The organism is Bradyrhizobium sp. BR 1432, assembly GCF_051547705.1.
GTDB classification, from domain to species: Bacteria; Pseudomonadota; Alphaproteobacteria; order Rhizobiales; family Xanthobacteraceae; genus Bradyrhizobium; species Bradyrhizobium zhanjiangense.
Genome location: NZ_JBPUGF010000003.1, coordinates 6853882 through 6907442 on the forward strand (window position 1 = coordinate 6853882; position 53561 = coordinate 6907442).

58 protein-coding genes and 6 pseudogenes (2 of these 64 only partly in view) are annotated in these 53561 nt (G+C 64.2%); 27 read left to right on the forward strand and 37 right to left on the reverse strand.

Going from position 1 to position 53561, the window contains the following annotated elements:
- From ACSKB8_RS33260 to ACSKB8_RS33280, 5 genes are all read right to left on the reverse strand, one after another.
- Positions 1–366, reverse strand: partial view of an IS1182 family transposase gene (locus ACSKB8_RS33260; RefSeq protein ID WP_091895192.1) — the 5' end (the start) only. The gene continues 966 nt to the left of window position 1, outside the view; the window shows 366 of its 1332 coding nt (coding positions 1–366); the start codon lies at positions 364–366; the stop codon falls past the left edge of the window.
- 199 nt (positions 367–565) lie between these two features.
- Entirely contained in the window at positions 566–1072 is a 507-nt protein-coding gene (locus ACSKB8_RS33265) for a hypothetical protein (protein WP_438108677.1), read from the reverse strand.
- Between the two features lie 964 nt (positions 1073–2036).
- Positions 2037–2687, reverse strand: a complete 651-nt coding sequence (locus tag ACSKB8_RS33270) for a cell envelope biogenesis protein TolA (protein ID WP_438108679.1) — start codon at positions 2685–2687, stop codon at positions 2037–2039.
- 147 nt (positions 2688–2834) lie between these two features.
- Positions 2835–3335, reverse strand: coding sequence for a VOC family protein (locus tag ACSKB8_RS33275; protein WP_438108681.1), 501 nt, complete (start codon positions 3333–3335; stop codon positions 2835–2837).
- A gap of 121 nt (positions 3336–3456) precedes the next feature.
- Complete coding sequence (locus ACSKB8_RS33280) at positions 3457–4863, reverse strand: adenylate/guanylate cyclase domain-containing protein (protein WP_438108683.1); 1407 nt, start codon at positions 4861–4863, stop codon at positions 3457–3459.
- 211 nt (positions 4864–5074) lie between these two features.
- Here ACSKB8_RS33280 and ACSKB8_RS33285 point away from each other — a divergent pair, with 211 nt between their 5' ends.
- Complete coding sequence (locus tag ACSKB8_RS33285; RefSeq protein ID WP_091888087.1) at positions 5075–5425, forward strand: zinc ribbon domain-containing protein YjdM; 351 nt, start codon at positions 5075–5077, stop codon at positions 5423–5425.
- 8 nt (positions 5426–5433) lie between these two features.
- Here the strand turns inward: ACSKB8_RS33285 and ACSKB8_RS33290 are convergent, their stop codons facing one another.
- From ACSKB8_RS33290 to ACSKB8_RS33305, 4 genes are all read right to left on the reverse strand, one after another.
- On the reverse strand, positions 5434–6354 hold the full coding sequence (locus ACSKB8_RS33290) for a DMT family transporter (RefSeq protein WP_438108685.1): 921 nt from the start codon (positions 6352–6354) through the stop codon (positions 5434–5436).
- A 550-nt stretch (positions 6355–6904) separates the two neighbouring features.
- Positions 6905–7159, reverse strand: a complete 255-nt coding sequence (locus ACSKB8_RS33295; RefSeq protein WP_438108686.1) for a hypothetical protein — start codon at positions 7157–7159, stop codon at positions 6905–6907.
- 170 nt (positions 7160–7329) lie between these two features.
- The gene (locus ACSKB8_RS33300; protein WP_091888093.1) at positions 7330–7536 is read right to left on the reverse strand and encodes a hypothetical protein; all 207 of its coding nucleotides are present in this window, start codon (positions 7534–7536) and stop codon (positions 7330–7332) included.
- A 107-nt stretch (positions 7537–7643) separates the two neighbouring features.
- Positions 7644–7772, reverse strand: coding sequence for a Flp family type IVb pilin (locus ACSKB8_RS33305; protein WP_438108688.1), 129 nt, complete (start codon positions 7770–7772; stop codon positions 7644–7646).
- 268 nt (positions 7773–8040) lie between these two features.
- Here ACSKB8_RS33305 and ACSKB8_RS33310 point away from each other — a divergent pair, with 268 nt between their 5' ends.
- On the forward strand, positions 8041–9345 hold the full coding sequence (locus tag ACSKB8_RS33310; protein WP_438108689.1) for a hypothetical protein: 1305 nt from the start codon (positions 8041–8043) through the stop codon (positions 9343–9345).
- A 5-nt stretch (positions 9346–9350) separates the two neighbouring features.
- On the opposite strand, the pseudogene pdxY reads toward ACSKB8_RS33310, so the two are convergent.
- The 3 genes and pseudogenes from pdxY to ACSKB8_RS33325 form a co-directional block, all read right to left on the reverse strand.
- Positions 9351–10164: pseudogene (gene pdxY / locus ACSKB8_RS33315) on the reverse strand (pyridoxal kinase).
- Positions 10165–10181: 17 nt separating this feature from the next.
- Positions 10182–10801 (reverse strand): annotated as a pseudogene (locus ACSKB8_RS33320) (FMN-binding negative transcriptional regulator).
- 148 nt (positions 10802–10949) lie between these two features.
- Positions 10950–11582: a TetR family transcriptional regulator gene (locus ACSKB8_RS33325; protein WP_438108691.1), complete on the reverse strand. Its 633-nt coding sequence runs from the start codon at positions 11580–11582 to the stop codon at positions 10950–10952.
- Positions 11583–11679: 97 nt separating this feature from the next.
- Between ACSKB8_RS33325 and ACSKB8_RS33330 the strand changes: the two genes are divergently transcribed.
- The 3 genes from ACSKB8_RS33330 (at position 11680) to ACSKB8_RS33340 (ending at position 13475) form a co-directional block, all read left to right on the forward strand.
- Positions 11680–12345 carry an O-methyltransferase gene (locus ACSKB8_RS33330; protein ID WP_370985313.1) on the forward strand — a complete coding sequence of 222 codons (666 nt, stop codon included), beginning with the start codon at positions 11680–11682 and terminating at the stop codon, positions 12343–12345.
- A gap of 216 nt (positions 12346–12561) precedes the next feature.
- A complete protein-coding gene (locus tag ACSKB8_RS33335) occupies positions 12562–12906 on the forward strand; it encodes a DMT family transporter (RefSeq protein ID WP_128944295.1) in 345 nt (114 codons plus the stop codon).
- Positions 12906–13475 carry a TetR/AcrR family transcriptional regulator gene (locus ACSKB8_RS33340; protein ID WP_438108693.1) on the forward strand — a complete coding sequence of 190 codons (570 nt, stop codon included), beginning with the start codon at positions 12906–12908 and terminating at the stop codon, positions 13473–13475. The genes ACSKB8_RS33335 and ACSKB8_RS33340 overlap by 1 nt, the downstream gene beginning before the upstream one ends.
- A gap of 19 nt (positions 13476–13494) precedes the next feature.
- Here ACSKB8_RS33340 and ACSKB8_RS33345 read toward each other — a convergent pair whose 3' ends face one another.
- The 5 genes from ACSKB8_RS33345 to ACSKB8_RS33365 all read right to left on the reverse strand — a co-directional run bounded on the left by ACSKB8_RS33345 (position 13495) and on the right by ACSKB8_RS33365 (position 17844).
- Positions 13495–13791, reverse strand: coding sequence for a hypothetical protein (locus ACSKB8_RS33345; protein ID WP_438110785.1), 297 nt, complete (start codon positions 13789–13791; stop codon positions 13495–13497).
- 89 nt (positions 13792–13880) lie between these two features.
- Positions 13881–14060: a hypothetical protein gene (locus ACSKB8_RS33350; protein WP_128944298.1), complete on the reverse strand. Its 180-nt coding sequence runs from the start codon at positions 14058–14060 to the stop codon at positions 13881–13883.
- 273 nt (positions 14061–14333) lie between these two features.
- Positions 14334–14612 (reverse strand): hypothetical protein, encoded by a 279-nt coding sequence (locus tag ACSKB8_RS33355; protein WP_176945616.1) that lies wholly within the window; start codon positions 14610–14612, stop codon positions 14334–14336.
- Positions 14613–14774: 162 nt separating this feature from the next.
- Entirely contained in the window at positions 14775–15767 is a 993-nt protein-coding gene (locus ACSKB8_RS33360) for an SH3 domain-containing protein (RefSeq protein ID WP_438108695.1), read from the reverse strand.
- Between the two features lie 154 nt (positions 15768–15921).
- Complete coding sequence (locus ACSKB8_RS33365) at positions 15922–17844, reverse strand: FAD-binding monooxygenase (RefSeq protein WP_438108696.1); 1923 nt, start codon at positions 17842–17844, stop codon at positions 15922–15924.
- A gap of 102 nt (positions 17845–17946) precedes the next feature.
- On the opposite strand from ACSKB8_RS33365, the gene ACSKB8_RS33370 reads away from it, so the two are divergent.
- Together ACSKB8_RS33370 and ACSKB8_RS33375 are read left to right on the forward strand one after the other, a co-directional pair.
- The gene (locus ACSKB8_RS33370; RefSeq protein ID WP_128947721.1) at positions 17947–18411 is read left to right on the forward strand and encodes a MarR family winged helix-turn-helix transcriptional regulator; all 465 of its coding nucleotides are present in this window, start codon (positions 17947–17949) and stop codon (positions 18409–18411) included.
- Between the two features lie 119 nt (positions 18412–18530).
- Positions 18531–18964, forward strand: a pseudogene (locus ACSKB8_RS33375) (COG4315 family predicted lipoprotein).
- A gap of 84 nt (positions 18965–19048) precedes the next feature.
- On the opposite strand, the gene ACSKB8_RS33380 reads toward ACSKB8_RS33375, so the two are convergent.
- Entirely contained in the window at positions 19049–19645 is a 597-nt protein-coding gene (locus tag ACSKB8_RS33380) for a L,D-transpeptidase (RefSeq protein ID WP_438110787.1), read from the reverse strand.
- A gap of 336 nt (positions 19646–19981) precedes the next feature.
- Between ACSKB8_RS33380 and ACSKB8_RS33385 the strand changes: the two genes are divergently transcribed.
- Positions 19982–20983: a hypothetical protein gene (locus tag ACSKB8_RS33385; RefSeq protein WP_438108698.1), complete on the forward strand. Its 1002-nt coding sequence runs from the start codon at positions 19982–19984 to the stop codon at positions 20981–20983.
- 387 nt (positions 20984–21370) lie between these two features.
- Positions 21371–21601, forward strand: a complete 231-nt coding sequence (locus ACSKB8_RS33390; RefSeq protein WP_438108700.1) for a DUF6894 family protein — start codon at positions 21371–21373, stop codon at positions 21599–21601.
- A 1-nt stretch (position 21602) separates the two neighbouring features.
- Here the strand turns inward: ACSKB8_RS33390 and ACSKB8_RS33395 are convergent, their stop codons facing one another.
- Positions 21603–22385, reverse strand: coding sequence for an SDR family NAD(P)-dependent oxidoreductase (locus ACSKB8_RS33395; RefSeq protein WP_438108702.1), 783 nt, complete (start codon positions 22383–22385; stop codon positions 21603–21605).
- A 127-nt stretch (positions 22386–22512) separates the two neighbouring features.
- Here ACSKB8_RS33395 and ACSKB8_RS33400 point away from each other — a divergent pair, with 127 nt between their 5' ends.
- Both ACSKB8_RS33400 and ACSKB8_RS33405 read left to right on the forward strand, forming a co-directional pair.
- Positions 22513–22905, forward strand: coding sequence for a hypothetical protein (locus ACSKB8_RS33400; protein ID WP_438108704.1), 393 nt, complete (start codon positions 22513–22515; stop codon positions 22903–22905).
- A 108-nt stretch (positions 22906–23013) separates the two neighbouring features.
- Complete coding sequence (locus ACSKB8_RS33405) at positions 23014–23262, forward strand: hypothetical protein (RefSeq protein ID WP_438108705.1); 249 nt, start codon at positions 23014–23016, stop codon at positions 23260–23262.
- Between the two features lie 21 nt (positions 23263–23283).
- On the opposite strand, the gene ACSKB8_RS33410 is transcribed toward ACSKB8_RS33405, so the two are convergent.
- The 5 genes from ACSKB8_RS33410 to ACSKB8_RS33430 form a co-directional block, all read right to left on the reverse strand.
- On the reverse strand, positions 23284–23469 hold the full coding sequence (locus ACSKB8_RS33410) for a hypothetical protein (protein ID WP_027572193.1): 186 nt from the start codon (positions 23467–23469) through the stop codon (positions 23284–23286).
- A gap of 174 nt (positions 23470–23643) precedes the next feature.
- Positions 23644–23925, reverse strand: coding sequence for a cell division topological specificity factor MinE (gene minE, locus ACSKB8_RS33415; RefSeq protein WP_091888131.1), 282 nt, complete (start codon positions 23923–23925; stop codon positions 23644–23646).
- A complete protein-coding gene (minD, locus tag ACSKB8_RS33420; RefSeq protein ID WP_018644673.1) occupies positions 23922–24737 on the reverse strand; it encodes a septum site-determining protein MinD in 816 nt (271 codons plus the stop codon). Before minD ends, minE begins: the two co-directional genes overlap by 4 nt.
- 21 nt (positions 24738–24758) lie before the next feature.
- Positions 24759–25454 carry a septum site-determining protein MinC gene (gene minC, locus ACSKB8_RS33425; protein ID WP_130220786.1) on the reverse strand — a complete coding sequence of 232 codons (696 nt, stop codon included), beginning with the start codon at positions 25452–25454 and terminating at the stop codon, positions 24759–24761.
- 339 nt (positions 25455–25793) lie between these two features.
- Positions 25794–26810: an ABC transporter substrate-binding protein gene (locus ACSKB8_RS33430; protein ID WP_438108708.1), complete on the reverse strand. Its 1017-nt coding sequence runs from the start codon at positions 26808–26810 to the stop codon at positions 25794–25796.
- Positions 26811–26911: 101 nt separating this feature from the next.
- On the opposite strand from ACSKB8_RS33430, the gene ACSKB8_RS33435 reads away from it, so the two are divergent.
- The 6 genes and pseudogenes from ACSKB8_RS33435 (at position 26912) to ACSKB8_RS33460 (ending at position 32106) form a co-directional block, all read left to right on the forward strand.
- Positions 26912–27559 (forward strand): TetR/AcrR family transcriptional regulator, encoded by a 648-nt coding sequence (locus ACSKB8_RS33435; protein WP_128934164.1) that lies wholly within the window; start codon positions 26912–26914, stop codon positions 27557–27559.
- 81 nt (positions 27560–27640) lie between these two features.
- Positions 27641–28411, forward strand: coding sequence for an ABC transporter permease (locus ACSKB8_RS33440; RefSeq protein ID WP_438108710.1), 771 nt, complete (start codon positions 27641–27643; stop codon positions 28409–28411).
- A 16-nt stretch (positions 28412–28427) separates the two neighbouring features.
- A complete protein-coding gene (locus ACSKB8_RS33445) occupies positions 28428–29465 on the forward strand; it encodes an NAD-dependent epimerase/dehydratase family protein (protein ID WP_438108712.1) in 1038 nt (345 codons plus the stop codon).
- Positions 29452–30273 (forward strand): GNAT family N-acetyltransferase, encoded by an 822-nt coding sequence (locus ACSKB8_RS33450; RefSeq protein ID WP_438108714.1) that lies wholly within the window; start codon positions 29452–29454, stop codon positions 30271–30273. Before ACSKB8_RS33445 ends, ACSKB8_RS33450 begins: the two co-directional genes overlap by 14 nt.
- Positions 30274–30279: 6 nt before the next feature.
- Positions 30280–31335, forward strand: coding sequence for a dihydrodipicolinate synthase family protein (locus tag ACSKB8_RS33455; RefSeq protein ID WP_438108715.1), 1056 nt, complete (start codon positions 30280–30282; stop codon positions 31333–31335).
- Positions 31323–32106, forward strand: a pseudogene (locus ACSKB8_RS33460) (ABC transporter ATP-binding protein). The gene ACSKB8_RS33455 and the pseudogene ACSKB8_RS33460 overlap by 13 nt, the downstream one beginning before the upstream one ends.
- Positions 32107–32250: 144 nt before the next feature.
- Here the strand turns inward: ACSKB8_RS33460 and ACSKB8_RS33465 are convergent.
- From ACSKB8_RS33465 to ACSKB8_RS33475, 3 genes and pseudogenes are all read right to left on the reverse strand, one after another.
- Positions 32251–33342, reverse strand: a complete 1092-nt coding sequence (locus ACSKB8_RS33465; protein WP_438108717.1) for a TRAP transporter substrate-binding protein — start codon at positions 33340–33342, stop codon at positions 32251–32253.
- Positions 33343–33550: 208 nt separating this feature from the next.
- The gene (locus ACSKB8_RS33470) at positions 33551–33808 is read right to left on the reverse strand and encodes a hypothetical protein (RefSeq protein ID WP_024338019.1); all 258 of its coding nucleotides are present in this window, start codon (positions 33806–33808) and stop codon (positions 33551–33553) included.
- A 66-nt stretch (positions 33809–33874) separates the two neighbouring features.
- A pseudogene (locus tag ACSKB8_RS33475) lies at positions 33875–34826 on the reverse strand (DUF2778 domain-containing protein).
- Positions 34827–35028: 202 nt separating this feature from the next.
- On the opposite strand from ACSKB8_RS33475, the gene ACSKB8_RS33480 reads away from it, so the two are divergent.
- Entirely contained in the window at positions 35029–35469 is a 441-nt protein-coding gene (locus ACSKB8_RS33480; RefSeq protein ID WP_438108719.1) for a DUF1810 domain-containing protein, read from the forward strand.
- A 91-nt stretch (positions 35470–35560) separates the two neighbouring features.
- On the forward strand, positions 35561–37642 hold the full coding sequence (locus tag ACSKB8_RS33485) for a methyl-accepting chemotaxis protein (protein ID WP_438108721.1): 2082 nt from the start codon (positions 35561–35563) through the stop codon (positions 37640–37642).
- Positions 37643–37753: 111 nt separating this feature from the next.
- Here the strand turns inward: ACSKB8_RS33485 and ACSKB8_RS33490 are convergent, their stop codons facing one another.
- On the reverse strand, positions 37754–38344 hold the full coding sequence (locus ACSKB8_RS33490; protein ID WP_438108723.1) for an NADPH-dependent FMN reductase: 591 nt from the start codon (positions 38342–38344) through the stop codon (positions 37754–37756).
- A gap of 50 nt (positions 38345–38394) precedes the next feature.
- A complete protein-coding gene (locus ACSKB8_RS33495) occupies positions 38395–39342 on the reverse strand; it encodes a helix-turn-helix domain-containing protein (protein WP_438110789.1) in 948 nt (315 codons plus the stop codon).
- A 302-nt stretch (positions 39343–39644) separates the two neighbouring features.
- On the opposite strand from ACSKB8_RS33495, the pseudogene ACSKB8_RS33500 reads away from it, so the two are divergent.
- From ACSKB8_RS33500 to ACSKB8_RS33510, 3 genes and pseudogenes are all read left to right on the forward strand, one after another.
- Positions 39645–40768, forward strand: a pseudogene (locus ACSKB8_RS33500) (DUF2336 domain-containing protein).
- Complete coding sequence (locus ACSKB8_RS33505) at positions 40765–41097, forward strand: PilZ domain-containing protein (RefSeq protein ID WP_438108725.1); 333 nt, start codon at positions 40765–40767, stop codon at positions 41095–41097. Before ACSKB8_RS33500 ends, ACSKB8_RS33505 begins: the two are co-directional and overlap by 4 nt.
- A 50-nt stretch (positions 41098–41147) precedes the next feature.
- Entirely contained in the window at positions 41148–42266 is a 1119-nt protein-coding gene (locus ACSKB8_RS33510) for an HD-GYP domain-containing protein (protein WP_438108727.1), read from the forward strand.
- Between the two features lie 26 nt (positions 42267–42292).
- Here the strand turns inward: ACSKB8_RS33510 and ACSKB8_RS33515 are convergent, their stop codons facing one another.
- Together ACSKB8_RS33515 and ACSKB8_RS33520 are read right to left on the reverse strand one after the other, a co-directional pair.
- On the reverse strand, positions 42293–42496 hold the full coding sequence (locus ACSKB8_RS33515; protein WP_091899114.1) for a hypothetical protein: 204 nt from the start codon (positions 42494–42496) through the stop codon (positions 42293–42295).
- A gap of 134 nt (positions 42497–42630) precedes the next feature.
- Entirely contained in the window at positions 42631–43308 is a 678-nt protein-coding gene (locus ACSKB8_RS33520; RefSeq protein WP_438108729.1) for a nitroreductase, read from the reverse strand.
- A gap of 117 nt (positions 43309–43425) precedes the next feature.
- Between ACSKB8_RS33520 and ACSKB8_RS33525 the strand changes: the two genes are divergently transcribed.
- Positions 43426–44388, forward strand: coding sequence for an alpha/beta hydrolase (locus ACSKB8_RS33525; protein WP_438108731.1), 963 nt, complete (start codon positions 43426–43428; stop codon positions 44386–44388).
- A gap of 127 nt (positions 44389–44515) precedes the next feature.
- On the opposite strand, the gene ACSKB8_RS33530 is transcribed toward ACSKB8_RS33525, so the two are convergent.
- Complete coding sequence (locus ACSKB8_RS33530; RefSeq protein ID WP_438108732.1) at positions 44516–44980, reverse strand: cupin domain-containing protein; 465 nt, start codon at positions 44978–44980, stop codon at positions 44516–44518.
- A gap of 205 nt (positions 44981–45185) precedes the next feature.
- On the opposite strand from ACSKB8_RS33530, the gene ACSKB8_RS33535 reads away from it, so the two are divergent.
- On the forward strand, positions 45186–45434 hold the full coding sequence (locus ACSKB8_RS33535; RefSeq protein ID WP_438108734.1) for a hypothetical protein: 249 nt from the start codon (positions 45186–45188) through the stop codon (positions 45432–45434).
- 144 nt (positions 45435–45578) lie between these two features.
- Here the strand turns inward: ACSKB8_RS33535 and ACSKB8_RS33540 are convergent, their stop codons facing one another.
- From ACSKB8_RS33540 to ACSKB8_RS33550, 3 genes are all read right to left on the reverse strand, one after another.
- On the reverse strand, positions 45579–46454 hold the full coding sequence (locus tag ACSKB8_RS33540) for an MBL fold metallo-hydrolase (protein ID WP_438108735.1): 876 nt from the start codon (positions 46452–46454) through the stop codon (positions 45579–45581).
- Positions 46455–46878: 424 nt separating this feature from the next.
- The gene (locus ACSKB8_RS33545; protein WP_438108737.1) at positions 46879–48501 is read right to left on the reverse strand and encodes an ABC-F family ATP-binding cassette domain-containing protein; all 1623 of its coding nucleotides are present in this window, start codon (positions 48499–48501) and stop codon (positions 46879–46881) included.
- Positions 48498–48683: a hypothetical protein gene (locus ACSKB8_RS33550; RefSeq protein WP_438108739.1), complete on the reverse strand. Its 186-nt coding sequence runs from the start codon at positions 48681–48683 to the stop codon at positions 48498–48500. The genes ACSKB8_RS33545 and ACSKB8_RS33550 overlap by 4 nt, the downstream gene beginning before the upstream one ends.
- A gap of 738 nt (positions 48684–49421) precedes the next feature.
- Between ACSKB8_RS33550 and ACSKB8_RS33555 the strand changes: the two genes are divergently transcribed.
- Positions 49422–49958, forward strand: a complete 537-nt coding sequence (locus ACSKB8_RS33555; protein WP_349525479.1) for a DUF992 domain-containing protein — start codon at positions 49422–49424, stop codon at positions 49956–49958.
- A gap of 239 nt (positions 49959–50197) precedes the next feature.
- A complete protein-coding gene (locus ACSKB8_RS33560; RefSeq protein ID WP_438108741.1) occupies positions 50198–50863 on the forward strand; it encodes a phasin family protein in 666 nt (221 codons plus the stop codon).
- Between the two features lie 89 nt (positions 50864–50952).
- On the opposite strand, the gene ACSKB8_RS33565 is transcribed toward ACSKB8_RS33560, so the two are convergent.
- Together ACSKB8_RS33565 and ACSKB8_RS33570 are read right to left on the reverse strand one after the other, a co-directional pair.
- The gene (locus tag ACSKB8_RS33565; RefSeq protein ID WP_143035523.1) at positions 50953–51183 is read right to left on the reverse strand and encodes a hypothetical protein; all 231 of its coding nucleotides are present in this window, start codon (positions 51181–51183) and stop codon (positions 50953–50955) included.
- Positions 51184–51471: 288 nt separating this feature from the next.
- Positions 51472–51876: a VOC family protein gene (locus ACSKB8_RS33570; protein ID WP_438108742.1), complete on the reverse strand. Its 405-nt coding sequence runs from the start codon at positions 51874–51876 to the stop codon at positions 51472–51474.
- Between the two features lie 213 nt (positions 51877–52089).
- Between ACSKB8_RS33570 and ACSKB8_RS33575 the strand changes: the two genes are divergently transcribed.
- A protein-coding gene (locus tag ACSKB8_RS33575; protein WP_438108744.1) for an adenylate/guanylate cyclase domain-containing protein crosses the window boundary here: on the forward strand, positions 52090–53561 show its 5' portion. It continues 427 nt past the right edge of the window; only the first 1472 of its 1899 coding nucleotides appear in the window; its start codon is at positions 52090–52092; its stop codon lies beyond the right edge, outside the window.

The following is a 53561-nucleotide window of genomic DNA, read 5'->3' on the forward strand; positions in this document are numbered from 1 at the left end:
GCAGAGCCAGCGGTAGACGTCGTGACTGTCGCAGAGCCGGTCCAGCGCCCGCGCGCTGCCAACGCCATCGCTCGTGGCGTACAGCCAAAGCGCCAGCAGCAACCGTGGCGATGGCGCCGGATAACCCGGCCTGTTCTCCCGCGCCTTGACGCGATCTTCCAACTCGCTCAAGTCGAGCCCTTCGACATAAGCCCAGATCACCCGCACCGGATGATCCTGCCCGATCAGGCTATCGATATCGACCGCTCGCAATTCGACCTGATCGCGCACAGGCTCGCGCAGCCGAGGTGCGCCCCGCGGCACCACTTCGGTGCATGGCGCCGACTGTTCCGGCAATTCGCCAAAAAGTCCGTCGTCCGCCATCATTCTCTCCAGCAAATCAATCTGCTTAGAGAATCATATCCGCCTGACGCTCGATACGGAAAAGAGTCACAGCCTCGTAGGATGGGCGGAGCGACTTGTCCGCCGTAGCGCGACGAGCGGAAGCGATACCAACGACGCTGGCGCGCGACGACGGGTTTCGCAAGAGCTCAACCCATCCTACGAACTACGCTCTATGCCCGCCTCAGCGTATCTCGCTGATCGTCACCTGGCCGGCGATCCCGCTCAGCTCGGGCTCTTGCGGCTCAAGCTCCTCATCGGAAGATGGACCGACCGAGACTTCGACCATTCTGCGCTTGACCTGTTCGCATGTCTTGCGGACGTCCTCGGTGAACAGCGCGCACTCTTCGATGCGCTTGAAGATCTTCCGACCCTCTTCACGATATCCCGCCGCCGTTTCTCGCATGAAGGCGATCGCATCATGGACCTGGGCTGTCAGCGCCTCGCATTTTTGCGCAGCGTCGATCAACTCGGTGCCCATGGCCTCGATCTCTTTTGCAGCGGACTCATAGTCGCGAATGACCGCCTCTGCACTGAGCGCGCCGACGCGCGTCACGCCCGCGGTGTGCTCGACGTAATCAGGCAGAGCAATGGAAGTAATAGAGCTTCCCGAGCGTACCGACGATATGTCCGCCTCGAGTTGGACCAGGTTAACGCCGTCCCGTCTGCGCAATTGTTCAACACTTGCCATGATTGATCCTCTCAATACGCGCCCGTACCCCTTAACAGTATTGGGTGTATTACGGGGATAAATGCCATTCTACCCCGATGTGTCCTTGACAGTCTCAGGTTTGCCATTTTTTCCTAATCGCTGACGTCGCACGCAGCGATATTGGACTTAGAGGCGTTCAACCTCTCCGGATGGCCAGGCTGGGAGGTGCGCAAGGGCTTGAGCTGTCGAGCGAAAATGAGCGCGTACGATCGGTGCAGGCGCGTAGCGAGCGTAGCCCGGATGGAGCGAAGCGAAATCCGGGGTCTTGCCTTAAGCTGCGCCAGTCCCGGATTGCGCTTCGCTTCATCCGGGCTACAGGCGCCAGTCAATTCTGCGTCCGTCGCCGGCCGAACTCCACATGCCGCAGAATGTGATGGTTGTTCACCACCAATATGGCCACCGCCACCCCTCATAGCGGACCCACGACGAAACCAGGGGCGGACCGTAGGGATCGACCCGGTCGTCTTCAGGACGATAACGATATCGTGGAACGATATAATAATCCCACGGCGTTGGCCTGAGTACGGGCGCCGTGACGATAAGTCTCTGCTGGGGTTCGCGAACGACTTGCGCCTTGCGCGCCCGGGCTTCAGCCCCTGACATCCCAAGGCTGCTCAGCACCAGGGCCGTTCCGAGCGCACACGCGACGGTCATTTTCTTCATGCATTGGCCTCCTTCCCGCCAGAGTGCTCAAGGTCGCAAGGCAAGGCAAGCCAATTCGCGCGCGACTTTGCTGGAATGACCGATGTTGGCTCGCAACTCTCCACCGTCATTGCGAGGAGCTCGCGACAAAATTGCGTAGCAATTTTGCGCTGATGCGACGAAGCAATCCAGACTGCCTCGGCGGAGGAACTCTGGATTGCTTCGCTGCGCTCGCAATGACGAAGAACGCAATGACGAAGAACGCAGCGTAGAGCTTCGCCTGCCGCCCGCACCAAACCGCCTACTCCCGCGCCCGACGCACCGCTTCCTCCAGCTTCCTCCGCTGCTTGTCCCACCGGCCCCGCTCCGCCTCGGCGCGTTCATCGATCGCAGTTCGTTCTGCCTCGATCTTCTCCGCCCGCGCCTCGTGCTCGCGCTTCGCCTTGTCCAGCGCCGCCTGCGCAATTGCGACCGCCTTGTCGCGGCGCGCGTGTTCCTTGGCGCGGGCGACCTCTTCCTTGCGGCGCTCGGCTTCGCGCCGCCGCTCTTCCTTCTCGAAGGCCGCAGCGGCCTTGCGGGCTTGTCGATCGTCGATCTTGCGGGATGGTTGCTTTGCAGTCTTGGCCGTACGCTCGCTCGGCTTGGGCTTACGTTTTGGCTTGGCCTCGCCTTCGTCGGCAAGGTCGGCTGGCAGCTCGGCGCTTTCGGTGAACGGGCCGTTCGAGCCGACCGGACGCCTGAGCACGACGCCGGGGCTTGCCATGGTCGCCGCGACGATATCGGGATCGTCGGTCTCCTTGGCCACGCCCTGATGAAACAGATTGGAGCTGGCGCCCCAGGCCTCCAGCGCCGCCTTCATCGAGGGCGCGGCGACCGCCTGGTCGTAGAAGCCGAGCGAGGTCTGGTAGGACTTCAGTTTTCTTTTCGTTTTGCTTTTCGGTTCTCTTGGCATGTCGCCCCGCGGCCCGGCGACGCGTCAGCTCCCCATCGCACCGGCGCCATTTTGGCATAGTGCCCCTGTTTTGCCCGACGAGTTAAATTCTATTTCGGGATCACCGAAGTCGGTCGGCGTCTGCGTGTCCCGGCCTTGCCCGACGGGTCACATCATTTCGGTATCGCAGAAGTGTGGAATCTCAAGATGTTCCCTACTGTGCATGGGGTTGTTTTCGTACTTTTTGTTTTGACGGGCGACGCTCGGCCTACGCCCTGAGCAACGCGTCGTACCCTGCGCGCTGAACGCCAGCAGACAAAACCCGTGCCCGAACGGATCGGCCAGCATCGCGATCCGCCCATAGGGCGCATCGCTTGCGGCAACCTCGAGGATCGCGCCGGCGCGCAGTGCGCGTTCGACGGCGGCATCGACATCATCGACGACGACGTCGATATGCACCGGCGTCCAGTGCCGCGCGTAGCGGCGGCGATCGCCGCCGGCGCCCATCGTGCCGGCCTGCTTGGTCAGCAGATACACCGGCGCCGGCCAGCCAAGCAGCTCGACGAAGTCGTTGCCGAAGCGGCGGCCGACCGTCAGGCCGAATGCAGCGGTGTAGAAGGTCGTCGCTCGCTCCACGTCGGGAACGTCGATGTTGAGGAGGAAGGTCATGATGCGAAATGTAGCCCGGATGGAGCGTCAGCGTAATCCGGGATGGCGCCGCACCTGCTGCCCCGGATTTCGCTGACGCTCCATCCGGGCTACGAAAACCTCACGGGATCTACGAAAAGCCTCACGGTATCTCGTACACCGACACCCTGTCCGCGATCCCGCTCAGCGCGACGCTGCGACGGGTCGGGTTAAGGCCGCCGGCATCCAGCAGCGTCCGCGTCTCGGCGTTGTCCACCACCGCCTCCGTCACCACGATCGCGCGCGAGGCCGCCAAGCTCTGGACGCGGGAGGCGATGTTCACGGTCTGGCCGAAATAGTCCTGCTGGCCGTTGAGGGTGACGGCGAGGCACGAGCCTTCGTGGATACCCATCTTGAGCAACAGGCCCTGGTGCTGGCGCTGGGCGCCGAGCTCGCTCATGGCCTCGCGCATGCGGATCGCAGCCGCAATGGCGCGATCGGGCGTCTCGAAGGTCGCCATCACGGCATCGCCAATGGTCTTGACCACCGCGCCCTGCTCGGAGGCGATGATCTCCTGCAGCAGGCGGAAATGCTCGTTGACGAGATCGAAGGCGACCAGGTCGCCGACATGCTCGTACAGCCCGGTAGAATCCTTCAGGTCCGAGAACAGGAAGGTTAGGCTGAGGATCTTGAGGCGCTGGCCGATCGCGAGCGTGTCGGTGCGGTAGAGATCGCGAAAGGTCTGGTTGGTGAGCAGCCGCTTTGCAGTGAGGCTCGGCTTGCGCCGGGTCAGGAGGTTGTCGAGCCGCTGGTTCATCACCCACACCGCGGGCAGCACGCGGCCGTCGGTGCGGTTCTCCAGCGTCAGCCGCAGCGGTCCCGGGCGCAGGCTGACGGCATCGACGGGAACCTCGGACTTGTTGAAGATCAGCGACAGCGTCTGGCGTTCGGCCGTCTCCTCGCCCTTGACCTCGATGTACTGCGCCGTGTGCGTCACGGGATCGAACACGATCAGCATGCCCGGCTGCACCTGCAGGGAGAGAATGGCGCGCTCGCCCGGCGGCAGGTCGACGGATTCCAGCGTCAGCTCGCGCAGCAGGCCGTCGAGGTCGGGCGGAAGCTCGATCGCCGAGCTCCAGAACACCTGGCGGTAATATTCGGCGAGCGGCAGCTCCTCGGCATTGTGCGCGGCGATCCTGCGCACGCGCGGGCTGACCGCGAAGGTCACCTCGACCAGATTGTCGAGCGTCGTCTCGTAGCCGGCGGCGCAGAAGGCGCAATGATATTGCGGGCTGTTGACCGTCTTCAGGCTCTTGTTGGCCGAGAGCACGCCGGCGCAGCTCGGGCACATCACGTTCCAGGTCATCTCGAGGATGCCGAGCCCGACCGCATGCGGCAGCCCCGCGATCATCTGCTCCTCGCCGAGACCCGCCGTCCTCGCCAGATGCAGCGCGTTCATCTTGCACAGGGCATGGTCCGGCCCCTCCCGCACCATGCGCTCGAGCATGTCGACGACAGGCGCGTCGGCCGACTGGCGCAGGACACCGAACAGGGTTTCGATCTCGCTCATGCCGTGACGCTACATGGAAGGGGGTGAGGCGGACATCCGCTTTCCGATCAGCTATGCTTGGTGAGGCAAAGCACAAGCCATAGCCGTCAATTGCTGCGTCACGATGATGGGAGTTTGCCGGGCCGCAGCAGAGGCCGAATTTTCCTTGCTTTCCCCGTTCCCGCCCCTACGGTGCGCCCGCCCACAGGGCCCGACAGGGGATGAATCGACGATGGACGATGCCGTGAAATGTCCGAGCTGCAACTCCGAGCACGCCTATCAGGACCGCGGTCTCTGGGTCTGCCCGGAATGCGGCCATGAATGGAGCGGCACGGCCGATGCGGCCGCGGAAGCCGCGCCCGAGGCAGGCGTGCGCGATGCCAACGGCAATGTGCTGGCCGACGGCGACAGCGTCATCGTGATCAAGGACCTCAAGATCAAGGGCTCCTCGTCGGTCGTCAAAGGCGGTACCAAGGTGCGCAACATTCGCCTCCAGGATGCCAGCGACGGCCACAACATCGCTTGCAAGATCGATGGCATCGGCGCGATGAATTTGAAATCGGAGTTCGTGCGGAAGGCGTAAGGTCGCGCCTACCTTTGCCGCTGCGCCAGGTAAAACCCGCACAGCACCGTCACCAGGCCCGCGGCCTGGAGTGCCGTCGGCGGCTCGCCGAGCAGGAGCCAGCCGACCAGGAGCGTCAGCGCCGGCACGATCGCGGGGAATACCGCAGCCCGGGCGACGCCGAGACGCTGGACGGAGACGGCGTAGAGATAGAGCGCGGCGGGACCTGCGAGCACGCCCTGCGCCAGCGCCTGGATCGCGTTCTCGGTGACGCCGATCGCCGCGATGCGGGCAAGCCCGCCAGTCGCGAGGTAGATCGGCAACAGCAGCAGCGACAGCACGTTGATGACGAGCGCGGCCGACACGGCTGAGACGCGCCAGTGCCGCAGCAGCGCGCCGAAGCCCGCGAACATGAATCCGGTGAGCACGAAGATCAGATCGCCCTGCACGCCGTCGGCCCCGATATGCCCGATCGATTCCGCGCCGATCACGCCAAGGCCGCCGACGATGACGAGTGCGCCGGCAAGCCGCGAGGCGGAGATCTTTTCTTTCAGGAACAATGCGGCGAGCAGCAGGCCGCCCAGCGTCGCGCTGGAGGGCTGGATCACGCTGCCATGTCCGAGCGGCACGAACAGGAAACCGGTGTAGGAGATCAGCGCCATCACCGGGCCGCCCAGCACCATCAGCGCAAGGCCCCTGCCCCAGCCGATGCCGCAGAGATCGGAGATGCCGGCGCGCAAGACCAGCGGCAGGAACGCGATCCCTGACCAGACATAGCGATGCACTAGCAGATCGACCGGCGTGAAGCCGACTTTGAGGCCGTGCCGCGTGCCGACGAAGCCGAGAGCCCAGAACAGTGCTGCGGACAGCCCGCAAACCACGCCGAGCAATGCCGGCGCCGCGTCGTTCTTCTGAATGAGAGCGTCAGCGCCGCTCGTCCGCTCATCCATGGGGAGAAGCCTTATGTCAGCAGGCCAATCCGCTCAACCCACGTGGTTGCAGGGCTGGCACGCAGCGAGGTTGCCTAGCCCGGCTCGTCGTCGATGAGCTTCACCGCACGCGCGACCGTCAAGCGCCGCAGGAGATGCACAGACTGTTCTCGGACATCGATATCGCCTTTCGTGGCGTCTACGCGCTTGGCGCGTTGCACGCGTAGCGCCTGCTCGATGCCGGTGATGACACCATGACGGAGATCGCGTTCCAGGCCGGCTTCGGCAGCTGCGCCGCTTCAACGCCGCCTTCGCCGAGCTCTACGGCCGTTCGCCCTTGAGCCTGCGCGCGCCGCGCATGCCGTCCGCATCAAGCAATGCGACCTGCAAAGCAACTGCTAAAAGGATCACGCTCGTTATGAACGAGCATACATAACCGGCGCCTTCACGCGAACTTGTTCGCGGCCGGGATTTTCGAGCGTCCCCACGCGGGCGTCGTGACGTTCATGATCACATGAGGCGGCGGGTCGCGCGCGCGGCGAGACCCGCCTGCCCTTCATGCGATGTCAGCTCAGCGGCCTGCGCCCGTCGTGACGTCCGCGGTCTTGACCTTGCGCGAGCTGAGCACCTTCACCTGGTGCGCCGAAGCAACCGTCGTGGGCGCCGCGACCTGCTGCTCGACATGGCCGGCCCCGAGCACGCCAACCTGGACGGGGGAGACCGGAAATCCATTGGCCTCATAGGTCGGCAGCTCAGCGGCGAAAGCCGAAGTAGCGCCCGCGATCGTCAGGACGGCGGCGGCGATCGTCAAAGTCTTCTTGTTCATTGGTGGTGCTCCTGATGGAAGATTCGGAGCACATTTAAGCGCGTTTTGCTGCATTGCGACATGCGTTGTTGCATTGCAATAACGCATGCAGCGCATGGCGATATGTTTAACGCGTACAAAGCTTTGGCCGAATCATGCCGGCCGCGACATGGCGCTTTTATGGGCGGTGGTCAGCCACCGAGCACGTTGCCCCAGCCGTCGAAGAGGTAGGCCTTCCAGGCCACGGTTCCATCTTCGCGCGGCCGGCTGGACTGCCGGTAGTCATCAGCCTGATCGGCGGTCCAGGTGATGATCGTGTCGGACAGACGATCATGCAGGATGGCGGGCTCGGTGGGATCGAAGGCGTCCATGGGACGAAGCGAGGAATGCGTGCTCATGGGCCGATCAACGCACGGCGCTGCGCAAGGTTGCCGCGAGGCGTCAGGCAAGACACCTTGTCACAAGACACCTTGTCAACAGCCCACGGCGAAAGCCTTGTTACCGCCTATTTCAGCGCGGTCGCGAGCGATTGCAGTTTTGCGACGAGATCGGTGCCGAGCGCATAGATGATCTCGATGATCGCGAGTGCGATCCCGGCTGCGATCAAACTGTATTCCAAGCAAATGCGGATCACTCAATTTGACGACAAAATGGGACTTGCCCTTGCAGGCATTTTCCGCCGCCGTCGCGTACGGAACGCCACGGAACCCGCGTTGCAACTTCGCAACACCCCTTCGAAAAGCTTGTTTTCGCTGAATTACGCCATTGCGCCGCCACACCGTCTTCCGAACAATCGACGCGCTGCGTGCCTTTCCGTGCAAGTCTGTTCACATCAAGACTGTTTGCATCACTGACTGTTCGAACAAGACGGGTTCGAACAGAACCGTTTGGAGGCAGGGATCATGAATGATCGGCGGTCTCTTCTGGTGGCGGTCTCATGCCCCTCGGCCGTTCTCGCCAGCTGGCTTGTGCTCTCCCTGTCTGCCTACGCGCCTGCCCTCATCGAGAACAGCGGCGCCAATGCGGCTGCCGTCTCGCGCGCGAAGGATCTCGATCGCCTCGACCTCGCCGACGTCCCACGCGCTGCGACCATCGAGGACGGCGTCGCCTTGACCGCCGAGATCGCTGCGGCGGCGGCGAGCCTGCCAACCGTTGAAACGGCAGCCGCGCCGGAGGTCCCAGCCGTCCAGCTCGCGTCGGCCGATCCCGCGCTGATATTGCCGGCGGAGCAGCCCGCGCCTCAGATTTCGCCTGAACCGGCACCCAGCGTCAGCGAGGCACCTAGCGTCAGCGAGGCTCCGCCTGCGCCGACGCCAGAGCCCGTCGAACTCGCATCCGCCGATCCCACCGAGATCGTGGCCACGGACCCATTGTCCCCCGCGACGATCGCGAGCGGATCCGCCCCGGCCGCAAGCAAGGCGCCGCCCGCGGATACCGTCGCCGTGCTCGACGAATGCTTCGTCGTGGACACCTGCATCGACCGCTATCTCTGGGCGCTCTACCAGCGCACGCCCAAGGAGGATTCGATCAAGGTCGAGGAGCGCCGCCCCGTCACAGTCAAGCGCAAGGGCAAGACGGTGACCGTGATGCGCAGCTTCACCAAGCTGGTCGACGAGGATTTCGGCTGGAAGGATCCGAAGGCGGCCGAGCACGCCGGCATGTCGATGATGGATTACGTCATCGGCGGCATGGACAAGAGCTTCAAGCGAAAACTGTTTCGCACGCTGCTCGCAGCCGAGGCCGCCGGCCTCTCGCCGGGCATCACCAGCGCGTTCCGTGACGACTATCGCCAGTCGATCGCGAGCGGCCTGAAGGCTGCCTCCGACCGCTCCTATCACGGTGGCAGCACGCGTGGTGGCTATGGCCACGGCATGGCGGCGGACATCGTGAGCACCCAGGGTAGCAACCGCGCGCAGCGCTGGGTCTCGACCGAAATCCTGTGGAAGTGGGTCGACGCCAACGGCAAGGAGCTCGGCATCGGCCGGCCCTATCTCGGCCGCGATCCGCCGCATGTCGGCCCGATCGACGGCAAGGAATACATCTCGCGCCGGGGCACGGCGGACCGCAAGGAAGCTGCCAATGCGAAGCCCAGGAAGATGCGCGCCGCGGCCCATGCAAAGCCGCCCAAAGCACAAGCCGCGCGCGAGCAGAAGGGCCCGGCAAAGCCGCAGAAGGCGGCGCAATCGGCCGGCAAGCGCGCGACCTGAAGTCGTTACGGCTCGCGGCCCTGCGGCAGCGGCACGAGACGCATCTCGGCTGTGCCGGCCTCCTGCGTGCGCACCAGCACCGCGAAGGTGGTCTCCACCGCGTGCCGCACCGCCACCTCCGTCGCCTCGCCCTTGGCCAGATGCGCCGCGATCAGACCGGTGAGGAGGTCGCCGGTGCCAAAGGGACGGATCGGCAGAAGCGGCGTCGCAAAGCGCGACAACCGGCCGTCGGCGCAGGATCGTCTCCAACTGTCCTTCGGGCGTGTCCGCGAGCGTGCAGCCGGTGGCGACGACGTCGATGCGGCCCTGTCCCACGAGCGCCGCGCACGCCGCAAGCAGGTCCTGCGCATCGGCAATCGTGAGGTCCGCAAGCAGCTCGAGTTCGAACCGGTTCGGTGTGGTCAGCTTCGCGGCCGGCAGCAGCCGATGCCGGAGCACGTCCAGGATTCCGTCGGCGACATAGACGCGGCCGTCGTCCCCGATCACGGGATCGCAGAGATAGACGAGCTTCGGATTGCGCATCAAAGCCCGCTCGACGAAGTCGGCAACGACGGCGGCATTGCCGGGCGAGCCGAGATAGCCGGTGACGAGCACGGCCGCCTCGTCGACGAGATCGCGCTCTTCAACACCCTTGAGCAGATCGGCGACCAGCTCGGTCTCCAGCACCCGCCCGCGCAGGCTCGGATAGCGCGGATGGTTCGACAGCAGCGTCGTCGGCACCGCCGCGACGTTCACACCCTCCGCCTGCATGGCATAGGCAGCCGCGCTGTTGCCGACATGGCCGTGGACCACCTGGCTTTGAATGGAGATGACGAGCATGAAGGAGGTCCGTAAGGTCAAACATCAGACGAAGCAAGGCTTGACGGGGTCTCGTACTTGAGCTCCGGTCGCAGCGCTTGCATCCTGCGCGCCAGCCGCCGCTGCCCTGTCTCCTCCGACCGCGCCAATCGATCTGCGACTGCGACATGGTCCGCATCGCTCTTGTGCTGATTGAGCTTGGCCTGGCCCTCGACTTGATCCACCACGAGATCGATGACGCGGATCGCAGCCAGCATGCTCTCGCGCTTGCTCGGTCCATCTGCGCGAGATCCCAAGGCTGCTTGGGCAACCGCGCCTCGGAGACGGCAAGCAGCGCATCGCCATGTCGGCGATTTTCGTCCAGCCCGCGCAGATGCGCCACGCCGGATAGGTGCACCGCCTCGTAGAGCCAGGTCGAGACGTTGTCGCGGGAGGCATACCAGTCATTGGAGACGTAGGCATCGTCGCCTGCAACGATCAGCAAGAATCGCCTGACGCCGCCGGCGAGCGGCACGAGCGGATTTTTGGCGGTGAAATGGATCTGCACGATGGCGCGCCCGCCGCGCTCGCCCAGCACGAATGGCACGTGCGAGGCCCGCGGCCCGCGCTCGTCCGCCGCCACGATCACGCCGAAGCCGCGTCGCCCAGCAAATTCCAGCGCGCGCTGCTCCTCGATGCGGAACTGGGGACGGAGGACATACATGGCGCGGCGCTCGATGATTGGATGAAGGACGAGGCGAGGCTAACCCATGATCCGGCGAAATCCGAAGAACAATCGGCCCGCAAACGCCGATGTCAGCAATGCCTCAGCGCCGCGCCAGCCTCGTAAGATAAGCGCAGAACATGTCGGCCATGGCATCGGCATAGGCTGCGATCTCCGCCTCGCTCCGCGTCTCTTCCGAAAAATTCTTGCCGACCTCGCTGAGCGTCGTCGTAATCAGCTCGCCGGCGAGGCTGCGCGTTGCATCCGAGGCTTTGGGCAGCGCCTCCCGCATGAAGGCGGCGACGATGCCCTCGCCGGCTGCCCGTGCCTCATGCGCCTCGGGCGCGTCGCGATAGAGCGGTGCGGTATCACTGAGCGCGATGCGGATCGCAGCCTCCTCGCATTCGGAGCGGATGAAGGCATGGACCAGCGCGCGCAGCCGCGCCGGAGGCGGCCTCGCCCGGTCCACCAGGATGCCGGCGAGCATCTCGCTGGTGCGCCGCCATTCGTCGCTCTGGAGGCGGAACAGGATGGCCGCCTTGTTCGGAAAATATTGATAGAGCGATCCGACGCTCACCCCGGCCCGCTCCGCCACCCGCGCCGTCGTGAAACGCTGCGCCCCCTCCTTCGCCAGAACCTGAACAGCGGCATCCAGGATGGCCGCCACCAGCCCGGTGGAGCGGGCCTGTTGCGGCTGTTTTCGCGAGGAAATTGAACGGCTTCGACGGTTGGCCATGGCGCCTGCGAGCAATGCGAATAGGAAATGCGACGAATTAGTCGTATTTCGATCTCCGCGCAAGCACGCGCTTCGCTGCGAACTCTGGAGACACCAAATGACCACCCCAATCATCACATCGCTTGCGCCGCTGCTGGATCGACTGTTCAGCGAGGCCGAAGCAGCAAGCGGCGCAACGCTGGCTGCCGTCGCCAATTTGTCCGATGCCGACCGGGCGCGGATGTTGCGGAGCAAGACCGCCTACCGCGATCTCTATGGACGCCTGAAGGACGCCCCGCTCGCGGTCTCGCGCGAGACCGGTACGTTGCTCTACATGCTGGCGCGCAGCTCCCGCGCCAGGACCATCGTCGAGTTCGGCACCTCGTTCGGCATCTCGACTCTGCACCTTGCTGCAGCTCTGCGCGACAATGGCGGCGGCCGCCTCATCACCAGCGAGTTCGAGTCGTCCAAGGCGGCACGGGCGCGGGACAACCTCTCGGCCGGCGGCGTGATCGATCTCGTCGAAATCCGCGAGGGCGATGCGCTGAAGACGCTCAGTGCCGATCTGCCTGACACGATCGACCTCGTGCTGCTCGACGGTGCCAAGGCGCTCTACTCCGATGTCCTGGATCTGCTCGAAGGCCATCTCAGGCCGGGCGCGATCATCGTCGCCGACAACGCCGACGACAGCCCCGACTATCTGGCGCGCGTACGCGCGCCCGGAAGCGGCTATATGTCGACGGCCTTTGCCGAAGACGTCGAGCTCTCGGTGCGGATCAACTAAGGTCCCATCGAACCGCCAGCCCCGGGCCGCCGCACGATGCATCGCGCGGCGGCTTCGTGTTGTCAGCGACCTGTCTTGGAAACTCCGGTCCTGGCGCGTGACGCGCCTGTCGCAGCCCCGTCACTCACACGTGATACCTGCTCCTGGCAAAAGCTATGTTCCGCGTGCTAAACATACCTACCGCGCGGTATCTTTTCTGCTTGCGTTCGAGCTCTCATGACATCCGCCTTCAATGCCTACGCCGCGCTTGCTCTCGCCATCGTCTTCGAGGTCACCGCCTCCGCCTTCCTGCAGCAATCGGCGCAGTTCACCCGGCCGTGGCCGACGCTGGCGATGGTGCTGTTCTACGTCGCCTCGTTCTATGCGCTGTCGGTCGCGATCCGCGTCATTCCCCTCAGCATCGCCTATGCGATCTGGGGCGGGGTCGGCATCATCCTGACCGCCACGGTCTCCTTCGTGCTGTTCCGCCAGATGCTGGATGCCGCCGCCTTCGTCGGCATTACGCTGATCGTGTCCGGGGTCGTGATCATCAACCTGTTCTCGGAGACCACGGTGCATTGATGCCGGAAAGCCGCTACACCCGCGCCAAGCAGCCCGAGCAGGTGCGGCGCGCCCTGCTCGACCACGCTGCTGCCATTGCCATGGACCATGGCGTCTCCGGCGTCACGGTGCAGGCGGTCGCTGCGGCGGCCGGCGTCACCAAGGGCGGTCTGTTTCATCATTTCGGAAGTAAGCAGGCGCTGATCGAGGGCCTGTTCGCCGATCTCCTCGCCCGCGTCGATGCCGAGATCGACAGCGCCATCGAGTCGGATCCCAAGCCGCGCGGCAGCTTCACGCGCGCCTATGTGAATGCGGTGTTCACCGGCAAGGCCTTCGGCTTCGCAACGCCCTGGGCGGCGCTGAGCATGGTCGTCGTCACCGATCCGTCGCTGCGCCGGCTCTGGAACGACTGGATCAAAGCACGGCTGAAGCGCCATCGCGCCACCGATAGCGCGCCCGACCTTCACATCGTCCGCCTCGCCGCCGACGGCGCCTGGCTGTCCTATGTCACGACGGGACAGACACGCATGAGCGCCGACCTGCGCGCCGTGCACGACCGCCTGATCGCGCAGACCTATCGACGCGCTTAGCCGGGATTCGGGACGACAGTTATTGGCTCTGTACCGCTTTGGGCGGACGTGGCGATGATCGCAGCGGTTTTGCGCCGGGCTTGGCCGCAGGACGCGGCGGCGGCCCATCGACCGACTCCAGATAGGCGGCAAGCGCCTTGGCGGAATCGGAGCTGGTCGCGTAGTGGTCCTTCAGGAACCAGGTCAGCGTCAGGCTGAAGCGTCCCTTGGCAAGGCCCCGAGGGGTGCGGTGACAGGTTGCGCAACCGTCGGCAAAGAGCTTTGCGGGCGACTTGCCGGCGTCGAGATTCTGCGCGGCCGCAACCGTCGCCGTCAGGACGGCGGCAAGAGTTCGTCAAGGGCGCGATCAAGCCGCGCCCCGGTCGAAACAGCGAAATCAATGTTGTCCCCTAGCCCGTCTTGCGGTTACGCCGCCAATAGCTGATCGAATTCGGGCGGCGCGTAGGCCTTGCCATCCTGATCAGTGATGACGACCTGCCATCCCTCACTGGCCCACACCCTTGCCTTGGCCACGATGAGCAACCGGCTCTCGCGGGCGAAACTGTACTTCTCGTTGTCGCGTTCTGCGACCATTTTGTAGGCCAATGCAAATCCCCTGGCGTTGCCTGCACCCGCTCCTCTCGTGGCAGCGGGCTTTGGCGGCAATTCGCCAGGAGCGTGGCGATTTGGTGCCATCCGCAGGCAGCACTGTGCCGGGCACGCTTCCAGCCGGGTAACCGGATGAGCGCGCGCCGCGTCCGGGACGCGATCCTGCTTGTCGCGGGCTGCTTGCCGTCAGGCGCGTCGTCATATCATGCTAAATCGGCCGCCGGTCCGTCACGACTGTCACGGGGACCGATAGCGCCTGTCCGAGCCCCGCTAGTGGACCCGGATCACGTGCGGCCGGCCGAGATTGATCAGCCCCTGCACCGCCGAGAGGCGATCGTCGAGGGCTGCGATGGTGAGCTGCAGATTGTTGCGGCGCTCGTCGAGCATGCCCATCTCGGCGCCGGTGAGCTTTGCGCTCGCCCGTTCCTTGTGGATCGCTTCGAGCGATTTGCGCAATCCGGCAATCAGGCCGGACAGCTGCTTGGCCTCCTTGGTCATCGACCGCTTCGCGACATTTTGGCGGCGCGTCTCCGCCTGGCTCTGTCTCATCGTCATCCTCCCGTGCCCCGCTGCCCCGAGTGGATGCTTACAGCTTTCGGTAGAGATATTACGATCGATGAAATCTGCCGGCGAAGAACTGACTTAAATTGTAAGGGCCTTGCGATGGCCAAAGAAAAAGCCCGGCGCTGCGGCCGGGCTTTTTTGGCAACCCTAGTGCTTTTGATGGCCGCCGCCAGGACCGCCGGCCGGCGCATTGCCGCCGCGCGGCGCCGCATTGATGTGCGGAGCGCCGCCCCCGCCCGGGTGCGACATTGCGGGCGCAGCCGCTCGCGGCGCCGGCATCTGCGCACGGGCATTCATCGGCGGACCGTGGCTGACGTTCGGCTGGGCGACATGCGGCGTCGCGGGCCGGGCTGCAGGCGCGGCCGCGCGCGGCGCTTCATGGGCGCGCGTCGGCGCTTCATGAGCGCGCGTCATCGGCTGCGCGCGAACGGCGGCACGGCTCGCAGCACGGTCGTGCATCATGCGCGCCTGCGCCTCGCGCGCACTGCGGCTTTGCACGGCGGTTCGCTCATTCGCGATGCGCTCACTCCGCGCGGCGCGGGTGCGGTCGATCGTAACCGCGGCGTTGCGCTTGGCGATCGCGGCGTTGGGCCGCGCGACCGCGGTATCCCGTCCGGTGATCGCGACATTGCCCTTGGCGTGCACACCGCTGCGCTCGAGTGCGACCGCCGCGTCACGCGTCGCCGCACGACCGATGCGGGCCGCACGTGGATCAAGCGTCATCCGCGTCGCGAAGCGCTGATGCGAAGTCCAGTAACTATTCCAATAGGCGTGGCGACGGTACCAGGGACGTCCCGCATAGTAGCTCGACCAGTACGAGGTCAGCACGAACGGGACGACGGGCACGTCGATCTCGTCGACATAGTCAGGGAGATAGACGTAGTGGTTGCGATAGAGATATTCGAGATATTGCGACGACACCCAGCCGCGATCGTCGGAGAAGCTCACATCGCACCAGGCATTGCCGCGCAGGCAACCATGGATGTTGACGCGGGCGCCGCCGGGGATGCGGTCGACCAGGGGAAAGCCCGTGCCCGGCCCGGCGCGCAGACCGGTCGAGACGGTGACGATGCCCGGCGCGGCCAGCGCGGCCGTCGGGACGAGCAGCAATGCGGCAAGTAAAACGCTTTTGAGTCTCATGGCGTGTTCCTCCTCTGCCAGTCGGAACGCGCAAGCAGAACGGGCGTTCCGCGAACGGTGGTCGCATCCGTCGAAAGATCGAGATGCACACCGCGCGCGGTTCAATATTCATTCGCCGTTCATCGGCACAGCGCCCGGTCGCGCTGCCAGGCCGTCAATTTGCTGGCAACATGACGGCGTCAAAGTACGACGCAAGCGCAGCAAAGCCGTCGAGCGGCAGCACGTTCGCGACATACTGGTCCGGCCGCACCACGACCATGCAACCCGCCTTCCGGTCGATGCCGCGCATAGCGAAGACGTCGTGCCCGCTCTTGAGATCGGGACAAAACATCTTCTCGTAATCGATCAAGCCGTAGCGGCCTTTGCGCGGCAGCAGCCACGACGGCATCGCCTCGACGGCAAGCTCGCGATGATCCTGCTGGAAGACCGCGCGCAGGTCGATCACGCTGTCGATATCGGCGCCCGTGGGCGTGTATCGCCTGATCGGCAACTCCCTGGCATCGGTGAGGAAATTGCACAGCGCGCGAATGGCTGAGCCGGCGGCGGCGGGATCTTCCGCAGGCGAAAACGCGTAGATGCGGAAGCGGCCGTCGGCCTGCGCCGCATGGCCGAGATGCACCGGCTTGGCGTCCGCCAGCCGAATCACCGGCGCGGAGTGGAAGCGCTTGCCGATGACGAGGCCTGCCGCGAGATGCTGATGTGCGGCCGTGCCGGTGAGAAGCGACGGACGGTAATGCGTCGCGGTCCCTGCCGTGTAACGGCCGTGCCGGACGAAATAGTCCTGCGTCTTCGCCGCATCGGCACCGCCGGCCTTCGCGGCGGAAGCGAGTATCCCGGCCCATTCACGATCGAAATCGATCAGCTCCTTGGCAACCGCCTGGCGTTCGGCCGAATAGGAATGCAGCAGGCTTGGGGCGCACTGCCTGCGCAGGACGGCGGCGAGCTTCCAGCCGAGATTGAAGGCATCCTGCATCGAGACGTTCATGCCCTGCCCCGCCTTCGGGCTGTGGGTATGGCAGGCATCGCCGGCGATGAAGATGCGTGGCGGGCGGGCGGCGACGTCGACCTCCGGCACGTCGTCGAACTTGTCGGTGAGGCGCTGGCCGATCTCGTAGACCGACCACCAGGCGATCTCCTTCACCTCGAGCGTATGCGGCTTCAAAATCCGCTGCGCCTTGGCGATCACGTCATCGGCGGTGATGTTGCGATTGGCGACGCGCTCGCCGATGTCGAGCTTGGCGAGCTCGACATAGAGGCGGACCATGTAACCGCCCTCGCGCGGAATGATGAGCAGGCTGCCGTCCTTCGCCGACTGGATCAGCGACTTGAAGCGGATGTCCGGGAAGTCTGTCACCGCCAGCACGTCCATCACGCCCCAGGCGTGATTGGCGGAATCACCATGCAGCTCGCGGCCGATCGACTTTCGCACCGTGCTGCGCGCGCCGTCGCAGCCGACGACATAGCGCGCCTTGATGGTTTCGATCGTGCCCTCGTTTCCGGCATCGACGCGCTCGAGGCGCACCGTCACGGCATGATCGGCGGCACCAGCGACCGGATCGACAGCGAGATCGAGCACGCGCCGGCTGTAATACGGCTCGAGCTTGGCCGGCGATTTCCGCATCACGTCGAGAAAGCCGTCATGGATGCGGGCCTGGTTGAGGATGACATGCGGGAATTCCGACAGCCCGTCCTCGACGTCCTGCACCCGGCCGCTGCGGACGATGGTCTCGGGATGCCGCTCGTCCGGCTTCCAGAACGTCGTCTCGTTGACCCAATAGGCCTCCTTCAGCACACGCTCGCTGAAGCCAAAGGCGTGAAACATCTCCATGGTGCGGCAGGCGATGCCGTCGGCCTGACCGACCAGCAGACGCCCCGGCTTCTGCTCGACGATGCAGGTCTTGATATCAGGGAATTGCGCGAGCTGGGCGGCCAGCGTCAGGCCGGCGGGCCCGCAGCCGACGATGAGGACATCGACCTCTTCGGGCACGGCGCCCGCTGCACCCGAGGCCTGAACACGCTCGGCGGGATCCGCAATCTCGGGATCGCCCGGCTGAAATCCATTCAGATGGAATTGCATGAGCACCTCTCCCGCCAAATTTCTGTTTGGATATTGCTCAGTATGCTGACTATCAGTATACTTGTCAATGATCCGCAACGCCCCTGCCAAACGGAGACCTCGGTGAAAGACAACAACGACATGCCGGGGCATCTGGCGCGCCGGTTCCAGCAGATCGCGGTCGCGGTATTCCTGGCTGAAGTCGGAGATGCCGGCTTCGATCTTACGCCGGTACAATATGCCGCGCTGGCGACCATCAAGGCCAATCCGGGGCTCGACCAGGTGACGCTCGCAGGATTGATCGCCTACGACCGCACCACCATCACCGGCGTGATCGATCGACTGGTGCAGAAGGGCCTTATCGAGCGCCGCGCCTCCAGCCGCGACCGCCGCGCGCGCGAGCTCGAGATCACTGATGAAGGCCGGCGCACGTTGCGCAAGATCACGCCCGCCGTCGAATCTGCGCAGCGCGTCATGCTGCGCGGCCTCAGCGCGAAGGAAGGCGAGGAATTGATGCGGCTGTTGCGCAAGGCGATTGCCGCCGGCAACGAGCTCAGCCGCGCGCCGTTGCGCGATGTGCAGGCATAAGCCGGTCGTTTTGTACGTAATTGTCGCAGCGCCGCGAAACCTGGAACTAACGTTCGACTGTTACGGTCGGCCCGTTCGGCGCTTAACGCGCGATTAACTTTGCGGGTCGGGAGTTTCGGATGTTCAGGTGCATTGTTGCGGCCGCGGCGATCGCGCTCGCGAGCGGTCATGCGCTCGCAAACGGCCATGGCGGCGGCGACTCCCGCCCCCGCCGAAACCCGAGGCAACGACCGCACCGGCGAAGGTGGTCCTGACCAAGCAGGGTCCCAAGCTCGTCGACCTCAAGGGCATGACGCTCTACTATTACGAGCGCGACACCACCGGCAAGACGTCGAACTGCAACGGCAAGTGCACCGAGAGCTGGGTTCCGCTAGCCGCGACGACCGACGCCAAAGCCGTCGGCGATTTCACCGTGATCAACCGCAACGACGGTAGCAAGATGTGGGCATACCGCTATCGCCCGCTCTACACCTCGCCTGCCGACAAGGCGCCGGGCGATGCCAACGGCAATGCCATGACGCTGCAATGGCGGATCGCCAGGCCGGGCGATTAAGACGAGATCGGCCCGCGGGCGTGAGCACCAGAGGTGCTCACGATGCCGCAGATGCCGGACACATCACGCCCGAGTGAGCTTTCCTCACCCGCGCCAGAACACGCCAGTCACGGCCTGCGCGTTTTGCCCAGGCGGCAGCACCACCACGGTCGAGCCCAGCTTCACCCGGTCATAGAGATCGATGACGTCCTCATTGCGCATCCGGATGCAGCCCGACGAGATCGCCTGCCCGATATATTCGGGCTGGTTGGTGCCGTGGATGCGATAAAGCGTGTCCTTGTTGCCGGCATAGAGATAAATCCCCCGCGCGCCCAGCGGGTTGGCGGGACCGCCGGGAACGCGCGCCGGATACGGCCCGAGCCGCGCCTGGATATCCGCTGTCGGAATCCAGTCCGGCCATTCCGCCAAGCGGCCGACCTGCGCGACGCCTGAGAACGCCATGGCTTCCTCGCCGACCGCGACGCCGTAGCGGATCGCTTTGCCCTCGGGCAGCACGAAATACAGGTAGCGCGCGTCGGTATCGACCAGGATGGTCCCTGGCTGCTCCTTGCGCTGGTAATCGACGATGTGGCGTAGATACTGCTCAGGTACGTTGGCCTTTGCGTAAGGCGTGTGCGCGAGCAACTGCCGGTCGCGAGCCGTCATGCTCGCATCCGTCGATGGCGAAAGCGTCGTCTGCATGCAGCCGCCGAGCGGCAACAAGGCGACGACGAACAAACAGAGAAGAGATCTTGGCACCACCGGCCCCCCGATAGCGCCCCCAGCCCCGCCAGATGCTGCCCAAATCGTGCTGAAAACAAGGCAAACCGGAACACGTGCACGTGTTCGACAAAACGGGTTCCATCACCACAAACGGCAGAGGAGCGTCGCATCATCTCCATCTCCTTGCCTTGCTTTGGTCAAACCCGGCTGGACTCGTGCGTCCCAGGGATTTGGGATGGGCCCACCTCAACAGATCGGCTCCGCGCCAATGCGGAGGACCAAAACTTAAACATCTGGGCTTCAAAAGGAGCTGCGATGCTCGCGACGCTCAACAGCAAGCAAATCGTCGATGAGATCGTGAAGGACACGGTCAAGGACAACGACCCGCACGACGCGGTTCAGATTTCTCCCGAGATCGTGCTGGTCTCGCGCGCGGGGAGCGCGGCGCCAGCGCTGGCGCCGGAGGTCGCGCCCCGTCCGGAGCCGAGGTTTGCTCCAGATCCCGCGCGTGCGCCGGAGCCCACGATCAACGTCGTCTACGGCAAGCCCGCTGCGGCCCCTTCGGTCGACACGGCGGTCCGCGTGACGGCCAGCGATGGTCCGGGCCATCGCAAGCGATCCGCGGTCGGCAAGTGGCTGCGCGGTGCGTTCGTCACGTTCCTGTTCGCGGGCGGCAGCGCGGCTGCCGCGATTGCCTGGGAGAAGCACGGCGACACCGCAAAGCAAATGCTCGCCGAATGGACGCCGGTAGTGACGTCGTTGATGCCTTCGATCTCGCTGACGTCTTCGACGTCGCAGACGACGCCCGTCGCGGCAGCGGAAGCCGCCCCGCCCGCAGCACCAGCGGCAACGGAACCAACGGCCGATCAACCCGCGACGCCGCCTCCGACCCAGCTTGCCGCCGCGCCCGCAACGGCGCAGCCGGACACCGCGCAAACGGTGCAATCGATGACGAACGATCTCGCCGCGATGGCGCAGCAGATCGAGCAGCTCAAGGCCAACATCGCCGAGTTGAAGGCCGGACAGGAGCAGATGGCGCGCGAGATGGCGAAGCCGCCTGCGCCGAGGCCAGTGGCTGTCGAGACCAAGCCGGTCGATCCGCGCCCACGCGCCTCTGCGCTCCCGCCGCGGCCTGTGCCGCCAGTTCGCAAGCCCAAGCCGGCCGTCACGCAGACTTACATGCCGGCCTATACCCCAGCGCCGCTTGCACCTCCGCCGCCATCGCAGGCTGTCGCGGCCCCGCCGCCGGCTGCGACGACGCAAGCCGTAGCCGATGACGATGGACCTGTCGTGCGTCCGCCGATGCCGCTGCGCTAGCGCAGCGCCAGGCGACACCACAGCGTCGCAGCGCTACGCTGTCCGAGTCGATGTGATGCGTTGAGTCCGGGCGATTACGGGAAGCGATGCTTCGATCGTCTTCCGCTCAAGAGAAAAGGCCGTCGGGATTTATGCCGGCGACCTTCTCTTGCAACTCCCGGTTCCCGGAGCCCGGTTCTGTTGCGATTCCATGCTTCATGATCGCGCCGCATATTTAATAAAATCTTAATGAGCTCACATGCTGCACATCATTTCTGCGCCATAAGCACAGAGATTGCGCGGCCGGATCATTCGATAAATATCGACTCGTGATACCATCCCGGATGTGTCGAGATTTCCATTGAAGACTTGTTTTTCAAACTTGGGTCATCACACCGGGGAAGTCGGATGCCTTACTACTCCTTCGATCTTGTGGTTGGTGAAGAGTTCAGGAACCAGGGCGGAATCATCCTCGAAGACATCGAGGTCGCCTCCGATCGCGCCGATCAATTGGCCACCGAACTGTCGCAGGTGAAGCCGGAGCTCCAGCAGAAGGGTTGCTCGGTGCGCGTTACCGATCGCGATCACAACGAGGTCTATCGCACGCCGCTCGACCCCGTGCCGGCGTGGCAACGCTAAGCTAATCTAGCACCGGCGGTTCGAACCAGTTCGTCAGCGACAGCCCGCCGTCGACGACGAAGGCTGCGCCAGTGACATAAGCGGAGAGCTTGTTCGACAAGACGGTGAGCGCCATCGGCGCGAGATCGTCGGCCTCGCCGAGACGCCCGAGTGGAATGTGCCGGGCCAGCGAGGCATCCGCGACGAACCCGCCGGCTGCGATCGCGCCGGGCACCAGCGCGTTGACGCGGATGTCGTGGCGGCCGAACGTCTTGGCGAGCTCCTTCACCAGCATCGCCATTGCCGCCTTCGCCGTCGAATAATGCGGCAGGTTGCGCGGCGTGCCGGCATGCAGCGAGGTGAGAAACAGGAACGAGCCCGGCCGCTTCGCCGCAATCAGCCGTTTCGCGATCTCGCGCGCCAGGTGAAAGCCGGCATCGAGATTGACGGCATGCATATCCTGCCAGGTCTTGCGATCGACCGCGAGCGCATGATCCGCCTCTCGCCGCGGCGGAGACGCGCTGTGGACGAAATGCGTGACGTCCCCGAGCGCCCCCTGTGCGGCGGCCAGCAGCTCATCGCAGGCTTCGAGCCTGGCGAGATCGCCGATCCAGGGCACCGCCAGCTCGGGCCTCTTGCTCGCGCCGATCGCGGCCTCTACCCGCTCGGCACTGATATCGGCGAAGACGGTCCGCACGCCCTCGCCGACCAGGGCCTGCGCGATCGCCCGGCCGATGCCGTTGCCCGCGCCGGTGACGAGCGCGGTGTCGCGTGCGGGATCAAATGGCGTGTTGAACAGGCTCATGTCGCGCTCCGGGGCCGGAAAGCGCCAGGTTAGCGCACCGCACGGAGGGACGACAATTGCGCTCCGGTCCCATTGCAGAGCGGCGCGCCGGACGCTAGCCTCTCAAAAAACGGAGGAGATACCAAGGATGCGCACCGGTTTTCTGATGACGGGCCTCTTGCTGCTGGCTGCACCGGCCCAGGCGGCCGACGCACCGCCGCGCTCGACCTATGTGACGATGGTGTTGCAGGCCTTCGCCGCCAAGGTCGAATGTCCGGGCACGGACCTCGTCTACCAGGACCTTGTGCAGAAGGCGCAGCAGATGCGCCTGCCCGACGGCACCACCGAGAAGGTGCGCAAGGCGATCGCCTGGATGCACACCGGCGGCAAGATGGGCGAGAAGCAGGACGACGATTTGATGGCCGAGGTCGCAGTCGCGACCCAGGCGACCGACATGGACCAGCGCCGCCTCGGCATGCCCGGCTGGTGCGAGGCCCAGAAGACCAACCTCGCCGGATTGATCCGCAGCAAGGGCGGCTAGCAGGCCGTTGCTGCGTTAAGCACGCTGCGACGAACCGTTGCTTCGGCTAACAATCGTCACAATCCTCCACACCATGCGGCCTCTTCGAATTCGAACCGGAGAGCCCTCATGCGGAGTATCCATTTCGTTTTCGCCGGCGCGATTGCGGCCGCCACGGTGCTGACCGCGCCCGTGCTGGCGAAAAATACCGACGCCCAGAAAGGCGAGGAAAAATCCACCTCGTCGTCCTGTAGTGCCTATCAGCAGGCGCCGGACGGATCGTGGGAACCCCTTCCCTGCAAGGAGACGGGCGAGCGCGCGCAGCCCCAGACACAGCATCGCACTCAGCAGCAAGGCGTTGACCGCGGGGAGCGTTGAGCACGCCCTGGGTTACAACTGTCAGCTCTGGTGCGGACCGCGCATGATCTTCATGGCGTCGACAATGTGACGCCATTCCTTGGCCTCCTCCGCCTCGCCCCGGCCCTCGCAGGCCTGCGCCTGCTCGGCGGCCTTCGCAATCGCAGCGAATCCATGCTGTTCCAGCATCTGCCGCGCGACGGTGTGGACCTGGACCTCGGACATCATGGGCGCTCTCCCGGTGGATGGAAACCGCGGTGCATCGCTCCCGCGAGTCTCTCACAACGATTGAGCCCGGGGCCTCGTTCCGTGCAGCCACCTGAGCGCACAACAAAGGCGGCCCGCCATGCCCGGCGGACCGCCTTCTCACCCACCCCAATTTGGACGCGTCGGCCGTGTCCCCTACGCGACCGCCACGCGCTTGCGCTCGATATCGTTGGGCACCTCTATATCGACCTCCAGGGTCGATACCTCGTCGCCGCGCTCGAGCCGGACGATGACCTTGGTCGGGTCCAGCGTGACGTGCTTGGACACGACGGCGAGAATTTCCTCACGCAGCACACCGAGCAGATCGGGCTGGCCACGCATTCCGCGTTCATGGGCAAGCAGGATCTGCAACCGTTCGCGAGCGACGGGTGCAGTGGCTTTCTTGCCGCGGAGAAGTCGAAGCAGACCCATGCTCATGCAGCCCTCCGTCGCAGCAGGCGGTCCATCAGACCTCTGCGCTCGGCGGGAACGTGCATCGTCACGTTCTCGCCGCAGAGGCGCTTGGCCGCGTCCATATAGGCTCGCGCCGGCGCTCCATCCGCGTTCGACAGCGTCACCGGCGTGCCGACGTTGGAGGCCTTCAATACGTCCTGGCTCTCGGGGATGATGCCGAGCAAGGGCGTTGCGAGGATCTCGAGGATATCGTCGATCGTCAGCATCTCGCCGCGCGCGGCGCGGGAGGGATCGTAGCGGGTGATGAGAATGTGCTTCTCGACCCGCTCGCCCTTCTCGGCCCGCACCGTCTTGGAATCGAGCATGCCGATGATGCGATCGCTATCGCGCACCGAGGAGACTTCCGGATTGGTCACGATCACGGCCTCGTCGGCAAAGCGCATGGCCATGGAGGCGCCGCGCTCGATGCCGGCCGGGCTGTCGCAGATCACCCAGTCGAACCGGCTGCGCAGGTCGGCGATGACCTTGCCCACGCCCTCCTCCGTCAGCGCGTCCTTGTCGCGGGTTTGGGAAGCCGGCAGCAACCAGAGATTCTCCAGCCGCTTGTCCTTGATCAGCGCCTGCGGCAGCTTTGCCACGCCCTGCACCACGTTGATGAGGTCGAACACGACGCGGCGCTCGGCGCCCATGACGAGGTCGAGATTGCGCAGGCCGACGTCGAAATCGACCACCACGACCTTGTCGCCGCGCTGCGCGAGCGCAGCCCCCAGCGCGGCGGTCGTCGTGGTCTTGCCGACCCCGCCCTTGCCTGATGTCACGACCAGTACCTTACTCATCTGAAATGTCTCCTTTGCTGGTCAGTTCAGTGCTGTAATTCGCATGGTATTCCCCTGCAGCCAGGCCTGCGCCGGCTTGCCGCGCAAGGCGGCGTCGATGTCGTCCGCAGTCTGATAAAATCCATCGATTGCAAGCAGTTCGGCCTCGATCTTCTGACAATAGATGCGCGCGCTGGTGTGACCGTTCACGCCCGCCATGGCGCGGCCGCGCAGCGCGCCGTAGACGTGGATGGAGCCCCCGGCGACCACCTCGGCACCGGAGCCGACCGAGCCGAGAATGGTGACGTCGCCTTCGGGGAAGATCACGGTCTGGCCCGAGCGCACCGGGTTTTCGAGCAGCAGCGAGGTCGGCTTGGCTTGGACTTTATCAGCCTTCTTGGGCGCGCTCGGCTCGACCACGCAGCTGCGCCCGCCCGAGAGCAGCGGCGGCATGGATGGCGTCAGCCGGCCGTCCTCCACGCCCTCGATGCCGAGCACGCGGATGTTGCGGTCCTGCAGGCTGGTCAGCAGATGGGTGATGCCGGCTTGGCTGAGGTCGACCGAGGACAGGTCGATCACCACGGGCCGGCCGGCAAAGAAGCCCGGCGAGCGCGCAATCGTGGCATCGATCTCCTGGAGCCAGTCCTGGATCGGGACCGTTGGCACGAACACGAAGGCCACATAGGAGCGCCCGCGCAGGCGCACCATTTGGCGTTGGACTTTTGCTGCAGCCTCCATAGCGGCCAACTCGTTCCCCGTTATTGAATGGTTAACGATGCGGCGGATGTGGTTAACGGCGAGTTAATTTCCCTGTCGGGTCATGTGAGACAGCGGGAGTTGGGCTGGCCAGAGGACGTTGGTCGGGAGCTCTCGCCCAGCATAAAGCTGTCATCGCCCGGCTTGACCGGGCGATCCAGTATTCCGAGACGGCTGTAGATCAAACGAAGGCCGTGGCGTACTGGATGCCCCGGTCCCGGCTCCGCCAAGGCTACGCCGGGGCCACAGGGGTGCTCGGCCGCCGAAGCTTTAGCGAAGGCGGCAAGCCGGGGCATGACAGTCGCATGTGGGGCCAGCCCCCTACTTCTTCACCTTGCTCGCATCCATCTTGATGGCGGGATCGAGCATCTTGGTCGTGAACGCCGTCGTCACATCGAACGGCTTCTCCATGCCGAGATAGGTCTGCACCAGCTCGTAGTCCTTCTTCATCCGCTCGCCGTCGATCCAGCCGAGCGCCTTCGTCGTCGTGAACTCGTCGGTCATCAGGAACTTGATGCGTTCCCACTGGCGCTCCTGGTTCTCCTTGTCGAGACCGGAGACCTGATCGAGCAGCGCTTTCAGGCACGGCGTGACGTCGGCGACGCAGGCCGCAAAGGCCTTCTGCGTGACGCGCACGAACGCCTCGACCACCTTCGGATTCTTCTGGAGATAGGCGCCGTTGACGATCAGCGAATTGCCGTAAGGATTGAGCCCGATGTCCTTCCAGTTGACGTAGCCGAGATCGGGCCCGAACTCGATCACCTTCAGATCATGCTCGTTGTAGAAGTCGCTGATGATGTCGACGGTGTGGCTCTTCAGCGCCGCGATCTTCGCGGTCGGCCCGACATTGACGAAGCCGACGGAGTCCGGCGCAAGGCCTGCGGCCTTGGCGAAGGCCGGCCACATCACGCGCGAGGCGTCGCCCGGCGGATTGCCGATCTTGTGCCCCGCGAAATCCTTCACCCCGTTCACGCCGTAGCTTTTCAGCCAGTAGAAGGTCTGGCCGGTATTGGCGTAGACGCTCATCACTGCAACGGCGTCGGCGCCCTTGCTCTTGGCCACTAGCATGGTGGCGAGATCGGCGACGCCGAACGGCGAACCGCCGGAGCCGACCTTGGCGGCGGAGACACCGGAGCCCTTGCCCGTCTCGATCGTCAGATCGATCCCGGCCTTCTCGTACCAGCCTTGCGCCTTGGCGTAATAATACGGCGAGTGATCGGCCGTCGGCGTCCAGTTCAGGATCAGATTGACCGCCTCGCCCGCGCTCGCGGACACCGCCGACACACCAATCATCAGGGCCAACACCAGGGCAGAGCCCGCCGCCTGCAAATGCTTCATCGCACCTCTCCTCATCGCCGCGACCCCGGCTTGTCGCTCTCCCCATGTGAGGATACCAATGCAACAAGCCCGCCCTCAACTTGTCAACTGTTTGGTTGGAAATGCCCGCAAAACGATCTGGCGACACCGTGCCGCAGCGCCGCGATCCCGTCGCCACCCGCAACAAGCTGCTCACCGCGGCGCGCCTCGAATTCGCCCGGCACGGCTTTGCGGGGGCCCGCGTCGACGAGATCGCCGAGCGTGCCGGCGTCAACAAGCAGCTCGTCTACCACTATTTCGGCGACAAGGACGCGCTCTATCTCGCCGTGCTCGAATGGGTCTATGAGGACATCCGCGAGCAGGAGCGCAGGCTCAATCTCGAAGGCCTGCCGCCGGAAAAGGCGATCCGCAGGCTGATCGAAGCCTCATTCGACCACCTCGCGGCAAACCCTGATTTCATCGTGCTCTTGAACGACGAGAACCGCGGCGGCGCCCGCCACGTCCGCGGCTCGAGACGGCTGGAAGCGATGCATTCCCCGCTGGTGAGAAGCGTCTCTCACATCCTCAACGAGGGGGTGCGCGCGGGCGTGTTCCGCAAGGGGATCGATCCCGTCCAGCTCTATATCTCGATTGCGGGCCTCAGCTATTTCTTCTTCTCCAACACGCCGACGCTGTCGGCGATCTTCGGCAAGGACCTGTCGAGCCGCGCCCAGCGCCGCGCCCGCCGCAGGCACGTCGCCGATCTGGTGCTGCAGTCGCTCCGGCCATAATCAACCAACTGGTTGAAACTTCCCTGAAGGCCGGTTAGGCTCGTCGTAGCGGCAAGTGACCGCGGCAACAGGGAGCAACCGGTGACAGGAGACGCGGCCCGCACCTCGCGCAGCTTTGCGATCATCCTGGTCGTGCATCTCGCCGTGCTCGTGCTCTGGCAGGTCGCGGTCGATGCCTTCCACGTGCCGAAATTCATCCTGCCCTCGCCGCTTGCCACCGTGCAGACGCTGGGAACCGAAGGCTATGCCTGGGGCGCCAACACGCTGGTGACCGCCATCGAGATCCTCGGCGGCTTTACGCTCGGCGCTTTCGTCGGCATCGCGCTTGCGGTGATCTTCAGCTGGGCGCCGCTGCTCAGCCTCGTGCTGCTGCCGCTGTTCGTGACGCTGAACATGATCCCGAAGGTCGCGCTCGGCCCGCTCTTCATCGTCTGGTTCTCCTACGGCATCGTGCCGAACATCCTGATCGCCTTCAGCATCTGCTTCTTTCCGATCCTGCTCACCACCGCACGGGGCCTGCGCGAGGTCGAGCCTGACCTGCTCGATCTCGTCAAATCGCTGCGCGGCTCGCGTTGGACGCTGTTCCGCAAGATCCAGCTGCCGGGATCGCTGCCTTACATCTTCTCCGGCATGAAGGTCGGCGCCATCCTCGCGGTCGCCGGCGCCATCGTCGGCGAGTTCATCGCCTCGGAGCGCGGGCTCGGCTACCTCATGATCCAGGTGCAGTCCTCGCTCGACACGCCGGCGATGGTGATGGCGGTCGTGCTGCTGACGCTGCTCGGGGTCGCTCTCTACGGCCTGGTGCTCGCCCTCGAACGCATGTTCGTGGTCGGCGACGCCAGGCAGAACTAAGACCAAGGACCAATCCATGCTGCTCACCCGCCAGACGCTGCCGAAGACCATTCCGGATGTCGCTGCGCTCGACGAGCTCCTGTGCCGGCCGACGCAGGCCCTGATCGACGACCTCGCCAAGGTCGAGGGCGACATCATGATCCTCGGAGTCGCCGGCAAGATGGGACCAACGCTGGCGGGGCTCGCGAAAGCCGCCGTGCCGGACCGCCGCGTCATTGGCGTCGCGCGCTTCAGCGATGCCAGCGTCAAGGACTGGCTGCATGCGCGCGGCGTCGAGACCATCAATTGCGATCTGATGGACGAGAGCGCGATTCAAGCGCTGCCAAGGGCGCCCAACATCGTCTTCATGGCCGGCCGCAAATTCGGCGCCGAGGGCGATCTGTCGCTGACCTGGGCGATGAACGCGCATGTGCCGGCCCTGGTCGCGCAGGCCTTCCCCTCATCCCGCATCGTGGCGTTCTCGACCGGCTGCATCTATCCCTTCGTCCCCGTCGACGGCAAAGGCTCGACCGAGGACATGGCGCCGAACCCGCCCGGCGAGTACGCCCAGTCCTGCGTCGGCCGTGAGCGCATGTTCGAGTATTTTTCGCGCAAGTTTTCGACACCGGGCCGCCTGTTCCGGCTCAATTACGCGATCGACATGCGCTATGGTGTGCTGCACGATATCGCCACGAAGGTGCTCACGGGCACGCCGATCGACGTCAGCCTGGGCCATGTCAACTTCATCTGGCAGGGCGATGCGTCCTCCCAGGCGCTGCGCTGCCTTGCCCATTGCACGACGCCGACCTCGCCGATCAATGTCAGTGGCCACGAGATTTTGGCGGTGCGCGATCTCGCGCAAAAATTCGGCGCAAGGTTCGGCCGCGCGCCGGTGCTGACAGGCAAGGAAGAGCCGACGGCATGGCTGACCGACACGTCGAAGGCAGTCGAGCTGTTCGGCCTGCCCGTCGTCGACACCGAGCAGTTGATCGCCTGGACCGCGGATTGGGTCTCCCGCGCCATGCCGAGCCTCGGCAAGCCCACCAAATACGAGGTGCGCGATGGACGCTACTGACGGCCCGCCAATCATCAAGCTCGGCGTCCAGGATGCGATCGCCGGGCTGGCGCTGTCGACGGAAGCGCACTGGAACCAGACCGAAGAGGACTGGCGCATCTTCCTGCGCGACGGTGTCGTGTTCGGCATCCGCGACGTCGCGCGACTGGTGGCGACCGCAGCACTGCTGCCCTATTCCGGCAACAACGCCTGGATCAGCATGGTGCTGGTGTCCGCAACGCATCGGCGCCGCGGCCTTGCAACACGCCTCGTCGACGCCTGCCTGGAAACGGCGCGCAGGAATGGCCTGACGAGCTGGCTCGATGCGACGCCCGACGGCGCCACTGTCTACGGGCCGCTCGGATTCACACCGACCCTGCAGTTGCGCCGGCTGAAGCTGGTGAAACCTGGGCCGTCATCCGCGCCGGTGCCATCAGCCGCAACGCTCGAGGCGCTTTGTGCCCGGGACCGGCGCGCCACAGGTTTCGACCGGACCGCTCTGCTGACCGCCTTTGCACGGCGCTCGGCGTCACGCATCGTCACTGCAAACGGATGCATCGCGCTGGTCCGCGATGGCAGAACTGCGCGCCATATCGGCCCCTTGTTCGCTGATCATGCCGCCGAAGCGTTGGCTCTCGTTCACGCGATCGCGGGGTCCGAGGACCGGCCGCTCCTGCTCGACGCCGTCGCCTCGCAGGGCGCGTTCCTGGAGCGATTGACCGCCTCGGGCTGGACCATCGAGCGGCCCTTCCAGCGCATGCGGTTCGGCCCCGCCACCATCGCTGCCGAAGAAACGCCATTCGCCGTTGCGGGCCCTGAATTCGGATAGGACATCATGCACCACAGCCAGATCAACAGCGACATCCGCAAGCTGATCGCCGAGGGCACCGTGCTGCCGGCGCATCCCCTCGCCCTCACCGCCGAGCGCCAGCTCGACAAGACGCATCAGCGCGCGCTGACGCGCTATTACATCGATGCCGGCTCAGGCGGCCTTGCCGTCGGTGTGCACACGACCCAGTTCGCGATCCGCGACGTCGGCCTCTACCGTCCCGTGCTCGAGCTCGCCGCCGAGACCGCCGCGAGCTGGACCAAGCGTCCATTGGCGATGGTCGCAGGCCTTGCCGGTCCAACCAGCCAGGCAACCGCCGAAGCCCGCACTGCACGCGACATCGGCTATCACGCCGGCCTGCTCAGCCTCGCAGCGATGAAGAGCGCCTCCGAGGACGAGATCATCGCGCATTGCACCGCGATCGCCGCCGAAATACCGCTGGTCGGCTTCTACCTCCAGCCGGCCGTCGGCGGCGTCATCCTGTCGAGCCGCTTCTGGCAGCGCTTCGCCTCGATCGACAATGTCGTCGCGATCAAGATCGCGCCGTTCAACCGCTATCGCACGCTCGATGTGCTCCGCGGTGTCGCCGCCGCCGGCGCGCTCGACCGCGTTGCGCTCTACACCGGCAATGACGATCATATCCTGCTCGACCTGATGCTGCCGTTCGACCTGCGCGACAACGGCGTCACCACACGCACCTATTTCAAAGGCGGCCTGCTCGGCCATTGGTCGGTGTGGACGGCGAGCGCCATCCAACAGTTCGAGCGCTGCAAGGCCGCGCGGCACAAGGACAGCGTGCCGGCCGACCTGCTCGCACTCGATGCTCGCGTCACCGACTGCAACAGCGCGTTCTTCGACGTCGCCAATAATTTTCACGGCTGCATCGCCGGTTGCCACGAGGTGCTGCGACGCCAGGGCCTGATGAAAGGGTTGTGGTGCCTCGATCCGAACGAGGGCCTCAGCCCCGGCCAGAAGCAGGAGATCGATCGCGTCACTCGCGAGCACGCCGATCTCAGCGACGACGCCTTCGTCGCCGCCAACTTGAACAAATGGCTGGCATGACCGAAGAGCCCTTCATCAGCCTGCAAGGCGTCCGAAAAGTCTACCGCAGCGGCGGTGCCGAATTCCTGGCGGTCTCCGACGTCACCATGGACGTGCAGGAAGGTGAGCTGGTCTCGTTGGTCGGCCCGTCCGGCTGCGGCAAGACCACGGTGATGAAGATATTGGCCGGCCTGCACGGCGCCGACGGCGGCACCGTGAGAATAGGCAATGCCAAGAGCCCGTTCGATCCGACCCGCGACATCGGTATGGTGTTCCAGCAGGCGCTACTCTTGAAGTGGCGCACCATCCTGGACAACGTGCTCTTGCCGGCCGAGATCGTCGGCCTGCCGATGAGAGCCGCGCGCGAGCGGGCGCGCGACCTGCTCAATCTGGTCGGGCTTGCCGGCTACGAGCAGAAATATCCGCAGCAGCTTCTCCGGCGGCATGCAGCAGCGCACCGCGATCGCGCGCGCCTTCATCCACGATCCGAAGCTGATCCTGATGGACGAGCCGTTCGGCGCGCTCGATGCGCTGACGCGCGAGCAGATGAATCTGGAGATGCTGCGGATCTGGCGCGAGAGCGGCAAGACCATCATCTTCGTCACCCATTCGATCCAGGAGGCCGTCTTCCTGTCCTCGCACTGCGCCGTGCTGACGGCGGGACCTGCGAAGATGGCCGACTATTTTGCGATCGACCTGCCCTTCCCGCGTGATCTTCCGCTGAAGACCACGGATGCGTTCGGTGCGTATGCGCGAAGGATCTATGCGAAGCTGGGGCTCGGCGCGGCGTAGACCACTTGCTCAGGTCCCGCAGGGTGGGCAAAGCGAAGCGTGCCCACCAGGGCCAGTCGAGCAAGTCGTGGTGGGCACGGCGCAAGTGCGCCTTTGCCCACCCTACGGGAGCGCGGCGCAATCGCGGCACCGCGCCCCTCAAGCTCAGCTCTTGTTGCGCGTCTTGCTGAGCAGATAGTTGTCGTAGAAGTTTTCCGCGATCTGCGTGTAGAACAGCAGCTCCTTCATGTAGGCGTCGTGGCTGTCCTTGGTCCGCTTGAACAGGTCGCTCTTGGCGGCGAGCTCGTTCAGATGGTCCTGGGTCGCGTTGTAGCAGGCTTCCAGCACCGGCTGCGGGAACGCCTTCAACTCCGCGCCATTGGCGATCAGGCGCTTGAGCGCCGCCGGATTCACGCTGTCATATTTCTCGAGCATCCAGGCACCGGCCGCCGATGCGGCCTGGTTGACGATAGCCTGGTATTGCATGGGCAGCGAGGCCCATTTCTCGTCATTGACGATCATGTGCAGCATGGCGCCGCCTTCCACCAGCCCGGGAAATGATCGTATTTGGCGAACCTTCTGGAAACCGAGCTTCTCGTCGTCATAGGGACCGACGAATTCGGCGCCATCGATCGTGCCCTTCTCGAGAGCCGGATACACATCGCCACCGGCGATCTGCTGCGGGACGACGCCGAGCCGCGCCAGCACATGGCCGCCCATGCCGGCGATGCGGAATTTGAGGCCTTTGAGGTCGTCGACGGTCTTGATCTCCTTGCGGAACCAGCCGCCCATCTGGGTGCCGGAATTGCCGCAGAGGATGGCGTGCGCCTTGAAAGGCTTGAGCGCTTCGTTGGTGAGGCCGGCGCCGCCGCCGAAGTGCCACCATAACTCCTGATGGCGATGGTTCATGCCGAAGGGCGCGCCGGTGGCATAGGCCAGCGCGGGCTCCTTGCCGATGTCGAAATCGAGCGGCGTCTGCGCCATCTCCACCGAGGCAGTGCTGACGGCATCGAGCGCCTGCAGGCCGGGCACGAGCTCGCCGGCGGCGAAGGTCTGGATCTGGAATTTGTTGTCGGTGGCTTCCGCGACGTATTTCGCAAACGTCTGCGCCGTGCCGTAGATGGTGTCGAGCGATTTGGGGAAACTCGAGGTCAGGCGCCATTTGATCTCGGGCGCGCCTTGCGCGATCGCAGGGGCCGCAACCAGCGTCGTCGCGCCCGCGACCGCGCCGCCCTTGAGGAATGTACGGCGTTTCATGATGGGGTCTCTCCCTTGAAGTCAGTTTTCAAACATATTGGTTTGGAGCTACGGTCTTCGCGGACCGTTTGCCCGTTCCTATAGCGGAGTTCAAGCTGGGACAGAAAAGGTCTGTAGCCCGGATGGAGCGCAGCGCAATCCGGGAAGGTGCCACTGACGCGCACGACCCGGATTACGCTTTCGCTCCATCCGGGCTACGAAGCTGTCGCTAGAGCAGCTTCGCGCTGACGAACAGCGCACGCACGGCGTTGGTTGCCTGCACTGCGAGCATGGCGTTACCGGCAGCGCCCTCCAGCGCCGCGACCGCATCTTCATGCAGCGAGCGGAATTCCATCCATTCCACCGACTTGAAATTGGTCAGGAACTGATAGGCTTGGCCGACGGTCGCAATCGCCAGCGTGTCACCGTTCAGCTTGATCTTGAACGTCGTGCGCAGCGGGGTCTCGGAACTTGATGGATCACTCATGGGCTGCTTCTGGACGAGGACGATTTAACGAAGGGGAAACGGCAGCCCCGCCGCGGCAGGCAAAGATCAGGAATCGGTGCTCGCGCGCTGCGAGGCGGTCGCAGACCCGCGCAGATTCGGCACCACGACCAGACGGTTGAACTCGCCATTGTCGTAGGCCTTGATGAAACGGTCATAGTCCTTGATCGAGACGCAACCGTTGGAATCGCCGCGCGGTCCGAGCATGTAATTGTGGGTGAGCAGGCCGACGCGGCCGAGCGCGCTGGTGCCTTCGACCGGAGTCATGCGCAGCGCCCGAACGCCGTGGAACAGCTTTTCGCGCGGCTTCAGCTCGTAGGTCGCCGGCGGCGTCGCACCGACCATCCGCCGATCGACATGGTCGGGATTGTCCATCATCGGGCCGAAGCCGGAATGGGCCTCGAGAGCCACGCCGCCCGGCAGGTAAACCGCCTTGGCCGAGATGTCATAGACCGCCGTCCGCGAAATCGTAGCCGAGGGCCGAAAGATCGGGCGCCTTGTTGAACAACCCGCTGTCGGGCGTCAGCGAGGCCAGCTTGATTTTGTCGGTGAATTTTTCGAAGAAATTGCGGTTATCGACCCGGGGACTGGTGTCGGCATACGCCTGGCTGGATGCGATCTGGGAGGCGAGATCGGCCTGGACCGGGCGCGAGCGCGGCATCGGGACGGCGTCGGCGCGCTGCGAGGGCCTCGCCTCCTCGGCCGGGGGCTGGTCGTCTTCGGTCAGGGTCGAGCGCCAGTCATCACCCTGCAGCTTCTCGGCGAGCATGGCCTTGGCATCGCGAAGCTTGAGCTGGACCGCGTTCAGGGCGGAGCGCTCCAGCGTCCGCAGGCCGAGTTCGCGGGCCGGCGGATTGCCGGAGGCCGAAGCGAAACGGTCCTCGAATGAAGGGGCATTGGCCGGCGGCAACGCGGCGGAGACCAGCGGGGTCGAATCGCCCATATCCGCAACCCACGCGGCAGCGCCAAGCGCCAGCGCGATCGCTGCCAGAGACAGCAATATCTTTTCGGCTCGCCCGACACGGCGGCGCGACAACAGCCTCTCGGCATGTGCTGCGTCGGAAACCATCAGATCCCCAAATCGACCCCCGGGGGCGCCCAACCCCCACCCGGAGACTCTATACCAGCTACCACATTGGGAGCCAAAAGTTAGGCATAATCGCGGCCGGCAAGGGGTCCGGTACGGCTTCCTGAGGTATCCAATGACCGATCCGTTCGATCTCAACCGCTTTGTCCGGGCCCAGGACCCGGTCTATCGCGACGTCCAGGGCGAGTTAGCCCGGGGCCGGAAGCAGACTCACTGGATGTGGTTCATCTTCCCGCAGGTCGCGGGCCTCGGCTTCAGCGCCATGTCGCAGCGCTACGCCATTGGCTCCCACGCGGAGGCCGAGGCCTACCTCGCCCATCCCGTCCTCGGGGTGCGCCTGATCGAATGCACGAGGCTCGTGCTCGCCGTTCAGGGGCGGACCATCAACGCAATCCTGGGCGCGCCGGATGATGCGAAATTCCGCTCGTCGATGACACTGTTCGGTGCGGTATCTCATGAGCCCGTCTTCGATCAGGCGATCGCCCGATATTTCGCGGGCGAACGCGACGGCGCCACGCTGGAGATCCTCGCCAAGCTCGACCGGGCATCCGGCTGAGTTGCGCGGCCACCAGCGTAAACCCGGGATTAACATCGCCTGCCTATCTTTCGCGCACAATAATTCTCCCGCGCCAATTGCCGGACAGATCATGAAAATCGGTACGCTCCTGACCACCGCCATCGTCTCGCTCTCGACCGTCGGCGGCGGCCTCGCCGTCTACGTCGCCGTGACGAAATATCAGACGATGGAGCGGATCAGCGAGGCGCAAGGCCGCCTGGCGATCGTTCGCGCTGCCAGCGACATTCCGCGCTATCTCAATCCCGAGCGCGGCTTTTCCACCAACATCCTCTACGGCCCCGCCACGATCGATCCTGCGCTGCTCGCCGAGCAGGACAAGCTGCGCACGCAGACCAACGGCGCCCGAGACAGGATGAACGCGCTGCGCAAGGAACTGCCCGGCTCCTTCGACGACGGCACCACCATTGGCAGCAACATCGACGGCATCAATGCGAAATTCACCGCGCTGCGCGAGGCCATCGACAAGGCGCTCGCGGGGCCTGCAGAGGCGCGCAAGGATGCCGCCAAGAAGATCGTCGCCGACAATGCCGTGCTCAACGGCGGCGTGACCGCGCTGCTCAACGAGCAGGTCCGCCGCATGGCGATTCTCAACGGCGACGCCTACCGGCAGGCCAGCTACGCCAATATCGCGATGACGCTGCGCGACGTCGGCGGCTTCAATTCCAGCCTGCACAAGAATCTCGTCGGCGGCAAGAAGCCTGCGACCGACGCCGAAAAGGCCGAGATCAGCCGCTCGCAAGGCCGCAACGATCAGATCGTGATGGCGCTGCAGGAATTACGTGGCAATCCAGCGACTCCGGCGAACGTCGCCGCTGCACTGGAGAAGTTCAACGCGGTCTATGTCGAGGAGTTCGGCCGCGAGCTCAAGCTGGTGAAGGACGGTGCGGTCAGCGGCAAGTACGAGCACGACGTGGACGCCTACTACGCCGCCACGCAGCGCGGCCTCGGCACCATCATCGGCGTCCGCGACGCCTTCTACGACAATGCCGAAGAGATCCTCGCCGGCGCGTCTTCGGGCGCGCGCACCAGCTTCACCATCGCGCTTGCTGGCCTTGCCGCCGTGCTGATCGCGAGCGCCGGCCTCATCGTGACCGTGCGCCGCCGCGTCTGCGCGCCGATCGTCAGCCTGACGACGCGGATGTCGCGGCTCGCCGACGGCGAAGTTGCGGAAGGCATCCCCGGCGCCGAGCGCTCCGACGAGATCGGGGCGATGGCCGCCGCGGTCCAGGTGTTCAAGGACAACATGATCCGGGCCGACCGGCTTGCGGCCGAGAAGCAGGCCGAGAATGACGGCAAGATGCGCCGCGCCCAGGCCCTCGACGACCTCACCCGCGCCTTCGAGGCCAAGATCACCGAGCTCGTCGGCGGCCTCTCGCGGGCCTCCTCCACGATGGAGACCACCGCGCAGTCGATGACGTCAACGGCGGCCCAGACCAACAGCCAGGCCGCCATCGTCGCCGCCGCCTCCGAACAGACTTCGACCAATGTGCAGACGGTTGCCAGCGCCACCGAGGAGCTGACCTCATCGATCTCGGAGATCGGCCGTCAGGTCGCGCAATCCACCGAGATTGCCGCCCGCGCCGTCGACAATGCTCGCCGCACCGGCGATACCGCGCGCGCGCTCGCCGAGGGCGCGCAGAAGATCGGCGACGTCGTCACGCTGATCCAGAGCATCGCCGAGCAGACCAACCTGCTCGCACTGAACGCGACCATCGAGGCCGCCCGTGCGGGCGATGCCGGCCGCGGCTTTGCGGTGGTTGCTTCCGAAGTGAAGTCACTGGCCGGCCAGACCGCCAAGGCCACGACGGAAATCTCCGAGCAGATCACGGCGATCCAGTCCGCGAGCGACGAGACCGTGGCCGCGATCCGCAACGTCGCCGACGTCATCGCCGAGATCGACCAGATCGGCGCCGCGATCGCGGCTGCGATCGAGGAACAGGGCTCAGCGACCAAGGAGATCGCCCGCAGCGTCCAGGAAGCCGCCCACGGCACCCAGGAGGTCAACAGCAACATATCCGGCGTGCAACGCGCCGCCGACGACACGGGAGCCGCCGCCAGGGAGGTGCTGGGCGCCGCCGAGCAGCTCTCGACCCAGTCGCGCGATCTCGCCGGCCAATTCGACCGCTTCCTCGGCGAGGTCAGGGCCGCGTAAGCGCGCGGATTCGTAGCCCGGATGGAGCGAAAGCGAAATCCGGGGCGGTGCCGTTGACGTGCGATTTCCCGGATTGCGCTTCGCTCCATCCGGGCTACGGGACTCACCGTCTCAATAAGGCGGCGCCTTGCGCGCGCGCTGTGCTTTCGCCGCCTCGATCCACCACGCCAGATCGTCGGCAAAGCGCGGGAACGAGCGCTCCAGCGCCTTGCCGCCCTCGCCGATCGGCTCCCCGTCGGCCGACAGCGTCTGCGCGATCGGGCCGACGCCGATGGTGCTCGATACCACCACCATCCCCATTTCCGACAGCGTGCCGTGCCAGGCCGTCGCGGCGCGCGCGCCGGACAGACGGCCGGCGGAATAACTCGCGATCGCGGCCGGACGCCAGAACCACTCTTCGAGGAAATGGTCGGTGAGGTTCTTCAGGCCGGGCTGGATGCCCCGATTGTACTCGCCGGTGACAAAAACAAATCCGTCGGCGCTGCGGATCTGTCCGGCCAGCTTCTCGAGCGCCTCGGGCGCCGAGCCCTCGGGATATTCCTTGTACATGCGATCGAGCATCGGCAGACCGATTGCCTTGGCGTCGATGAATTCGACGTCCTCGCCGCGGCTGCGCAGACGATTGATGACGAAATTCGCAAGGCGGATGCCCATGCGGTCGGAACGGTAGGAACCGTAGAGGACGAGAATGCGATTGCTCATGGTCGAACGGTAGCACGAAACCGGCGTTCGGCCCCAATCGATTTGTCAAATTATCGCCCGCGTCCGCGCTCCAGCGTTTGCGATGGCGTCTCGCCGAACTGGTCACGGTAGCTTCGGGAAAAATCGCTGAGATGCCAGAAGCCGAAGGCGAGCGCCACGGCCTTGACGCTGTCCGCCCCGGCGAGCAGCCGCCGTCGCACCAGCCACAGCCGGCGTAGGCGCAAATAGCGGTGCAGGCTCATGCCGCGATAGCGGCGGACGACGTCGTGCATGGTGCGCACGGACAGGCCGAGCTTGCGCGCAATCTCCTCGCTATAGATCGGCTGTGAGAGATCGTCGGACAGCAGCGCGCGGATGTCCTGGAACATCTTGAAGTGCCGCTCATCATTGGGCAGCGCGGTCCATCGCGCGGGGACAACGCTCTCAAATGCGCCGTCGACAGCCGCAAGCAGGGATTCCTTCATTGCGGCTGCCTTGAACGGCACGTCTGATTTGTCGATGGGCTCTGACGCCGCGACCAACACCTCGCGAACCACGCCGCGCAATCGGGCGAGGCTCGCGGCGGTCGTTTCGAAAATCTGGAAGCTCAGGCTCACTCGTGGCCAGCCGCGATCCGTCACCTCCGGCCTGAACATCACCGAGGCAATTTGCCGCTGCACCTCCTCGATGCTCGTGTAGGCGGCTCCGCCGCTGCCAATGACGACGACTGGTCGCGCGCGCTGCGCGCCATTGAACCGAATAGGAACATCGAGGTCGTCCATCGTGAACCCGATCGCCGTGCAACTCTCGACGAGTTGTCCGTCAACCACGCGCGGAAATGCGCGCGTCAAATTTACGTCGCAACCGGGCAGCGACAGAATGGTCTGCTCAGCAGAAATTCTTCGTACGAAAGGCGTGAACTCGAAATCCAGGCCTCGTATGGCGTTCCGAAATTCGTCGACGTCTGAAAAGCGGAATATCTTTGGTGCCAACCTCGGCACGTCATCAATGCTGTTCATGGCAATATGAAATGCACCGTCGTAACCGACGTGTGCATCCGGCAGCGGTACCGGTTCGCTTCCCCCTTCTGTTTCCCGTCGGACCTGAAGAATCAATCCTAATGTGTTGCGATCAGTTGGGAAGGGTCCAGGTGAAAGGACAAGCTGGGGCGTCGAGTCTTGCCAAATTTCGATAGCATTTTCCGAAAATTCGACGGTGCATAAATACCCCGGCATTTAATTTCTAAAATCAAAAATTAACACCTTTGAGGCGCAATAGTCTTCGTTAAATCGTCAAAGTTATTTCGATTCAGGCTCCTGCCATGATGGCAAACTCGCCTGCTGATATTCTGGTCGAGTTGGAAGATGCGGTCGCAACGTGCCCGCTGGAACGCTGCGGTCGCATCCTCGCCGGTATTATACAGCTACTTACCTGCAGTCGTGACCGGCCTCAGCAATTGCTTGCCAATGTGGTCGATGGCGTTCTTCTGCGATTGGCAGAACGGGTTGATGCCAGTGCCCTGATTCAACTGGGCGCGGCGCTTGCCGAGCTCAAGGCGGCTCCGCCGAAGACCTTGCTGCGTCTTGCCGCACACCCCGATCCGGACGTGGCGTGCCCTGTCCTGCTCAAATCGAAGACCCTCTCCAGGGTCGATCTCGAGACGATCGCCGCCTCGGGCGGCGAACGACAACAATGCGCCATCGCCGCCCGCGAGCGCGTCGAGCCGCCGCTGACCGAGGCGCTGATCAAGAGCGGCGGCCGCGCCGTCCACCTTGCGTTGATCGGTAATCCCGGGGCCAAGCTCTCGCAGGCCGCCTATTCCGCGCTGATCGCCCGGACTGGGCAGGACGACGAGATCACGAAGGCGCTCGCGCTCAGGCCAGATACGCCCGAGCTCATCGTGCGGAAACTGCTGTCCGCCTCCAACGGCCAGGAAAGGCCGGCGAAGCTCAACGCCTCATCAACGCCGCCGCACAACGCGACATCGAGCGCAACTGCCACCTTGCCACCGCCCAAGCTGCCCTGCCAGGCGGCCTATGCGAGCGCGAGGCCGGAGATCGTCGCCCTCAACCGCGTCGGCAAGCTCAACGATTCCACCGTCAACCGCTTCGCGATCCGCGGCGAGACCGCCAATCTGTTCACGGCGCTGTCGGTGCTCTCGGGGGCGCCGCTCGACATCATCGAGCACGTCATGGCCGATGAGGATTGCGAAGGTCTGGTCATGGCCTGCCGTGCTTCACGACTGAATTGGCAGACCACGCTGGCCATCCTGAGCAACCGCAGCGGCCGACGGCTTTCCTTTGCCGAGCGCGAACGCGCGCAACGGATCTTCGACACGCTGCTTCTGTCGACCAGCCAATGGACGGTGCGCTGGGGGAAATCACCGCAAACGCCAAGACAAACGATAGGGCACATCGCAGCGCAAGATTGGGGGACAAGCAATGAGATTCGATGGCCGCAAGGCGGGGCGCGTTCGGATGGACCACCGGCAGCCCGTCAACCTGATGGGCTCAGACGGTACTTGGCGGCGCAGCTGTGTTCTGCTCGACGTATCGCAGACAGGTGCGAAGGTCGAGGTCGAGGGTACGCTGGACGTGCTCCAGGCCAAGGAATTCTTCATGCTGCTGTCGTCGACGGGGCTCGCCTTTCGGCGCTGCGAGCTGGTCTGGATCGATGGCACCACGGCCGGGCTCCACTTCGTCACCGCGGGCGGCAAGAAGAAGCCGGCGAGCGCGCCGGCAACCGCTACGCGGAATTCCGCCGGAAGCAAATAGGCCGAGAATTCATCCCGCACATTGGACCCCACGACATCGAAGGTCAAACCGTGCAGAACCCGCGAACCACGCTCAGGCCCTTCGATCGTGACGGCATCCGGGATGCCGAGGCGGCCCGTCCCTTCGTGCATGTGCTGGCCGACACGTCCGACAAGCTGGCCCGTGTCTGCTCGATTCTCGAGGAGCGTTTCGCCGTCGCGGGCGAACGGCTCGACGCCGAGGCCAAGCTGTCGCAGGTTCCGTTCGCCATCGTCATCCGCGCAGAGCTTCGCGACCTCGACAACATCGCGGCCATCAAGAAACGGGCCGGCAAATTGGCCAAAGCGAAGAAGCGGATCTTCCTCATCGAGGACACGTCTCACGTCGGCGTTTCGCAAGCCTATGCGCTTGGAGCGACGCTCGTCCTGCCCGGCACGATCAGCCGGGCCAAATTGCTGTTGGCGCTGTCTGATCCGGCCGATCCGTCCTCTGCCTCGTCAGGCGAGACTGCACAGTTTGACGACGCAGTTGAGATCGGGGCAACCGCGTTCGCCTCGATGTTCACGGCGGTCACCCTCGACCAACCCCTCGACGTGGACGGCACCAAGGAAGCCGGCCGCCAGATTGCCGATCGCATCACTGAGCATGGTCTGTCGGAATGGCTCACGACGGTGCGGCGTCATCACGAAGGAACCTATCAGCACTGCCTGATCGTGACCGGTGTCGCCATCGACTTCGGTCTGAGCCTCGGCGTCGGAAGAGCCGATCTGGAGCGCCTCTACTCGGCGGCCATGTTCCACGACATCGGCAAGGCGCAGATCCCGCTCGCCATCCTCGATAAGCCGGGTCGTCTCGATGCCGAGGAGCGCGCCGTGATCGAGACCCACCCGGCCGCTGGCTACGAGTTTCTGAAGGGTCACGGCAAGATTTCGCCGGAGATCCTCGATGCCGTGCGTCATCATCACGAATATCTCGACGGGAGCGGGTATCCGGATGCCCTCTGCGCCGAAACCATTGGCGACATCGTGCGAATTCTCACGATTTCCGACATCTTCGCAGCGCTCATCGAGCACCGGCATTACAAGCCGACCATGCCGCGCGCGGAAGCTTACGACATACTGCGCGGGATGGCCGGAAAGCTGGAGAAGGCGCTGGTGACCGCGTTCAAACCGGTCGCGCTCACGAGGTGAGCGCAGCGACGGCGCCGCAAAACCGGCTAGTGCGTCGCGCGGTATTGCGCGCGGTGCGGAATGGAGCGGCAGGCCAGCCCGTCAGCCAGCAGCTTCATGTCCTCGTGCTTGCCGCTGCGGATCAGCCGGCCGAACTCTTCGGGTGTGAAAGGAAGACTTGGATCATCATCGATCGGGCGCCGCACTCGCGGACCGAAGAACCATCGAACCAGGCTAGCCAGCCGCCGCATCTCAATTCCCTCGCGCCAGCAACAAACCTCTCAGTCTGCATATTGTTCCTCCCGCCCCTTCGAGATTGCAAGAGCTTGCCAGCGACTCCGCACCAAAAAAAATTTCGCCAGAGAACAATCTCCTCTTTGTCGTGCTAATCGGCAAAACCCACGTACCGCACGAACTCCTCGTTAAGTTCGCGGTCCGAGCGAACGGCATTCGCGGCAAAGCCGTCGTCGGGATAGCCCATCGCGACGCAGGTCATGATCACCTCGTCCTCGGGAATCTTCGCGACCTCGCGCACGATATCCGAGCGCATGATGCCCTGTCCGTTGATCACCGAACCGAGGCCGCGATCCCACGCCGCGAGCACGATGCCGTAGCAGAGCGCGCCGAGATCGAAATGGCAGACCGCGCCGGGATCGAGCACGCGGTCATAGGTCAAGACCAGCGAGACCGGGGCGTCGAACTGGCGGAAGCCGCGCAGCACCCAGTCCTGGCGCATCGGCTTGTCGTCGCGCGCGATCCCCATCGCGCCGAACAGCTTCTTGGCGATGTCGACCTGTCGCGTGCGGTGCACGCCCTGGTACTCGCCATGGCTGACGATGTCGCGCTTGACCTTGGCGCCGGCGATCATCTCCTCCATGTTGCGGCGGCGCACCTCTTCCAGCGGCCTGCCGGTGAGCACGTGGACATGCCAGGGCTGGGTGTTCATCGACGACGGCGCGCGCTTGGCGCTCTCGATGATCGCCTCGATCACCGCGCGCGGCACCGGCTCGTTCCTGAAGCCGCGCACGCTGCGGCGCGACTGGACCAGCGTTTCGAATTCCACCTTCAAGACCTCCCTGCCCTTTTCGTCCGGCGTTGCGCTAGAACCGCCGGTTGCCGATGCCGCGCGCAAAATCTATGCTAACCCGCAAGCAAGACCAAGAACCCTGGAGGACCTGTCATGGCCGCGCCGCTCGATCCCGTGATCGCCGAGATCATTCCGCTCATGCCAATGCGCGATCCCGCGGTCATGACGCCACAGAGCGCCCGCGATTCCTTGCGCGCACTGGCTGCCTCGCGCGCCGCCATCCCGCCACCGCCCGTCGACAGCGTACAGGATATCAAGGTGAAAGGCGGCGCCGGCCCGCTCGATGCACGCGTCTATCGGGTCGGCACCACGCCCGCTCCGACCGTGGTGTTCTTCCATGGCGGCGGCTGGGTTGCGGGCGATCTCGAAACCCACGACCGGCAGGCGCGCAACCTCGCGATCGAGACCGGCGCGGTCATCGTCTCCGTCGACTATCGCCGCCCGCCCGAGACGCGCTTTCCCGGCGCCTTCGAGGACGCCTTTGCCGCGGTGAGTGACATCTTCAACCGCGTCGCGGAATTTGGCGGCGATGCAAAGCGCTTGGGCGTTGCCGGCGACAGCGCCGGCGGCAATCTCGCGGCGACTGCCGCGATCGCCTGCCGCGATGCCGGCATCGAGCTCTCTGCGCAATTGCTGGTCTATCCCGTGACCGACGTCCTCGGCAGCTATGCGGATGCGCGCGAGAACGCGCGCTATCCCTCGCGCGCCGAGAATGCCGACGGCTACTTCCTCTCCCGCGCCGTGATGGAATGGTTTTGCGGCCATTATCTCGCCGATCCCGGCCATGCTTCGGACTGGCGCGTCTCACCGCTGCGCGCGGCATCCCTCGCCGACGTCGCGCCCGCCGTCGTGACCACCGCCTGGTTCGATCCGCTGCGCGACGAAGGCGCGGCCTACGCGCGGGCACTGGAGGCCGCCGGCGTGCGCGTGAAACACCATGAGGGCCCAGGCCTGATCCACGGCTATTTCGGCATGGGCGATGCCTCAGACGTCGCGCGCGCCGAGGCGCAGCGTGCACGCGCCGACTTCAAGGCCCTGCTCGCGCGGGGCGTATAGGGATGCGACAAATCCGTAGCCCGGATGGAGCGCAGCGTAATCCGGGTTTCGTCTCACGCGGACGGTCGAGCGATACGGTTGGTCTGCCCCCGGATTGCGCTTCGCTCCATCCGGGCTACAGGACCGGCTAAATGTTCCGCGCCCGCTGCGCGTCGGTGTGCCCCCAGGTCTCGTCCCAATCCTGGCCGGCGGCATCGACGACGCGGCCATCGGCTTCGAAGAACTTGTTCGGCACCTGGAAGATCGCCAGGATCAACGCGCCGTCCGGGCACCAGGCGGCGTGCCGGCTGCCCGCCTCGCGCCAGATGAATTCCCCGGCCTTGCAGGCGATCCCCTTGGCTGGCCCGTCCTTGTCGACGAGCGCGCCCTCGATGACGTAGCTCTGCTCGATGCCGACATGCTCGTGATCGGGCAGCACCGATCCCGGGGCAAAGCGCATCAAGGCGGTCATCAGACCGCTGCTGCGATCGAACAGCAGGGTCTTGGCTTCGCACCCCGGAAAGCGCGTCTTTTGCCAGTCCATCTCCTGCGGCTGAACCAGGTGAGAATGCCGGTCGGCGGCTTCCTGGTCTATCGGGATCACGGCGTCCATCACGATGCTCCCTCTCTCTATCTCAACCGTCTGAAGCTAGCAGGATCGCCCGGCCTGGTCAGCGAGCAGTGCAATAAGTGGGAGCGTTTGCCGATCGCGCCCGAAAAATCGGCAGACAGGCCGGACGACGCCCGCTCATCCTGCTTGATTGCGCCACGATTCCCGGCTCCAATCCTCCCGCCATTTCTGGTTTAGGGAGACACCCATGATGAAGCGGATTTTCCTCGCGGCGATCGTTGCCACCTTTGCAGCGGGCTCGGCCTTCGCGCAAGAAACCTGCGAGAGCAAGGCGATCGGCAAGGACGGCAAGCCCCTGGCCGGTGCCGCCAAGACCTCGTTCCTGAAGAAGTGCAAGGCCGAGGCCTGCGCGCCCAAGGCCGTCGGCTCCGACGGCAAGCCGCTCGCCGGCGCCGCCAAGAACAGCTTTATGAAGAAGTGCGAGACCAGCGCGTAAGGCGCTACGAATTCGCAGCTTTTCTAGCGAACAGTTGCTGCACAATTCGTCATGCCCGGGCTTGTCCCGGGCATCCACGTTCTTGTTTCCGTCGCAAAGATCGTGGATGGCCGGGACGAGCCCGGCCATGACGAAAGAGAAACTTCACTCCCGCTTGAAGCGATAATCGAACGCGTCGCCGAGTGGCTTGATCAGTCCGGCCGTCGGCGCCGGAAAATGCACCGGCAGGATCAACGTGTCGGTATCCGCAACGGACGCGAAGAACTTTCGCCGCGACACCGCCGACTGCTTCGGATCCCAATCCGGCTTCGCCGACCAATCCGGTTCGCGGCACTGGATCTGATGATGCATGAGATCGCCCGCGACCACCGCGCGCTGGCCCTTCGAGACAATGTTGACGCAGCAATGGCAGGGCGAATGCCCCGGCGTCGGCGTCAGCGTCACGGTGTCGTCGAGCGCGTAGTCGTCATCGACCAATAGCGCCTGTCCCGCTTCGACGATCGGCAGGCAATTGTCGCGAAACACGGTGCCCGGCGGATTGTTGCCCTTGGCGTGCTCGGCCTCCCAGGCCGCATACTCGCGCTTGTGGAAGACGTATGTCGCGTTCGGAAACGTCGGCACCCAGCGCCCGTCGCGCAAAATGGTATTCCAGCCGGTGTGGTCGATGTGCAGATGCGTGCAGAACACGTAGTCGATCTGCTCGAAGCCGATGCCGAGCGCGAACAATTCGTTGCGCCAGCGCTCCTTGCCGGGAAAATCGAACGGCGGCGGATGGCCCTTGTCCTCGCCGGTGCAGGTGTCGACCAAAATCGTGTAGCGCGGCGTGCGGACCACGAAGGTCTGGTAGGTGATCACCATCATGCCGCGCGCGGCGTCGAACACCTCCGGCTCCATCGTCGGCAGATGGCGAGCGAACACGCCCTCGTCATAGGCCGGGAAGAAATCCTGCGGCCGCCGCCACGGCCCTTCGCGCTCGATCACCGCATCGATGGTGATATCGCCGATCCGCAGTTGCTTCATGGTGGTTTCGCTCCCCTTTTTGAGGGAGCGTAACGAGAGCGCCAGGGACCTTCAAGCAAGCGAGTTCATTGAAACTCTCTCGATTTGGTTGTAGCCCGGATGGAGCGAAGCGTAATCCGGGAAAGCCCCTCGCATGGTCCGCTATCGTCGCAATTTCGTCCCGGCCGGGACCTTCTTCTTCACCGCAACGCTGGATGATCGACGATCATCCGTGCTGATCGACCATGTCGACAAACTACGCGGCGCATTCCGCATGACGCGCGTCGAACGGCCATGCTCCATCCGGGCTACGAACGACATCAAGCGGCCTCTTGTAGCCTGGATGGAGCGAAGCGCAATCCGGGGCACAATAACCACACGGTACGACCGCGCGCGTGGCACGACCCCCGGATTGCGCTGTCGCTCCATCCGGACTACCGCCCACCTACGACCGCAACCCCGGCGCCTCCTGCCCGGTGCGCGCGACATATTCCGTATAGCCGCCGCCGTACTGATGAATCCCCTCCGGGGTCAGCTCCAGCACGCGGTTCGACAGCGTCGCCAAGAAATGCCGGTCATGCGAGACGAACAGCATGGTGCCCTCGAAATCCGACAGCGCCGTGATCAGCATCTCCTTGGTGGCGAGGTCGAGATGGTTGGTCGGCTCGTCCAGCACCAAGAAGTTCGGCGGATCGAACAGCATTTTTGCCATGACCAGGCGTGCCTTCTCGCCGCCCGACAGCACCCGACAGCGCTTCTCGACGTCGTCGCCGGAGAAGCCGAAGCAGCCGGCGAGCGCGCGCAAGCTTCCCTGCCCGGCCGTCGGAAACTGGTCTTCCAGCGACTGGAACACGGTGCGTTCGCCGTCGAGCAAATCCATCGCGTGCTGGGCGAAATAGCCCATCTTGACGCTGCCCCCGAGCGCGACCGTGCCCTCGTCCGGCTCGCTCGCACCGGCAATGAGCTTGAGCAAGGTCGATTTGCCGGCGCCGTTGATGCCCATCACGCACCAGCGCTCGCGGCGGCGGATCATGAAATCGAGGCCGTCATAGATGCGCTTATTGCCGTAGCCCTTGTGGACATTCTTCAGCGCGACGACATCCTCGCCCGAGCGCGGCGCCGGCGGGAAGTCGAACGCGACGCTCTGGCGGCGGCGCGGCGGCTCGACCCGCTCGATCTTGTCGAGCTTCTTGACCCGGCTCTGCACCTGGGCCGCATGCGAGGCGCGCGCCTTGAAGCGCTCGATGAACTTGATCTCCTTGGCCAGCATGGCCTGCTGGCGCTCGAACTGCGCCTGCTGCTGCTTCTCGTTCTGCGCCCGCTGCTGCTCGTAGAATTCGTAATCGCCGGTGTAGGTGGTGAGCGAGCCGCTATCGATCTCGATCACCTTGGAGATCACGCGGTTGATGAACTCGCGGTCATGCGAGGTCATCAGTAGCGTGCCTTCGTAATCGTGCAGGAATTTTTCCAGCCAGATCAGGCTTTCGAGATCGAGATGGTTGCTCGGCTCGTCGAGCAGCATGACGTCGGGGCGCATCAGGAGGATGCGGGCCAGCGCCACGCGCATCTTCCAGCCGCCGGAGAGCTTACCGACGTCCCCGTCCATCATCTCCTGGCTGAAGCCGAGGCCTGACAGCGCTTCGCGCGCACGGCCGTCGAGCGCATAGCCGTCGAGCTCATCGAAGCGATGCTGCACTTCGCCGTAGCGGGCGATGATCTCGTCCATCGCGTCGGCCTTGTCAGGATCGGCCATCGCGGCCTCGAGCTCGCGCAGCTCGGCTGCGACCTCGCTGACAGGACCTGCGCCATTCATCACCTCGGCCACGGCGCTGCGGCCGCTCATCTCGCCGACGTCCTGGTTGAAATAGCCGATGGTGATGCCGCGATCGGTCGAGACCTGGCCTTCATCGGGCAGTTCCTCGCCGGCAATCATCCGGAACAATGTGGTCTTGCCGGCGCCGTTCGGGCCGACGAGGCCGATCTTCTCACCCTTGTTGAGGGCCGCGGAGGCTTCGATGAACAGGATCTGATGGCCGGCTTGCTTGCTGACGTTGTCGAGGCGGATCATGGGGTCTTTTGGGGGGATTTTTGCGTTGCAGCGTCATAGGCCATGCGAGCCGTCAGGGGAAGCCCGGCGGGGCCCGGATTCAGCCCTGCCGGATACCCAATTCGGTCGTTTCCCCCCGCCGCTTCGGGCTTGTCGACCTCGGCGGTCTGCATCATTGCGATCTCATGGTTGGGAGCGGACATGATCAGCTCGCCTAGCGCGTCGATTGTGCCGAGATGCGCAATCGGTGCGCAACACGACCGAGCACCGAAGCATTCGAAACTAATGTGAAGCCAAAAGCGAAATTCATTTCACGCAGGCGCGCCGCCGGAACCTAATTAACTGCCAACAAACGACAAATTTAGTTATTTCCGATAATCATGATCACTCCAGCATAAAATACAAAAATATGTTGGGGAAAACATGGGAGGTTTGGAATGGAAGCTGCCCACCGCTTTCGCGCAATGGCGTCACTTTGCCGGCAGACTGCCGCGCTTCATCCTGACAGAAGCTGGAAACTGCTCGCAGAGGCTGAGTACTGGGAGCATCTGGCGACTGCAGCTTTAGCCCACTGACTTCGGCCTAGCGAATATTCACTTCCTTGGTCTTTTCGTCGACTTCTTGGTTCAAATCATATTCTGAGGCAGCGATGTCCAGTACTGGTCAGGTCTATACTTGCGCTGTCCTGCGCGAGCGTGTGCAAGCGATTGTGGCGGGGCTTCGAGAAGTGGAGACGCTTCGAAGCAGGCTCCGAAACGCAGAAGCGAGAACAATCGGCCGAAGACGGCGTGCCAAAGTGGGCCGCAGAGCAAGAGCCGTTTGAGGACGCTCGGTCACCTCAATATTGATCCGCATTGGGCTCACTCGCACGTCTTCGACGTGTGCCACCAACGGGAACATCGCGGGCTCAGCGCGCATTGAAGGACCATCGAATACGCTCGATGGAGGCCCTCATGATTGGGACAACGCTGAACGAAACAAGGCTGACCAATTTGGCGACAGCGTGCGCGGCCCTCGCCCTCGTGCTCGCCACGGTTCCGGCAACGGCGCAGGAGGCCGGACGACCGAGAGTCGGCACACTCACGTGCAATATATCGCCCGGAGTCGGCATGATCGTTGCTGGACAACGGCAGTTGAGCTGCATCTATGCATCGGCGAGAGGCAGGGCGCGCGAGGCTTACGAAGGCACCGTCAGCACGCTTGGTCTCGATATAGGAGCCACGTCCGGCGGTCAGCTCGTTTGGGCCGTTTATGCTCCGACCGCGGTTCGCCACGCCGCGTTGGCCGGAACCTATGCGGGCGCGACCGCCGGCGGCACAGTTGGTGCCGGAGTTGGCGCCAACCTCCTGGTGGGCGGCTCGGATCGCACGATCGCCTTGCAGCCGGTATCCGTCCAGGCGCAAACAGGTATGAACATCGCAGCAGGCATATCGAGAATGGAATTGCGGCCGGCCGCTGCGCCTGTGCGCCGCAGGTGACGGCCGTCGCCGGCGAATTGAAGTAGAAATGGCGCTTGTCGGTGAGTTCGGGTCCCGCCGTGGCCACCGGTGCCCTCAGGGAAGTTGCACCGCTCGTTCCTGCGCGCAATGGCGGAGGATCGATTAAAATTCGCTCGCCCCGGAACGGTCCAGAAATGCCCACGTTTGCTCGCGTAGGATCGCACCTGTGACGGAGGGCATAGGCTCCGACCTCACCAACAACAACGATGGAGCAACTAATGGCCAATCCACGCCAGGAGGAAAAGTCTACCCAAAGCCCTGAGGACACAATCCGCCGCGCCGCCGAGAGGACCGCGGAGCAGACCAGACGGATCGGCCTAGCTACTGCTGAGGCCGGCGAAGAGGTCGCCCAAGCCAGCAGCCATCTACTGCAACAAAATGCCGAGATGCTGCAAAACACGTGGCGTTTCGGCGTCGACATGGCCACCGCGATGATGGGCCGCTCGACTGATCAGCTTGGTCTCACGTTCGGTTTGACGGGCAATGAAGCGCAGCGGGCAACGGAACGCTCGGTCCGCAACGCCGAAGCCATCATGTACTCTACGACCGCAGTCGCCAAAGGAATGAACGGCATGTCGCGCGAGTACTTCGATTTCGTTCGACAGCAGATCGATCGGACCATGGATCGCATGAATGAACTCTGGCGCTGCCGAACTCCTCACGATTTGGCGGCCGTGCAGACTGATCTGATGCGCGACACGATCAGTAGCGCCTTGGATACCAGCCGCCGGATGGCGGACATGTCTCTGAAGGTGGCTGACGATGCCGGAAACCATATAACCCCAGAGTGTCGAACGCATGCGGCACGCAGCCTAGCGCGCTGGCATAATCATGGCGCACGTGCGCGGCTGAACCTCAGCCGCTCACCGCGCCGCCAAACCTGACGGCCTTGTTCTCTCGCAGGACTGAGGACCGAAACAATGAGGGCCCCAACGTACTGGACGCGTCGGGGCCCAACCGTTACTCACGGCGGTCAGTCGCAGATGCGGCGGCGAACCACAACATCCTCACCGAACCGGTTGATCCGGTGTTCGACGATGGTGCGGCAAGCGCCGTAGTAATCGTTACCGTAGTCACGGTAGTATCGGTCCGGTCCGACATAGACGCCGCCGGGACCGATGCCAAACTCAACAGCGTTGGCTGTTGTTACCGCTCCCGCAGCTAGAGCAGCCACTGCGGCGAGCGCGAGGATCGTTCGCTTCATTTGGCACTCCTCTCGCAAGTGACGGAGCATTGGGCCAACGATCGGGCCGGAGATTGGTTTCGTGACAATGAGCGGGGACCAATGCAGAAAATCGTCGTTCCACTATGAACAGCGCGTTCACGAAGGAACGCAGGATGAACGCAGAAGCAAATCTGGTCCGCCATGCCTCAACGAACGGACCTCCGTTAGACGAGGCGTTGCTTCGCTGATGGACCAAACCCGCGCGACCTTTGCGTTACGGCTGCAAGGGGGCGATGCCCGCCGACAACATGTGCGATCCAGCCCCAATCAGGACCGGACCGGCTGCCCGATTCCAAGAAGATTGCCTTCGCTGTCGCGGAACCACGCGCCTCGCTCACCGATACCCTTGCTGGCGTAATTCCCGGCTATTTCGGCGATCCCCTCAACGGTCTTCAGACCGGGCAGGTCATATTCCTCGAACTTGACTCCCCGCGCGCGAAGCTCGCGCACCGTTGCCTCGATATCATCAACTTCCCAGCCCATCTGCGTGTGCGTGCCGGATTGCACTCCGGCCGAGATGAATATTGCAAACTCGCCGCTTGCGCAGATGTAGCGCAGTCCACCTTCGCGTTGTTCGACAGGGTCGAGCCCGAGTTTTTCGGAATAGAACGCCCGCGCCCGATCTAGGTCCTTGGCTGGAAGACGGGTGGCCACCTTCGCGTCTGCTAGCATCCTTCTCTCCCTCTGAGTTTAAATAAGAGTTGGGCGCGTCGCATCCTCAGGCAAGCCAAAGTCCGCTCAGGGTCCGATCGGCGACATAGAGGCGCCCACTGAACAATCGGTCAGGGCAGCTAACGTTTTAGCGATGGCAAGCGCTCTGGGAACATCGCACGGTTGGCACTATCGCGCATCCGTCGTAACAATGAGCGGGTTGGAGAGCCGGCGATGGTGCAGGAGCGGCCAGCCCGGATCGCGCGCAGGCTGTCGGCGATATTGGCCGCCGACGTGGCCGGCTATTCGCGGCTCATGCACAACGACGAAGAGGCAACGCATGCCAAACTGACTGCGCTTTTGACGGACGCAGTCGCCCCGGCAGTTGCCGAACATGATGGCCGCATCGTCAAGAACACCGGCGATGGCTTCTTGGCGGAATTTCCGAGCGCGGTCGAAGCGGTTCGAGCTGCGGTACAATTTCAGACCCGCGTCAAGGAACTGACAATCGATGATCCAGAAGCCAAGCGCATAGTCTTCCGTGTGGGAATTAATATCGGCGATGTGATTGTCGAGCCGAACGACATCTTTGGCGATGGCGTGAATGTCGCGGCGCGGCTTGAAGGCATCGCGAAGGCCGGCGGCATCTGCATATCTTCCGCCGCCTACGATCAAGTCCGTGGCAAGGTCGGGGTCGAGTTCGCCGATCTGGGCGAGCAGAACCTCAAAAATATCGCTCTCCCAATCCGAGCCTATGCTTCGCAGCTCTCCGATACGCTGCCGGTCATTTCGGGCTTTCCGTTTGTCCCGTGGCCTGCGCATAGCCGGCGAGCTCGGATGGGCCTTACAATGGCGCTTCTCCTGCTCATGGCTGGCGGCGGTCTTGGTTACTGGTACATGCGATGGAATGAGCCACAATTGGTGAAGCATCGTCTATCGATTGTCGTGCTGCCATTCACGAATTTGAGCAACGAACCCGAGCAGGAGTACTTTGCGGAAGGTGTTGCTGACGATCTAAGCTCCGATCTCTCGCGGATCGAGGACAGCTTCGTGATCGCGCCGAGTACAGCCCGTGCCTATAAGAACGTTGACCCAAAGCGCGTTCGCCGCGAACTCGGCGTCCGTTATATCCTCGACGGTAGCTTGCGCCGAACGGAGTCGATTGTCCGGATCAACGCCCGGCTGATCGATACGCGAACCGGCGCACAGATCTGGTCGGAGAGCGTCGACGGTGAGTGGTCCAAATCGTTGCAGCTTCAGGATGTCATCACGGGTGGATTGGCGCGGCGGCTTGATCTCGAGCTGACTAACCACGAAAGCCGCGACGCGGAGGTTGCGCGGCCCAACAATCCCGACGCGGTCGATCTTACAATGCAGGGCCTGGCCGTGCTCGATCGTCCCTATTCGCGCGAACAGGTAGCCGAGTCGGGTGCCCTCTTCGAGCGCGCACTGCAGATCGACCCCGGCTACCCTAAGGCCCTCGTGGGGTTGGCAGATACTTTGGCAATACAAGTCAATTATCGTTGGACCGATGCACCCGCCGATAAGTTGCGGCGCGCTGAGAAAACGGTGGATCAGGTTCTGTCCCAGTTTCCCAGCGACGCAATGGCGCATTTTGTAAAGGGCGAGATCCAACGCGCCAAGGGCCGGAATCTCGGCGCTGCTGTCAGCGAGTATATGGCGGCAATCGGGATAAATCCTAGTCT

What these genes read in the sequence shown, in the direction of transcription:
- ACSKB8_RS33265 (WP_438108677.1), bottom strand. Translation starts at nt 1,072, where the DNA reads ATGGCAAGTGTTGAACAATTGCGCAGACGGGACGGCGTTAACCTGGTC.
- ACSKB8_RS33270 (WP_438108679.1), bottom strand. Translation starts at nt 2,687, where the DNA reads ATGCCAAGAGAACCGAAAAGCAAAACGAAAAGAAAACTGAAGTCCTAC.
- ACSKB8_RS33275 (WP_438108681.1), bottom strand. Translation starts at nt 3,335, where the DNA reads ATGACCTTCCTCCTCAACATCGACGTTCCCGACGTGGAGCGAGCGACG.
- ACSKB8_RS33280 (WP_438108683.1), bottom strand. Translation starts at nt 4,863, where the DNA reads ATGAGCGAGATCGAAACCCTGTTCGGTGTCCTGCGCCAGTCGGCCGAC.
- ACSKB8_RS33285 (WP_091888087.1), top strand. Translation starts at nt 5,075, where the DNA reads ATGGACGATGCCGTGAAATGTCCGAGCTGCAACTCCGAGCACGCCTAT.
- ACSKB8_RS33290 (WP_438108685.1), bottom strand. Translation starts at nt 6,354, where the DNA reads ATGGATGAGCGGACGAGCGGCGCTGACGCTCTCATTCAGAAGAACGAC.
- ACSKB8_RS33295 (WP_438108686.1), bottom strand. Translation starts at nt 7,159, where the DNA reads ATGAACAAGAAGACTTTGACGATCGCCGCCGCCGTCCTGACGATCGCG.
- ACSKB8_RS33300 (WP_091888093.1), bottom strand. Translation starts at nt 7,536, where the DNA reads ATGAGCACGCATTCCTCGCTTCGTCCCATGGACGCCTTCGATCCCACC.
- ACSKB8_RS33310 (WP_438108689.1), top strand. Translation starts at nt 8,041, where the DNA reads ATGAATGATCGGCGGTCTCTTCTGGTGGCGGTCTCATGCCCCTCGGCC.
- ACSKB8_RS33325 (WP_438108691.1), bottom strand. Translation starts at nt 11,582, where the DNA reads ATGGCCAACCGTCGAAGCCGTTCAATTTCCTCGCGAAAACAGCCGCAA.
- ACSKB8_RS33330 (WP_370985313.1), top strand. Translation starts at nt 11,680, where the DNA reads ATGACCACCCCAATCATCACATCGCTTGCGCCGCTGCTGGATCGACTG.
- ACSKB8_RS33335 (WP_128944295.1), top strand. Translation starts at nt 12,562, where the DNA reads ATGACATCCGCCTTCAATGCCTACGCCGCGCTTGCTCTCGCCATCGTC.
- ACSKB8_RS33340 (WP_438108693.1), top strand. Translation starts at nt 12,906, where the DNA reads ATGCCGGAAAGCCGCTACACCCGCGCCAAGCAGCCCGAGCAGGTGCGG.
- ACSKB8_RS33355 (WP_176945616.1), bottom strand. Translation starts at nt 14,612, where the DNA reads ATGAGACAGAGCCAGGCGGAGACGCGCCGCCAAAATGTCGCGAAGCGG.
- ACSKB8_RS33360 (WP_438108695.1), bottom strand. Translation starts at nt 15,767, where the DNA reads ATGAGACTCAAAAGCGTTTTACTTGCCGCATTGCTGCTCGTCCCGACG.
- ACSKB8_RS33365 (WP_438108696.1), bottom strand. Translation starts at nt 17,844, where the DNA reads ATGCAATTCCATCTGAATGGATTTCAGCCGGGCGATCCCGAGATTGCG.
- ACSKB8_RS33380 (WP_438110787.1), bottom strand. Translation starts at nt 19,645, where the DNA reads ATGCAGACGACGCTTTCGCCATCGACGGATGCGAGCATGACGGCTCGC.
- ACSKB8_RS33385 (WP_438108698.1), top strand. Translation starts at nt 19,982, where the DNA reads ATGCTCGCGACGCTCAACAGCAAGCAAATCGTCGATGAGATCGTGAAG.
- ACSKB8_RS33390 (WP_438108700.1), top strand. Translation starts at nt 21,371, where the DNA reads ATGCCTTACTACTCCTTCGATCTTGTGGTTGGTGAAGAGTTCAGGAAC.
- ACSKB8_RS33395 (WP_438108702.1), bottom strand. Translation starts at nt 22,385, where the DNA reads ATGAGCCTGTTCAACACGCCATTTGATCCCGCACGCGACACCGCGCTC.
- ACSKB8_RS33400 (WP_438108704.1), top strand. Translation starts at nt 22,513, where the DNA reads ATGCGCACCGGTTTTCTGATGACGGGCCTCTTGCTGCTGGCTGCACCG.
- ACSKB8_RS33405 (WP_438108705.1), top strand. Translation starts at nt 23,014, where the DNA reads ATGCGGAGTATCCATTTCGTTTTCGCCGGCGCGATTGCGGCCGCCACG.
- ACSKB8_RS33410 (WP_027572193.1), bottom strand. Translation starts at nt 23,469, where the DNA reads ATGATGTCCGAGGTCCAGGTCCACACCGTCGCGCGGCAGATGCTGGAA.
- minE (WP_091888131.1), bottom strand. Translation starts at nt 23,925, where the DNA reads ATGAGCATGGGTCTGCTTCGACTTCTCCGCGGCAAGAAAGCCACTGCA.
- minD (WP_018644673.1), bottom strand. Translation starts at nt 24,737, where the DNA reads ATGAGTAAGGTACTGGTCGTGACATCAGGCAAGGGCGGGGTCGGCAAG.
- minC (WP_130220786.1), bottom strand. Translation starts at nt 25,454, where the DNA reads ATGGAGGCTGCAGCAAAAGTCCAACGCCAAATGGTGCGCCTGCGCGGG.
- ACSKB8_RS33430 (WP_438108708.1), bottom strand. Translation starts at nt 26,810, where the DNA reads ATGAAGCATTTGCAGGCGGCGGGCTCTGCCCTGGTGTTGGCCCTGATG.
- ACSKB8_RS33435 (WP_128934164.1), top strand. Translation starts at nt 26,912, where the DNA reads ATGCCCGCAAAACGATCTGGCGACACCGTGCCGCAGCGCCGCGATCCC.
- ACSKB8_RS33445 (WP_438108712.1), top strand. Translation starts at nt 28,428, where the DNA reads ATGCTGCTCACCCGCCAGACGCTGCCGAAGACCATTCCGGATGTCGCT.
- ACSKB8_RS33450 (WP_438108714.1), top strand. Translation starts at nt 29,452, where the DNA reads ATGGACGCTACTGACGGCCCGCCAATCATCAAGCTCGGCGTCCAGGAT.
- ACSKB8_RS33455 (WP_438108715.1), top strand. Translation starts at nt 30,280, where the DNA reads ATGCACCACAGCCAGATCAACAGCGACATCCGCAAGCTGATCGCCGAG.
- ACSKB8_RS33465 (WP_438108717.1), bottom strand. Translation starts at nt 33,342, where the DNA reads ATGAAACGCCGTACATTCCTCAAGGGCGGCGCGGTCGCGGGCGCGACG.
- ACSKB8_RS33470 (WP_024338019.1), bottom strand. Translation starts at nt 33,808, where the DNA reads ATGAGTGATCCATCAAGTTCCGAGACCCCGCTGCGCACGACGTTCAAG.
- ACSKB8_RS33480 (WP_438108719.1), top strand. Translation starts at nt 35,029, where the DNA reads ATGACCGATCCGTTCGATCTCAACCGCTTTGTCCGGGCCCAGGACCCG.
- ACSKB8_RS33485 (WP_438108721.1), top strand. Translation starts at nt 35,561, where the DNA reads ATGAAAATCGGTACGCTCCTGACCACCGCCATCGTCTCGCTCTCGACC.
- ACSKB8_RS33490 (WP_438108723.1), bottom strand. Translation starts at nt 38,344, where the DNA reads ATGAGCAATCGCATTCTCGTCCTCTACGGTTCCTACCGTTCCGACCGC.
- ACSKB8_RS33495 (WP_438110789.1), bottom strand. Translation starts at nt 39,342, where the DNA reads ATGAACAGCATTGATGACGTGCCGAGGTTGGCACCAAAGATATTCCGC.
- ACSKB8_RS33505 (WP_438108725.1), top strand. Translation starts at nt 40,765, where the DNA reads ATGAGATTCGATGGCCGCAAGGCGGGGCGCGTTCGGATGGACCACCGG.
- ACSKB8_RS33515 (WP_091899114.1), bottom strand. Translation starts at nt 42,496, where the DNA reads ATGCGGCGGCTGGCTAGCCTGGTTCGATGGTTCTTCGGTCCGCGAGTG.
- ACSKB8_RS33525 (WP_438108731.1), top strand. Translation starts at nt 43,426, where the DNA reads ATGGCCGCGCCGCTCGATCCCGTGATCGCCGAGATCATTCCGCTCATG.
- ACSKB8_RS33530 (WP_438108732.1), bottom strand. Translation starts at nt 44,980, where the DNA reads ATGGACGCCGTGATCCCGATAGACCAGGAAGCCGCCGACCGGCATTCT.
- ACSKB8_RS33535 (WP_438108734.1), top strand. Translation starts at nt 45,186, where the DNA reads ATGATGAAGCGGATTTTCCTCGCGGCGATCGTTGCCACCTTTGCAGCG.
- ACSKB8_RS33540 (WP_438108735.1), bottom strand. Translation starts at nt 46,454, where the DNA reads ATGAAGCAACTGCGGATCGGCGATATCACCATCGATGCGGTGATCGAG.
- ACSKB8_RS33545 (WP_438108737.1), bottom strand. Translation starts at nt 48,501, where the DNA reads ATGATCCGCCTCGACAACGTCAGCAAGCAAGCCGGCCATCAGATCCTG.
- ACSKB8_RS33550 (WP_438108739.1), bottom strand. Translation starts at nt 48,683, where the DNA reads ATGTCCGCTCCCAACCATGAGATCGCAATGATGCAGACCGCCGAGGTC.
- ACSKB8_RS33555 (WP_349525479.1), top strand. Translation starts at nt 49,422, where the DNA reads ATGGAGGCCCTCATGATTGGGACAACGCTGAACGAAACAAGGCTGACC.
- ACSKB8_RS33560 (WP_438108741.1), top strand. Translation starts at nt 50,198, where the DNA reads ATGGCCAATCCACGCCAGGAGGAAAAGTCTACCCAAAGCCCTGAGGAC.
- ACSKB8_RS33565 (WP_143035523.1), bottom strand. Translation starts at nt 51,183, where the DNA reads ATGAAGCGAACGATCCTCGCGCTCGCCGCAGTGGCTGCTCTAGCTGCG.
- ACSKB8_RS33570 (WP_438108742.1), bottom strand. Translation starts at nt 51,876, where the DNA reads ATGCTAGCAGACGCGAAGGTGGCCACCCGTCTTCCAGCCAAGGACCTA.